The following is a 52,685-nucleotide window of genomic DNA, read 5'->3' on the forward strand; positions in this document are numbered from 1 at the left end:
GGCGGTCTCGATCAACTTGATCAGCCGGTGCAGGTAGAAATCGGACATCAGTCGTCTCCTTGGGGGATGGTATGAGGGAAAGGGGTCGGGAGCTGCGGCCGGCGGCCGTCAGATCCGCAAGGTGGAACGGATCTCGTAGCGGTCGCCCCGCATGATCGAGAGGGTGAATTCGAAGGGCCCGCGCGGATCGATGGCAAGGCGCTCGACGATGAAGGCCGGGCTGCCGACGGCGATTTCCAGCAGTTCGGCATCCTCGGGCCCGACAGAGCCGACGCGATAGATTTCCGTCGCCTCGGACGGCTTGATGCCGTAGCGGCGTTCGATCTGGCCATAGAGCGAACCGTCCGAAAGGTCCTCGTCGAGCAGGCCCGGCACGCGGTCGAGCCTAAGATGCGCGGTCTGCACGCCGATCGGCGAGCCGTTGCCGAGGCGCAGGCGGCGGACGAGCGCGACCGGCTCGCCCTCCTCGATCTCGAGCGCGGCCGCGACGCGGGCACTCGCCGGCACGATCTGCTGCTCCAGCATGCGCGAGCCGACGGTGAGCCCCAGCGCCGCCATTTCGTCGGAGAAGCTGGTGAGGCCGCGCGCGCCGGCGACCACGGTGGCGCTGCGCACGAAGGTGCCGCGGCCATGCTCGCGGCGCAGCAGGCCGAGCGATTCCAGGTTGCGCAGGGCATGGCGAACCGTGATGCGGCTGACGCCGAGCAGTTCGCACAGCCGGTCCTCGGCCGGGATCTGCGAGCCGGCCGGCCATTCGCCGGCCTCGATGCGGGCCCGGATGGCGCGCTCGGCCTGGTGCCAGAGCGGCTCCGGCCGGCGACGGTCAAGCGATGTCATCGCAGCTTCGGTCATCGGACCCTCCACCATTCCGGACCGAGGCCAGCGGCCACGGCGGCACCCACAAGGCCGGCTCGCGGGCCGAACTGGCCCGGCCGGATTTCGATTGACCGCAGATGCGGCGGCAGGTTGCGCGTCAGCGCGGCGCGCAGCGGCGGCCCCAGCACGTCGATCGCGTCGGAGACCCCGCCGGCGAGCAGCACCGCCTGCGGATCGAGCAGCGCGACGGCGCCGGCAAGCGTCGTTCCGAGCGCCGCGCCGACCTGATGAATGGCGAGGCTCGCCACCGGGTCGCCCGTCCGCGCCGCCGAGATCAGCGCCGCGCCATCGGCAAGGCCGGCGTCGCGGCCGAGCCTGTCGAGCGCCCGGCCCGCCGCCTGCCGCTCGAGCCAGCCGGAACGGTCCTCGCCGGGATCGGCGACGTCGGCCGAGGCCCAGCCGAACGAACAGGCGGCGCCGCGGCCGCCGCGCACGATGCGGCCGCCGGCGAGCACGGAGGACCCGATGCCGGTGCCGATCGCGAGCAGGATGGCGTCGTCGAGGCCGCTGGCGGCACCGAGCCGCGCCTCGGCCAAAAGCGCCATCTGCGCGTCATTGCCGGCGGCGACGGGCACACCCGCCTCACCGAACAGTTCGGCGAGATCAACGCCGTCGAGGAACGGCAGGTTGGGCACCCAGCGCGACACCGTGCCTTCGACGAGGCCGGGAATGGTGATGCCGATGCCGGCGAGGGGCGCGGAACCGGCGCGCGCGGCGACGAGGGCAAGGATCCTGTCGCGCAAGGCGCAGGCGCTTTCCGGCGCCGGCCAGCGCTCGACGGCGGCGAGCTCGGCCGGCGCGTCGACGATGGCGAAGCCGGCGCGCAGGCTGGTGCCGCCGAGATCGAGCGCGAGGACCTGCGGGGTCTCGGTCATTCGTGCCCTCCGCAGCCGCAGCCGGAAAGGCGGGCCCTGCTGGAGGAAGATCTGGCGTTGAACATGCCGCCGCCGGCATTGAAGGAATGCGACGTCGTGGAGAAGGCTTGCGCGTACATGGACCCGTTCAGGCAGCCGCGCATCCGGTAGAGCGCGGAATAGTAATCGACATAGGGAAACGAGGAGAGGCCGCGGGCCAGCTCGTATTCGGTGATCGCCTCGCGCCAGACCTCGAAGCCTTCGCTGACATCGACCAGTTCAGTCGGCGCGAAGCCCTCGTCGTCCTCCCAGTTCTCGCCGAACAGCAGCAGGCTGGGGCTGAAGGCGGGGTAGGCGCGCTCCAGCGTTGGCAGCGCGGCGTAGAGAACGGCGGTCTTCGTCGCATTGGCGGCGGCGCGGTGATCCTTGTGCCAGCTGCCGTGCCAGTGGGTGACAAGGGTGTCCGGCTTCAGCTCGCGGATGACGTCGGCGATCTTCAGCGCCACCTCGTCGGTGTCGGGCAGGAAGGCGTCGGGATAGCCGAGCTCGCGCCATTGGATGCCGAGCTTCGCGCAGAAACGGTCCGCCTCGGCGCGCTTCTGGCTGGCATAGGCCGCCGGCGACAGCGAGGTGTGGCCCTGCTCGCCCATGGTCAGGTGCAGGAAGGTGACGTCGAGGCCGCACTTGGCCGCCGTCGCCGCCAGCGGCCCGGCGATCACCTCGGCGTCGAAGGCGTGCGCCCCGACGACGAGCAGGCTCTTTCCGCCATAGATGCGTTCGTCGATCATTTCAGTCCTCCGGTGGCGCCGACGCCTTCGCGAATCTGGCGCGCCAGCAGGAGATACATGACAAGCACCGGCATCATCGAGATGGCCAGCGCCGCGAACACCATGCCCCAGTCGGTGCGAAACTGGCCGATGAACGTGGTGATGGCGAGCGGCACGGTCTTGTAGGCGTCGTCGAAGATGAAGATCAGCGGGAAGAAGAAGTCGTTCCAGACGGCGATGGCCGTGAAGATGGCGACGATCGCCACCGCCGGCTTGATCGTCGGCAGGATGATGCGGAACAGGATGCGCCACTCCTTGGCGCCGTCGAGGCGGGCCGCCTCCTCCAGCTCGCGCGGCAGCACGCGCATGAAATTCGCCAGGATGAAGACCGCGAAGGGAATGCGGATCGCCGAATAGACGAGGATCAGGCCGAGCCGGCTGTCGAGCAGGTCAAGCGTCTTCATCAGCGAGAACAATTCGACCGAGGCGAGGCGGATCGGCAGCATGACGCCGGCGAGGAAGAAGGCGAGCACCGGCGACGACCAGCCGAGCTGGTAGCGGGAGAGCGGGAACGCCGCCATCGCCGAGACGACCAGCGTCAGGATCACCGCGCCGCCGGTGACGGCGAAGGAGTTCCACATGTAGCGGGCGAACTGCGCCTGGGTCCACGCATTGGCGAAATTGTCGAGCGTCCAATTGGTCGGCAGGCCAAACTTGTCGCCATAGATCTCGGCCGTCGTCTTGAAGCAGGAGACGACGAGGATGTAGAGCGGCACGGCGACCACCAGCGCCCAGAGCGCCAGGACGATCCAGCCCGGCAATTGCCGGATACGCTGCGAGACGTCGAGATTGGTCATCAGAGCCTCACCGTCCGCCGTTCGAAGAAGCGCAGCAGCCCGATCGTCACCACGGTCAGGAGCAGGAAGAGCAGCGTGCCGAGCGCCAGCGCCAGGCCGATATCGGTGATGCCGACCGCCCCTTCCGCGCCGAAGGCGAGGCGGAAGAAGTAGGTCACCAGAGTGTCGGTGGCGAAGTTCGGGTTCCCCTGCACGCCCTGCATCACATAGACGAGGTCGAACTGGTTGAAGGTGTTGATGAAGGTCAGCGTCGTCAGCGAGGAAATGGACGGCACCAGCTGCGGCAGCGCGATCGACCACAGGATGCGGCCATTGCCGGCGCCGTCGAGCCGCGCCGCCTCGAACACTTCCGGCTGGATCTGGCGCAGGCCGGCGGTGAAGATCAGCACCGGCAGGCCCATCCAGTTCCAGGCGTCGACGGCGATCAGGATCCAGAGCGCCCAGCTGGAATCGCCGAGGATGGTGAGGCGCCCCTCGAGCAGGCCGAGATTGTGCAGCAGCGTCTCGACCGCGCCGTCCGGCGTCAGCAAGAGCCGCCAGAGCGCGCCGACGATGACGGGCGACAGCACCGCCGGGAAGAAGAACACCGATTGCAGGAAGGCGGTGCCGCGATTCCGGAGGAACAGCAGGTAGGCGAAGATCAGCCCCAGCCCGTTCTGCAGCACCATGATGCCGAAGAACCAGAACACATTGTGGGTGAAGGCGCCGGAAAGCTTGGTCCAGCTCGGCTCGACAAACAGGCGGGCGAAATTGTCCAGCCCGACGAAACCGCGCATGCGGAATCCGCGCCATTCGAACAGCGAGCCCCAGAGCGAGCTGGCCAGCGGATAAACGACGAACAGGCAGTAGATGACGAGCGCGGGCAGCACGAACAGGATCGCGGCGCGATGCTTCTGCCATTCGATGGGCGCACGCCGAAGGCGCTGTGCCGTCATTCTCGCCTCCCCCGGGCCGATGCTTGTTTCTGGCTCGCCTCTCCCTTTGCGGGAGGGCGGCAAGGAGGGGCGGCGGACGCCCCTCCCCTTGGTAATGGTGACGGCTACGACTTCGGCTTGAACCAGGTCGAAACGGCCGCATCGACGTCGGCGGCGAGCTTCTCCGGCGCGATCTTGCCTTCGATCATGTCGATGATCTCGGCCTGGATGACGGAGGAAGCCGTCGGCGTCTGCCAGCGGAAGCCGACCAGCGTCAGATACGGCGTGGCGTTGGCCTGCATTTCCAGCATCGACTTCAGCACGGGGTCGTTGGCCGTGGCGCCGGTGCGGGCCGGCGGCCAGCCGAGATTGTCGGCGAAGAGCTGGGCGAACTCGGGCGAGGCAATGAAGGCGAGGACCTTGGTCGCGTCTTCCTTGTTGCCGCTGTCGGAGACAAGGCCGTAGGAGCCGTCCGAGAAGGCGGACACCGCCGGCTGCGCCTCGGCCTTGTCGCCGGGGAACGGGAAGATCGAGAACTTCAGGTTCGGATTCTGGGCCTTGAAGCTGCCGTTCTCCCAGGCGCCGCCGAAGAACATCGCCGCCTTGCCGGAGATGAACTGCTGCGTCGCGGTGGTGTAGTCGACGCCGGCGAAGCCGTCCGAGTAATAGGGCTGCAGCGCCTTGATCTTCTCCAGCGCCTTGACGTAGCGCGGATCGGTGAACTTCGCCTTGCCGCTCATCATCTCGTCGTAGAAGCCGGCGCCGAAGACGGACGGGCCGACGACGCCGGCATTGATCTCGAGCGCCCAGCCGGAACCGTTGGCGCCGCCGGCCGCGATCGGCAGCACGCCGGCCGCCTTCAGCTTCTCGCAGGCGGCGACGAATTCGTCATAGGTCTTCGGCACGGCGATGCCGTTCTTCTCGAAGATCTCGGTGTTGTAGAAGACGCCCATCACCGGCGTCGAATAGGGCACGCCGTAGATCTTGCCGTCGGCGATGCCGACCGAGCCGCCGAGCGCCGCCGGCGTGAAGTCCTTCAGCGCCGGCACGCTCTCGTCGAGCGCGTCGAGATAGCCGCCGTCGACCAGCGGCTGCAATTCGCCATAGGCCTTGAGCTGGGCGATGTCCGGACCCTTGCCGCCGCGCAACGCCGTCGACAGCCGGTTCTGGTAGTCGGCGTCGGGCGTGAACTGCAGCTTGACGGTGATGTCAGGGTTCTTGGCGGTGAAGGCGGCGAAGATCTTCTCCATCGCCGCCTGGTCCTCGGTGCGCCAGCTCCAGAGCGTCACCTCGCCGGCCGAGGCCGAGAGCGCGGTGGCGGCCAGGGCGAGCACCCCGATGGTGGCGGATTTCAGATGTCTGCGAACGTTCAACATAACCGGTCTTCCCCTCTGCGACAGTGCTTATGTCGTTATAACGTCGTAATCACTTTATCTCGGGATTGGATGGAGGCAAGAGGGATTTTCGAGGCGGGACAGGAATCGGTTGCCCGCGCTGCGCCTTCGGGAAACCTGGACAAGAAAGGCCCTCACCCCAGCCCTCTCCCGCCTTGCGGGCGAGGGAGCTTGGCCGGTGGTGCCGGTGAGGCAGCGCCTTGCCATGAAGGACATCCTGTTCGGGTGCTGGATCGAAGCGGGCAGGATCGGCCCCTTTTCCGCGAGGCGGGAGAGGGTCGGGGTGAGGGTCTTCCTTCGATTCCTCATTGTCCGGTCATCCCCGAGGCGGTGATGGTGCGGACGAAGAAGCGCTGCAGGAACACGAACAGGACCAGCGGCGGCAGCACGGCGAGCGTCGCGCCGGCCATCACCAGACCGGTATTGACGGCCGAGCGGTTGTAGGAGAGCAGCCGCGAGAGGCTGATCACGATCGGATACTGGCTGGAATTGCCCTGCAGCACGGTGAGCGGCCAGAGATAGCTGTTCCAGTGATAGACGAAGGCGAACAGCGCCAGCGCGGCCAGCGCCGGGGCGACGGCCGGCGCCACGATGGTGAAGACAATGCGGAATTCCGACGCGCCGTCGAGCCGCGCCGCTTCGACCAGCTCGTCCGGCACGCCGGCGATGAACTGGCGCATCAGGAAGATGCCGAAGGCGTTGGCGAGGTTCGGCACGATGACGCCGGCGAGGCTGGCATTGAGGCCGATCGAACCGACCAGCCGGTAGAGCGGGATCAGCGTCACGATTGGCGGCAGAAACATCGTCGCGATGGTGATCGCGAACAGCGCCTCGCGGTAGCGGAAGCGGTATTTGGCGAAGGCGTAGCCGGCCATCAGCGAGGTGACGAGGATGCCGGCCGTGGTGATGCCGGCGATCAGCGCCGAGTTGGCGAAGGAGCGGCCGACGCTGATCAGTTCCGACACCTTGGCATAGGCATCGAGCGACGGCGTCGCCGGGATCCAGACCGGCGGCGTCTGCATCGCCTCGGCCGGCGTCTTCAGGCTGGATAGCACCATCCAGACCAGCGGGAAGGCCGAGACGACGGCGATCGCGATCATCAGCAGATAGAGGAAGCCCCGCCAGGCGGGCGATGCGGCGCCGGGCGCCGGCGTGGTAGCGGGAACGCTCATCGCCGATCCTCCCTGCGGGCAAAGGCAAAGACGGCGGTCACCGTGACGACCAGCGCCAGCAGCAGCGTCACCGACATGGCCGAGCCGAGGCCGCCCTGGGCCCGCTCAATGCCGACGCGGCGGATGTGATAGGTCATGACGTTGGTGGAGCCGACCGGGCCGCCCTGCGTCACCAGCGCCACCGGCTCGAACACCTGCACGGCATTGATCAGCGCGATGACGGCGGAGAACAGCAGCGTCCGCTTCAAGAGCGGCAGCGTGATGAAGCCGAACAGCGCCGGGCCGCGCGCGCCGTCCATCTTTGCCGCCTCGTAGATCGACTGCGGGATCTGGGTCAGGCCGGCGATGATCAGGATGGTGAAATAGCCGACCTGCTGCCAGACGTTCAGCAGCACGACGGAGACCAGCGCCGTATCGGGCGAGGAAAGCCAGGGCAACGGGCCGATGCCGACCCAGCCGAGGATCTGGTTGATCGGCCCTTCCGACGGTGAATAGAGCTTCGAGAACACCAGCGCCACGGCGATCATCGGCACCATGTAGGTGGCGAACAGGATCGTGCGCAGCACGTTGGCGCCCTTGAGCTCGGCCTGGTGGATCAGCATGCCGAACAGCACGGAAAGCGGCAGGATCAGCGCGATCGACATCCCCGAATAGAGCGCCGTGTTGACGAGCGCGCCCTTGAAGTCGCGGCCGACGGAACCTGCGCCGAATATTTCGCGAAAGTTGTCGAGGCCGATGAAGGTCGCAGTCGAGAACGGCGTCTGCGACGACCATTTGGTGAAGGCGAGCCAGACGGTCAGCGCGATCGGCACCAGGATGAAGACCGCGATCAGCCCGAGGCTCGGCGCGAGCATCGCCACGATCGATTTTCGGAAGCCGCTCATCGGTATGCGTGTTCTCTGTTCATGGCAGTTCGGGATCGGCGGGGCGTGACTCGACCGGCTCCCTCTCCCGGTCACGGAAGAGGGTTGCGGTGAGGGTCTTCGGAACGCTTGGAGGCGCTAGATTCGAGGGCCGAAAACAAGGCCCTCACCCCAGCCCTCTCCCGTTTGCGCGGGCGAGGGGGTCGGGACGGAGGCTCCCCTCGACCGTCATCCCCGCAAAGGCGGGGATGACGGAAGAGGATGATCGCGACCTTACTGCGACGCCTTATCGAGGATGGCGACGGCGTCGGCCTGGGCGGCGGCAGCCGCTTCGGCGGCCGTCTCCTTGCCGAACTGCACCGCCTCGATGTGGCCCTGCAGCGATTCCGTGAATTCCTGGCCGCCAAGCACGGTCGGGAACGGCCGGGCTTCCGAGAGAACGTCGACATAGCCGGCAAGGAACGGCGTCTTCAGGCGCTCGGCGAAGGCCGCGACGTCGGAGGTGCGCGACGGCAGGATGCCCATGGACTGCAGCAGGTCGCCCATGGCGGAGGCGCCGTTCTCGCCCGAGGTCGGGCCGTTGAACCAGGCGAGGAAGTCCCATGCCGCCTTCTTCTCGGCGTCCGAGGCGCCGTCGGAGACGACGGTCATCCAGGAGTAGGAGATCGAGTGCGGTCCGTCGCCCTTCGGGCCGACCGGGATCGGCGCGGTGGCGATGTCGGCGAACCGGTCGCCCATGCCGGCCTTGAGCGCGGATTCCCACCAGTTCGCCATGATGATCATGCCGGTCTTGCCGGACACGAAATTGTCGAGGAACGGGCCGGTGGTGTTGGCGTCGGCGGTGCCCATGGTGGCGACCGAGGCGCCCGACTTGATCAGCTTCTCATAGAGATCGAAGGTCGCCTTGGCGTTGTCGCTGTCGAGCTGCGGCTTGCCGTCGACCACCAGCGCGCCGCCATTCGAGGCGAGCAGCGAGGCGAAGGGATGGACGACGCCGGCCGCCCACGAATTGATCATGCCGAAGCCCTGCTGGCCCTTGTCCTTGTTGGTGAGCTTCTCGGCCGCGGCGTAGAACTCGTCCCAGGTCTTCGGCGCCTCCTTGATGCCGGCTTCCTCGAACAGCTTCTTGTTGTAGTTGAGCGCGTAGACGTCGATCTCGTTGGGATAGCCGTAGACCGTGCCGCCGACGCTGGCGGCGGTGGCGACGCCCTTCGGCCAGTTGGTGGTGACGTCGGTGCTGTTCGCTTCCGGCGCGGCGTTGACGAGCTTGTCGCGCGCCAGTTCCGGCAGCCAGAGGTCGTAGATGCCGGTGATCGTCGGGCCGCCGGCCTGGCCGGCCTGCGAGCGCAGCGTCGTCAGCAGGTCGCCGAACGGCACGGCGCGAACCTCGACCTTCACGCCCGGATGATCCTTGGCATAGGTCGCGGCGGCCGCCTCCAGCTTGGCGACCGTCTCCGGCGGCCAGTGCGTCAGGAACGACACGGTCACGTCTTCTGCCCAGGCAACGCTGGAGAAAGCCGCCATGGCGGTACCCAGGAACAAGCCCATCAATGGTCTGATCGTCACGGAACCCCTCCGTTTCAGTGCCGACGGTCCGACGGTGTCTCGGCCGCCTCTTCATTATGACGTAAGGACGTTATAATGACTTTGGCCAATCGGCAAGACGCCTTTTCGGCTTCGCCGCCTCGCCGGCCGATTCGTCACCGGCAATCGCGGCCGGCATCAGAATGCGCGAAGGAGATCGAATTGGCGACAATCATCGCCCGCGCGCGAAGTTGTTCGAATTTCGCCGCGCCTGGCGCCAAAATCGCCCCCGCGCCGGCGCGGCCATTTCCGTTATAGCGGAGGATTTTTCGAGATTTCCGCCGTCGCCGTTCGCCCGGGCGACCGCCCCTCCGTTCGCTCGGAGGAAACGTCGGCCGGCCTCCGATCGCGCATTGTCAGGCCCAGGGGCCGCGTCTAGATGCCGAGACATGGACGGCAGCGGCCGTCGAGCGACCCGGAGATGGAAAGATGAGCAGTGCCATGCAGATGATGCCGATGCCCGCCATGATGCCGATGCCGATGCAGAACATGATGCCCGGCATGGGCATGATGAACGGCATGATGCCCATGATGGGCAATATGATGCCGATGGGCGGCATGATGCCCATGCCGATGATGATGGCGAAGATGACCTGCACCATGACCGACAAGGGCATGACCTGCGAGATGATGCCGATGGAAGGCATGTCCAAGGACATGTTCATGGATTGCTGCAATCGCATGATGAGCATGATGGGCATGGGCATGCCCATGATGATGAGCATGGCCGGCATGCCGATGATGATGTGCATGATGGAGATGAAGGCCTGAGGCCTGCTTCCGTCGCACGCCGTCTCAGGGTCGCCCGCCGGGCGGCCCTTTTTTTTTCGTCACGGGATGCGTCGAGAAAGCCTGTCTCAGCCCGAGATCGTCTCGACATAGGTCATGACGAGATAGATCACCGCCTCGGAAGCGCGGAGGTTGCGGTAGCTGTGCGGCACGTCGGCCTCGAAGGCGATGGCGTCGCCCTCGCCCAGAACCTGCGGCGCGTCGCGGCCGGCGATGATCTCGATCGTGCCCTGGGCGACGACCAGGTTTTCCAGCGTCCCCGGCGCGTGCGGGTCGGCGTCCTCGCGATGGTTGGGGCCGAGCCGCAGCTCGTAGAACTCGACCTTGCGCTCGCCGCTGAACGGAAACAGCGCCCGCGACGAGAAGCGACCGTCGCTCGAGGTGAGGATCTTGGCCTTGTCGCGCAGCATCACCGTCGTGCCGCGCGCCTCCTGTCCGTTCATCAGCGTCGCGAACGGCACGCCGAGCGCGGTCGCCACCTTCCAGAGCAGGTTGATGGTCGGGGCGCTCTTGCCGGTCTCGATCTGCGAGAGCATGGCGCGGCTGACGCCGGAAAGCTTGGCGAGCCGCTCCAGCGAATGGCCGCGCCGGGTGCGCAGGCGGCGCAGGTTGCGGCCGACCAGGGCCGCGAGCTCGCCGGATGTGTCGGCGGCGACCTCGTCCGGCGCGTCTTCGATCAGGGCTGGCGTCGCATGCACCATGGCCGCGCCCCGGTTCAGCCGATCGCGACCGGCTGGGCTACAGGCACCGGAACCATGACCCAGACCGGCATCCAGGCGACCGGCATCGACACCATCGGCATCGCCATCTGCGGTGCCGCCGGCTGCGGGCTGCGCGCCTTGCGATACGATGCGAGGTCGATGATCTGGGCCGTCTGCTGCTGCACGTCCATGGCCTCCAATGCCGGCTGAATGCGTCCGTTATATCAGAAGTCCGGCCGCTATTTCGACGCAAGCGACCGTGATCTCGCGCAAAAAAGTCATGATTTCCGCCATTCCGCGCTCGGGCGAGGCGCGAATTCGGACCTCGCGGAAGAAGGCAAAATCCTTTTCCACGTTTCGGCGACAGCAAGGGCGATGGCGCGGCGACGCCCGGCCGGCTGGCATTTCGCTATGCTTGCCGCCACCTACATAGGGTGGCAGAGCGAGAAACCCGCCTGGAGCTTCGACATGAGCAAGCAACCGCCCGCAACGTCGCAAATCCCGGGAAACGGAGCGCCCCTGCCCCGCCCGGTCCGCTCCAGCCTCGAGCTGATCGGCCGCACGCCGGTCGTCGAGCTGACGACCTTCGACACCGGCCCGTGCCGGCTGTTCGTCAAGCTGGAGAGCCAGAATCCCGGCGGCTCGATCAAGGACCGCATCGCCCTGTCGATGATCGCCGCCGCCGAGGCGGACGGCCGGCTGAAGCCGGGCGGCACCATCGTCGAGGCGACCGCCGGCAATACCGGCCTCGGCCTCGCCCAGGTGGCGCTGCCGAAGGGCTATCACCTGATCCTCGTCGTGCCCGACAAGATGTCGCGCGAGAAGGTGCAGCATCTGCGCGCCATCGGCGCCGACGTGCGCACCACGCGCTCCGACGTCGGCAAGGGCCATCCCGAGTACTATCAGGACATGGGCGCCCGCATCGCCGAGGAGACCGGCGGCTTCTTCGTCAACCAGTTCGCCAACCCGGCCAATCCGCGCGCGCATGAGACGACGACGGGACCGGAGATCTTCGAGCAGTTGGACGGCGACATCGACGCCATCGTCGTCGGCGTCGGCTCCGGCGGCACGCTTTCCGGCATCGGCCGCTATTTCCGGCGCGTCTCGCCAAAGACGAAGATGGTGCTGGCCGATCCGAAGGGCTCGATCCTGGCGCCGCTGGTCAATACCGGCGAGACGATCGAGCCCGGAAGCTGGGCCGTCGAGGGTATCGGCGAGGACTTCGTGCCGCCCAACGCCGACCTGTCGCTGGTGTCGCGCGCCTACACCATCACCGACCGCGAGAGCATCGCGGCGGCGCGCGCCCTGCTGGCGCAGGAGGGCATCCTGGCCGGCTCCTCCTCGGGCACGCTGCTGGCGGCGGCGCTGCGCTATTGCCGCGAGCAGACGGAGCCGCAGCGCGTCGTCACCCTCGTCTGCGACAGCGGCAACAAATACCTGTCCAAGGTGTTCAACGACGTCTGGGTCGCCGAGCAGGGCCTGATCGAGAAGATCCGCCACGGAAACTTACGCGATCTCGTCGCCCGCAGCTTCGCCGAAGGCGGCACGGTGACGGTGGCGCCAGACGACACGCTCTCCACCGCCTACGCCCGGATGCGCTCGGCCGATGTCTCGCAATTGCCGGTGATCGAACATGGCGCGCTGATCGGCCTCATCGACGAAAGCGACGTGCTGGGCGGCCTGCGGCCGCAGGCGCGCGCCGGCCGCAGCGCTTTCGGCGCCTCGGTGCGCGACGCCATGGTGACGGAGCTCAACACGCTGCAGGCGGACGAGCCGGTCGAGGCGCTGCTGCCGGTGTTCGAGCGCAACGAGGTCGCCATCGTCATGGATGGCGACGAGTTCGTCGGGCTCATCACCCGGATCGATCTGATCAATCACGAAAGGTTGGCATTTTGAACAAGCCCCTGAAGCCGAACCGCCTTGCCTTCGAGACCCGCGCCATCCATGGCGGCCAGAGCCACGATCCGCTGACGGGCGCGGTCATGGTGCCGATCTACGCCACTTCGACCTTCGCGCAGGAAAGCCCGGGCGTGCACAAGGGCTTCGAATATGGCCGCTCGCAAAACCCGACCCGCTTCGCCTTCGAGCGCGCCGTCGCTGACCTGGAGAGCGGCACGGCCGGCTTCGCCTTCGCCTCCGGCCTCGCGGCGATCTCGACGACGCTGGAGCTCCTCTCCGTTGGCGACCACATCGTCGCGACCGACGATCTTTATGGCGGCACCTTCCGGCTGCTCGACAAGGTGCGCAAGCGCAGCGCCGGGCTCGACGTCTCCTTCGCCGACTTCACCGATCTTGATGCCGTCGAGGCGGCGATCCGGCCGGAGACGAAGCTGCTCTGGATCGAGACGCCGACCAATCCGCTGCTGCGCATCGTCGACCTCGAGGCGATCGCCGCGCTGGCGAAGCGGCGCGGCCTGATCACGGTTGCCGACAACACCTTTGCCAGCCCCTACATCCAGCGTCCGCTCGAATTCGGCATCGACGTCGTCGTGCATTCGACGACCAAATATCTGAACGGCCATTCCGACATGATCGGCGGCACGGTCGTCGTCGGCCCGAACGAGGAAATCGTCAATCAGGTGCGCTTCCTGCAGAACGCCGTCGGCGCCATCTCCGGTCCGTTCGACAGCTTCCTGGCGCTGCGCGGGCTGAAGACGCTGGCGCTTCGGATGCAGCGGCATTCGGAGAACGGCCTCGCCATCGCCCGCTGGCTGGAGGCACGCCCCGACGTGAAACGGGTCATCTATCCGGGCCTCGAGAGCCATCCGCAGCACGCGATCGCCAGGCGGCAGATGCATGCCTTCGGCGGCATGATCAGCGTCGAGTTCGACCGCGACCTCGCCGGCACCCGGCGCTTCCTGGAACGGGTGCGCCTGTTCACCCTCGCCGAGAGCCTCGGCGGCGTCGAGAGCCTGATCGAACACCCCGCCACCATGACCCATGCCTCGATCCCGCTGGCGCAGCGCGAGGCGATCGGCATCTCGGACGGGCTGGTGCGCCTCTCGGCCGGCATCGAGGCAGCCGACGACCTGATCGCCGACATCGCGCAGGCGCTGCTCTAGGTGGAGGCGCGAACACTGCGCCACGGGCTGGTTCCGACCGGCCTGTGACGCCGATCACTGCGGGGATCATGACGCTACGGTAAGCTTGGTGTAGAAGATAAACCTTCGGCATCAGGATGATCATGTCCAGCTCGACGAAATCCTCGGACTTCGAGCCCCTTTCGGTCTCTGACGGCGCCGCGACGGAGCTTTTCGCTTCCTCGACCGCCGAGTCCGTTCCAGCCCGGCGCCGCAAGGCGGCAGCCGAGGCCGAGGCAGTCACCGTCGTGACCTTGGCGCTGAGCAACCGCGTCCTCGAATACTTCCAGGGCGAAGGCGACGACTGGCAGGCCCGCGTCAACGAGGCCCTCAACCTCATCGTCAACCGCCATGTCGCCCGCGAGGCGAAGAAGCGCGCCCGCCTGCGCGCCCGCACCTCGGCCCGCCGCCGCCCGGCCGCGGCGGGCTGATCGGTTCACGTGAAACAATGACGGCAAAGAAGCGGCCGCATCGCTTTGACCGACGCCAGCCGGGCGCGGGCGGCTAGTTGCCGCCGCCGTAATAGAGCAGCCGCGTCAGAAGCGTGTAGTTCGCCTCCGACGCCATGATGGCGACGAAGACCAGAACCAGCAGCGGCGGCAGCAGGATGGCGTAGATCAGCGTCAGCCGCTCCCAGGCCATGTGCATGAAGATGGCGACGATCAGCCCTGCCTTCAGCAGCATGAACAGCACGATCAGCGTCCAGCGCAGCCAGCCATGCAGGCCGACATAATCGACCAGGTAGGAACAGGCGCTGAGCACGAACAGCCAGGCCCAGACGGCGAGATAGAGCTTGACCGGATGGTGCTGCACGTCGGCGGGCGGCGGCTCCCCGGCGGGCTTGCCGGCATCGGCATGAACGATCGCTTCGACCATGCGAACCTCCTACCAGAGGTAAAAGAAGGCGAAGATGAAGACCCAGACGAGATCGACGAAGTGCCAGTACAGGCCCATGATCTCGATCGTCTCGTAGCGGCCCTTGCGGCTGGTGAAGAAGCCGCGCCGGCCGGTGTCGAAATCGCCGCGCAGCACCTTGCGCGCCAGGATGATCAGGAAGATCACGCCGACAGTGACATGGGTGCCGTGGAAGCCGGTGATCATGAAGAAGGTCGAGCCGAACTGCGGCGCGCCCCAAGGATTGCTCCAGGGCCGGACGCCCTCGCGGATCAGCTTGGTCCACTCGAATGCCTGCATGCCGACGAAGCAGGCGCCGAACAGCGCCGTCACCAGCATCAGTGTCCCGGCCTTTCGCCGCTCGCGCAGATAGCCATAATGCACCGCCAGCGCCATGGTGCCCGAGCTGGAAATCAGCACGAAGGTCATGATCGCGATCAGGATCAGCGGCACCTCGGTGCCGCTGATCTGAAGCGCGAACACTTCGCTGGGGTTCGGCCATGGCACGGTCGTCGACATCCGCACCGTCATGTAGGCGACGAGGAAGCAGCCGAAGACGAAGGTGTCGGAGAGCAGGAACACCCACATCATCGCCTTGCCCCACGACACGCCCTTGAAGGCGTTGCGGTCCGAGGCCCAGTCAGCGAGGAAGCTCGGCCAGCCGGAAGCGGCGCGACGGCCGCCGGCGGCAGTTGAAGGTGCGAGATCGGCGGGATGATCGGTCATGTGCGCCTCCTCACGTCAGGAGCTGGCGGCAGATGGCGACGAAGTCGCCGAGCCAGTTCGCCAGCAGTCCGAGCAGCACCAGCCAGATCAGCAGCAGCGCGTGCCAGTAGGTGGCGCAGAGCTCGACGCCGAGCCGCAGTTGCGCGACGCCGGCGCCGCGCTGCATGCGCCAGGTGACGCGGCCGAGCGCCGCCAGCCCGCCGAGGACATGCAGCCCGTGCAGGGCGGTGATCAGGTAAAAGAAGGCATTCGCCGGATTGGTCGCGAGATAGTAGCCCTCGATCTCGAGCTGCCGCCAGGCGATCAACTGGCCGATGACGAAAAGCGCCGCGGTGGCGCCTGCCGCCAGCACGCCGGCCCGCACCCCGTCCGCATCGTCGCGCCCGGCGGCGAGCCGCGCCGTTTCAAGAGAGAGGCTGCTCAGCGCCAGCACCCCGGTATTGATCCAGAGGATGCCGGGCATCCGCACCGCTTCCCAGTCGCCGAGGCTGGCTCGCATCAGATAGGCGCTGATGGTGAGCGCGAAGAGCGAGCCGATCACGGCGAGGAAGACGGCAAGGCCGACCTTGGCCACGCGAGCGCCCGACGGATCGGCGGCGGGAAAGCGGCCGACGACGCCGGTCTCCAGCCAGGGCTTCGCAAGGATGCCCTGACGCCAGAGCCAGGCGAAGGCGATCAGGATGATGACGGCGAGAAAGGCAAGGATCAGGCTCATCGCGCGCCCTCCGCGACGGCATGGCCCGGCATGTCCGGATCCAGTCCCGGCTGGTTCTGCGGCACGAAATCCTCCGCCGCCCCCGGCACGGAATAGTCGTAGGCCCAGCGATAGACGACCGGCAGCTCGGCGCCCCAGTTGCCATGTGCCGGCGGCGTCTCCGGGGTCTGCCATTCGAGCGTGGTCGCCCGCCACGGATTGCCGCCGGCCTCGCGGCCGTGCCTGACGCTCCAGGCGAGATTGAACAGGAACAGCACCTGCGTCGCACCGACGATGAGGGCCGCGACCGTGATCCAGACGTTCAGCACCGCCGCCGAATGGGGCACGAAAGCGGTGTCGCCCATCTCGTAATAGCGCCGGGGCACGCCAAGCAGGCCGAGATAGTGCATCGGGAAGAAGATGGCGTAGGCGCCGAGGAAGGTGATCCAGAAATGGATCTTGCCGAGCGTCGGGTTCAGCATCCGCCCGGTGATCTTCGGATACCAGTGATAGAGGGCGCCGAAGATCACGAGAATCGGCGCGACCCCCATCACCATGTGGAAATGCGCCACCACGAACATCGTATCGGAGAGCGGCACGTCGACGACGACATTACCGAGGAACAGCCCGGTCAGCCCGCCATTGACGAAGGTGACGATGAAGCCGAGCGCGAACAGCATCGGCACGGTGAAATGGATGTCGCCGCGCCAGAGCGTCAGCACCCAGTTGTAGACCTTGAGCGCGGTCGGCACCGCGATGATCAGCGTCGTCGTGGCGAAGAAGAAGCCGAAGCCCGGATTCATGCCGCTGACATACATGTGGTGCGCCCACACCACGAAGGAGAGCGCGCCGATGATGACGATCGCCCAGACCATCATCCGGTAGCCGAAGATGTTCTTGCGGGCGTGCGTGCTGATGAGGTCGGAGACGATGCCGAAGGCCGGCAGCGCGACGATATAGACCTCGGGATGGCCGAAGAACCAGAACAGGTGCTGGAACAGGATCGGGCTGCCGCCGGCATAAGGCGCCTGCTCGCCGGTTACGACGATCGCCGGCATGAAGAAGCTGGTGCCGAACAGCCGGTCGAACAGCATCATCACCGCGCCGACGAAAAGCGCGGGGAAGGCGAGCAGCGCCATCACCGTGGCGGTGAAGATGCCCCAGATCGTCAGCGGCATCCGCATCAGCGTCATGCCGCGCGTGCGCCCCTGCAGCACGGTGACGACATAGTTGAGCCCGCCCATGGTGAAGCCGATGATGAACAGCATCAGCGAGGCCAGCATCACGATGATGCCCCATTGCTGGCCGGGCGTGTTGGCGAGGATCGCCTGCGGCGGATAGAGCGTCCAGCCGGCGCCGGTCGGGCCGCCCGGCACGAAGAAGCCGGCGGCGAGCAGCAGCACCGCGACCAGGTAAATCCAGTAGGAAAGCATGTTGAGATAGGGGAACATCATGTCCCGCGCCCCGAGCATCAGCGGGATCAGGTAGTTGCCGAAGCCGCCGAGGAAGAGCGCGGTCAGCAGGTACACCACCATGATCATGCCGTGCATGGTGATGAACTGGTAATAGTGGTCGGCATCGAGGAAGGGCAGCAGGCCGGGAAAGGCGAGTTGCAGCCGCATCAGCCAGGACAGCACCAGCGCCACCAGCCCGATCGCCATTGCCGTCAGTCCATATTGAACCGCGATGACCTTGGCGTCCTGCGAGAAGACGTATTTCGTCACCCAGCTCTTCGGGTGGTAGAGATCGAGTTCGCCGCCTTCATGCGGCGCCTCGGCGTCGTGCCCGCCCGCTACCGGTTCGCCATACGTGACATCGACCATGAGCCGTCACCCCGCTGCGTTGCGGGGGCGTGGCGTCGAGCCCTCCCCCGTCCCTCTCCTGCCGTCGCCGTCGCAACGATCGATCGTCATCGCAGCGCTCCCGTCTGGAGCGCGCTCGTCTTGGCGGGTTGCATCTGCTCGAAGGTCTGCTGCTGGGCGAGCCAGGCCTGGTAGTCGGCCTCGGGCTCGACCACGACGAGCCCGCGCATATAGGGATGGCCGACGCCACAGAGCTCGGCGCACAGCACCTCGAAGCTGCCGGTGCGCGTCGGCGTCAGCCAGTAATAGGTGACCGAGCCGGGGATCATGTCCATCTTGGCGCGGAACTCCGGCACGAAGAAATCATGCACCACGTCGAGCGAACGCAGCAGCAACGCCACCGGCTTGCCGACCGGCAGATGCAGTTCGCCACCCTGCACGATGACGTCGTCGCGGCCGCGCGGATCGTCGGGATCGATGCCGAGCGGGTTGGTATCGCTGACGTCGCGCGTGTCGGCGGCGCCGAGCTTGCCGTCCTTGCCGGGCAGCCGATACGCCCATTGCCATTGCTGGCCGACCACCTCGACCGCGCTGGCGTCGGCCGGAACGCGGATGAAGCGCGCCCAGACGACCAGCCCGGGCGCCAGCATGGCGGCGACGCCGATGGCCGTGCCGATCGCGAGCCAGCTCTCCAGCCGCTTGTTCTCCGGCTCATAGGCGGCGCGCCGGCCGGGGCGGTGGCGGAAGCGCAGCACACAATAGGCCAGGAAGAGGACGACGGCGGCGAAGACGGCGCCCGTGATCCAGAAGGTGATGTTGACGGTATCGTCGATATAGCCCCAGTTCGAGGCGATCGGCGTGAACCACCACGGGCTCAGGAAATGGAAGAGCACCGAGCCGACGACCACCAGAGCCAGCACTATCGCGATCAGCATCCTCTTGCTCCCTGCCGGACGGCGTCGGAACAGAATGCGTGCACGAACCCGAAGACGCGGCCGGCGTCTCCCGGTCATTCCTTGCGGCGACGAACGCTTCACGCCCGCCGCCTCTCTCCGATCCGGACCGTCCGCTGCAGCGACCCTGCGGCCGGCTACTGCTTCTTGCCGTCGGGCCCGAACTGCTTCAGGTAGGCGATGACGTTGTCAATGTCCGTCTGATCCTTGAGCCCCGGGAAGCTCATCTTGGTGCCGGGGATCTTGGCCTTCGGATTCTGGATGTATTCGCGGAAGATGGCCTCGTCCCAGACGATGCCGGAGTTCTTGTTGGCGGCCGAATAGCTGTATCCGGGCACCGAGCCGGTCTTGCGGCCGAACAGGCCGTTCAGCTCCGGCCCGACGGCGTTCTTGGCCGTCTCGCCGATCTGGTGACAGGCGCGGCACTTCAGGAACACCTTTTCGCCCTGTGCCGGATCGCCGGCGGCGCGCGCAACCGTCGGCAAGACGGCGAACATGAGCAAAGGAATCAGCAGCGTTGCGTAGCCCCGCTGAATCATCGAAGCCTCCCGACAACCGGACATCGCAGCCAAATCGGCTCGTTCTGCGCCGATTCCGCGACGAAACCGTCGCGGACGGCACGTATCGCGCGCAATCTAGCACATTTCCGAAAGGGAATGTCAGTTTAGAATGAATATGATCAAGGAATATAGGTAACGCGACGCGGCCGAACGGCCCTTGCCTCCGCCGGCCGAACAGGCTTGTCTTCCCGGCGACCGTTTCCGTCCAACAACACAACGCCAACGCGATAAACGCGGCGCCATGCCGGAGAAGCGAATGATCTACGAACTGCGCGTCTATTCCTGCCTGCCCGGTCGCATGCCGGCGCTGCAGAAACGCTTCCGCGAGCACACGCTCCGCCTGTGGGACCGACACGGCATCCGGCAGGCCGGCTTCTGGACGACGCTGATCGGCCCGGCCAACAACGACCTCACCTATCTGATCGCGTGGGAGAGCCTGGCCGACCGCGAGAGCCGCTGGAACGCCTTCATGGCCGACCCGGAATGGCAGGCAGCCCGCGCCGACAGCGAGAAGGACGGCCTGATCGTCGCCAATGTCGCGAGCTCGTTCCTGCAGCCGACCGATTTTTCCTCGGTCCGCTAGGCCAACGAAGCGACGCGACAGGGCTTCCGGACCGGCTGACCGGCCCGGAGGCCGCTAGGCGCTCAGATGCTCGACCAAAATCATGACGCCGAGTCCGATCAGGGCGATGCCGCCGGCGATTTCCGCATAACGGCCGAAGCGCTGGCCGACGAACCGGCCGGCGAGGATGCCGCCCGTCGACATGACGGTGGTGGCGAGACCGATCGCGATGGCGATGACGACGATGTTCACGTCGAGGAAGGCGAGCGAGACGCCGACGGCCATCGCGTCGAGGCTGGTGCCGATCGCGGTCGCGAGCAGCGTGCCGAAGCCGCCATGGCGCGCCGCGGCGACGGCGTCATCCGGTCGCCGGATGGCATGCAGCGCCATGCGGCCGCCGACGGCGGCGAGCAGGCCGAAGGCGATCCAGTGATCGACCGCCTGAACGAACTGGCTGGCGGCGATGCCGAGCAGCCAGCCGACCAGCGGCGTGATCGCCTCGACCACGCCGAAGACAATGCCGGTACGAAGCGCGGTGCCGAGATTCGGACGCGCGATGGCGGCGCCGCGGCCGACCGAGGCGATCAGCGCGTCGACGGACATGCCGACGGCCAGGATGAGAATGGCGAAGGGGGACACGATATCTCTCGGGGACGGGCCGGTCGCGTCCGATTCCCCGCCCTGTGAGGAACCTGCGACACGGTCTCGCCGAGACGCTTCTGCGTCCGGACGCGCCACGCGCGACTGCGCGAGTATGTTGACGCGACCCCGTCCAGGACGGTGGCTACTCCCCGATGGCCCGCCACTTAAGGGGTCGGCCCGCGAGTGTCAACCTTCGACTAAACGCTTGAATTGCTTCTGATAATCGCTCGCAACAGCAGGCTCACGGCAGCAGCAGGTTGACCCGCATGGTGAAGTCCATCGCCTCCATGGCGAGCAGCGCCGAGGCGGCGGCCCAGATCTTTCCGGGCAGACCCTTCAGCGTCGAAAGCCGCGACGGCGCCGGCTCGCCCTCGGCCCGGCAGGCTTCGAAATCGACCAGGAAGCGCAGCTTCGATCCACTCGCCGCCGCGTCGTCGCGCATGACGGAATAGCGGCCGCCCGGCTCGATCGCCATGACGGTCCCGACATTGTCCTGGCCCTCGACCCTGGGCCAGGCGACGCGGTCGCCAACGCGAAAACGCGGGCTGATGCCGTTTTCGGCCGCCCATCGTGCCTGCACCGCCTCGAGTTGCTCGTTCAGCAGCCGGCTGTAATCGTCAAGCGCGGCATAGACGGCCTCGTCGCAGCGCCAGGCCTCGTAGCGGGCGAGGTCGCGGCCGAGCTCGCGGCCATCCTTGGTGAAATCGCCATAGGTGGCGATGTCATGCGGCGCGTCCTTCAGCCGGTCGGCCCGGATCAGGCCCGCCTCATAAAGGCTCACGGCGAGATCGGTTGCGATCGCGAGCCGATCCTCGGCCGACAGGGTCGTCGGCCGCGCTGGTCCAGTCCGTGTGCCGCGCATCGGTCAGCGTTCCTCTCCCAGGCTTGCGGCAGAACGAGGCCGCGTCGAAGACTGTTCCTCATATGGACGGGCGCCCGCCCGTTTGAAACCCCTCGGCACGGATCCGTTCCCGCGCCATCGCCCTGTCGAAGCGAGCCGGGGAAATCGGCTTTTTGATTCAAGGTGTTGCCCACGGGTCATCGACGGACGAAAGCGGCGGATGGCACAAGCCGCGCCGTCAACAATGCCAAGGGGGCACGAGATGAAGAAGACCTACGAAAAGCCGAGCTTCGACAAGGGCGCTCTGCTGCAGCGCGTCGCCGCGACCATGCCGACCAGCGGCCAGCCCGACTAAGCGACATCCGGCCTGCCGGCGGATGGCCTGCCGGCGGGCCAACCTGAGGCGCCTCTGGCATGGCGCGCCACCGTTGAAGGCCCTAGCCTAGGGATCCGCCCCGGCCCGGTCCGACGGATTCGTCCGGCAGGAAGCGACCACGGGACCACCCTGCGCAACACAGCCAGAGAGACGAAGATGAGCACCCCCGACGACCTGCCGGCACCGATTCCGGCTCCCCTGCTCGTCTCGACCGACTGGCTGAAGCGGCATCTCGGCTCACCCGATCTTCGCATCCTCGATTCGACTACCCGTCTCGTCGCCGACGAACGGCCGAAGGGCGATCTGGAAGGCTTCGAGGCCGGCCATGTTCCGGGCGCGCAGTTCCTCGACCTGCAGCGCGACCTTTCCGACATCGATTCCGCGCTGCTGTTCATGGCTCCGAGCGAAGCCGAATTCGCGGCGGCGATCACCCGACTCGGCATCGGCGGCTCTTCCCACGTCGTCGTCTACAGCCGGGGCAATCCCTGGTGGGCGACGCGGGTCTGGTGGGTGTTCCGCCTCTTCGGCCTCGACAACGTCTCGGTCCTCGACGGCGGCTGGAAGGGTTGGATCGAGGCGCGGGGTCCGGTGGAGACCGGCCCGGCGCGGCCGGTGGCGGCCGTTCCGGCGCCGCCTCTGGCACGACGCCCGCTTGTGGCGACACGCGAAGCCGTCCTCGCCGCGATCGGCGATCCGCAACAGAGCATTGTCAACGCGCTGCCGCGCTCGAGCTTCTCCGGCGCGTCGGCGCCCTCGAAGGGGCGCGCCGGACGGATCGCCGGCAGCGTCAACCTCCCGGCCGGCGAACTGGTCGACGCGGAATCTGGCTGCTTCCTGCCTGTCGCTGCCCTGGCCGAGCGGCTGAAATCGGTCGGTCTCGACGAAGGCCGGGCCGGCATCGCCTATTGCGGCGGCGGCATCGCGGGGTCGGCCATCGCCTTCGCCGCCGCGCTCGCCGACAAGCCGGAACCGCGCCTCTATGACGCCTCGCTGCAGGAATGGGCGACGGACGATTCGCTGCCGATGGAGGCCGGCTAGGCGCGGCGTCGTCTCGAAATGATATTCCGCCCTTCTTGGCAAGGGCAGAATAGGATATACCTTTCGCCTGACATTTCAGAGCGTTACGGCGTTACCGCCGCCCGCCGAACTCCCTAAGCTGATCTCGATTTCCTCCGAGGGGCCTGCGCCGAGGCGCGGTTCCCGACGATTCCACGCGCCAGCCGAGACCGTTCGGCGGCCTGCTCGAGATCCAGAACCATGACTTCCCAGATCTGGCCCGCCCCCGCCATCACGTCGAACCTCGCCGCCGTGCGCGCGACGTCGCCGCTGGTCTTCGGCCTCACCAACTATATCGCCGCCCCCCTGAGCGCGAACGTGCTGCTCGCCGTCGGCGCCTCGCCGGCCATCGGCGGCATCCCCTCGGCGGCCGAGCACTTTGCCGGCATCGCGCAAGGCGTCTGGATCAACCTGGCCTCGCTGGTCGCCGACGATCCCGGCATCCTGATCGGCGTGGCAAAGGCAGCCTCGGCCCGACAGACGCCCTGGGTGCTCGACCCGGTGACGGTCGGCGCCGGCGCGACGGCGAACGACCGCCTCGCGGCCGAGCTGGTGGAGCTTCGCCCCGGCGTCGTGCGAGGCAATGCCAGCGAGGTGATCGCGCTTGCCGGCGGCACGGGCGGCACCAAGGGCGTTGATTCGACCGCCAGCGCAGAAGAAGCCATCCCCTTCGCGCAAAGTCTCGCCCGCAAGACGGGCGGCGTGGTCGCCGTCAGTGGCCCGACCGACTACATCACCGATGGCGAGGCCGTCGTCGCGGTGCCGGGCGGGCATGTCAACCTGACCCGCGTCACCGGCACCGGCTGCAGCCTCGGCGCGCTGGTGGCGGCGTTTGCCGGAGTCGTGCCGGACCGGCTGCAGGCGGCGGTTTCCGCCCATGCGGTTCTGGCCGTGGCGGCCGAACGGGCCGCCGCGATCGCGCCGGGGACCGGCTCCTTCTCGGTCGCCCTGCTCGACCAGCTGTCGCTGCTCGACGCTGCGGCCTGAGGCAATTCCGATCTGATGAGCGCCGAGACCGAGACATTGCCGCAGACCCGGATTACCGCGACACCGCCGGGACCGGGCGCGCAATCCACCGCACGCGGAGTGCTGCTGCCCTGGCTCAGCCCGGTCGCGATACTTTTGCTCTGGTGGGGTGTCTCGGCGACGGGTCTTGTCGGGCCGAAGGCGCTGCCCTCTCCGGTCGAGGTCGTGGCGGCCGGCTGGGAGCTGACGCTGAACGGCCGGCTGCCGCAGGCGCTGGTCGCCAGCCTCGCCCGCGTGCTGGCCGGCACCATCCTCGGCGTTGCCCTCGGCCTCGCGGCCGGCTTGTTGGCGGGCTATTACCGGGCCGGACAGATCGTCGTCGACAAGCCGCTGCAGATGCTGCGCGCCGTGCCGTTCAACGCGCTGGTGCCGCTCTTCATCGTCGCCTTCGGCATCGGCGAATGGATGAAGGTGTCGCTGATCGCCGTCGGCGTGCTGGTGCCGATCTATCTGAACACCTTCGCCGGCGTCCGCAATGTCGACAGCAAGCTGGTCGAGGTGGGGCTGGTCTACCGGGTGCCGCGCCGGCTGATCGCCTACAGGATCCTCTTCCTCGGCGCGCTGCCTTCGATCCTGACCGGCCTGCGCTTTTCGCTCGCCATCGCCTGGATCGCGCTCGTCACCAGCGAGACGGTCAATGCCAATGCCGGCATCGGCTACATCCTGGCGCAGGCGCAGCGCTTCGTGCGCACCGACCAGGTCTTCCTCTGCATTGTCATCTACGCGCTGCTCGGCATCCTCACCGACTATCTCGTGCGCCTTCTCGAAGCCCGGCTGCTCGCCTGGCGCAAGACCTATGACGGACGCTGACCGCGAGCCGTCGACAGCCCATTCCTCACCTGAATTTTCAAGGACGACATGATGTCTGCAATGCACTCCAGCCTCCGCCGGACGGCCGTGGCGGCCTCGCTCGGCTTCCTCATTTCCAGCGGCGCGGCGCTCGCCGAGGACGCGGTGACCTTCCGCGCGGCCTATCTGCCGACAGCGAATTACCTGACCACCGTCCGCACCACCGGCATCCTGGAAAAGGAGCTCGCCAAGGTCGGCGCCAAGGTCGAGTTCATCGGCCCGCTCGATCCGTTCTCGGCCTACAACACCGTGACCTCCGGCAGCGCCGACGCCTCGTCGACGGGCACCGGCTATTTCGTCAACCTCTCGGCCCAGAAGAGCGACTGGGTCGCCTTCGCGCTTGAGAAGTATTCCGGCAATAGCCAGGGCATCGTCGCGGCGCCCGGCTCGGGCGTGACTGCGCTCAAGGACCTCTACGGCAAGAAGGTCGGCATCGACGGCGAGGGCGCGACGGGCGACTACATCCTCAACCTCGCCTTCAAGGAAGCCGGCCTCGACGTCTCGAAGGTCGAGAAGGTGACGCTGGACACATCGAGCTTCGCCTCCGCCTTCGCCAGCGGCCAGGTGGCGGCAATCGCGAGCTATGACCAGAACCTCGCCAACGCCATCGCCACGGAAGGCGCCAAGGTGCTGGTGACGGCCGACCAGTTGCCGACCGCCAACTGGTCGATCCATATCGTCAGCCGGGAATTCGCCGAGAAGCACCGTGAGGCGCTGAAGGCAGTCTATGACGGCCTTGTCGAGGAAGCGGCCCGCGCCCAGGCCAACCCGGCCCTGATCCCCGACGCCTATCGCGAATTCGGGGCCTCGGAAGGCCTCGCCAAGGTGGTCGCCGGCTTCGACACGCCGAAGATCCTGCCGCTCGACGTCACCGCCGTCGCTGACCTGAACCGCCTCGGCGCGCAATATGTCGAGTTCGGCTTCATCGAAAAGGCGCCCGATATCGCCGACTACGTCGTCGACCTGTCGAAGTAGTCGGTTTGTCGAAAGCCCCTGCCGTGCCCGACATCAGGCTTGAGCGCATCTCCAAGCGCTTCGACGATGCACCCGTTCTCGATCGCATCGACCTCGTCATCCCGGCGGGCGAGTTCATCGCCATCGTCGGCCGCTCCGGCTCGGGCAAATCGACCCTGCTGCGCATCATCGCCGGACTGGAGCAGGCCACTTCCGGCCGGCTCCAGTCGACCGACCGGCTCGCCGTCGCCTTCCAGGAGGCGCGGCTGATGCCTTGGCTGAAGGTATCGGAAAATGTCGGCTTCGGACTGCCGGCGAAGGACCAGGCGCGCATCGTCACCGACGCGCTCGTCGAGGTCGGCCTCGCCGGCAAGGCCAATGCCTGGCCGCTGACGCTTTCCGGCGGCCAGGCCCAGCGCGTCTCGCTGGCGCGCGCGCTCGTCCGCCAGCCCGAGGTGCTGCTGCTCGACGAGCCTTTCGGCGCGCTCGACGCGCTGACGAAGCTCGAAATGCAGAACCTGGTCGGCACGCTGTGGCGGACGCATGGCTGGACCGTCGTCATGGTCACGCATGACGTCGCCGAAGCGGTGCGGCTCGCCGACCGCGTCATCGTGCTCGACGGCGGCCGGATCTCCGAGACCGTCGCCATCCCGGGCCGCGGGCCGCGCAGCCCCGAGGACGGCCATCTCGCCCCGCTCGAAGCCCGGTTGCTGCGCCATCTCGGCGTACCGCTGCCGGCCGGCGATGCCGCACCGCAGCCGGCGCATCCCTAACGGCCTCGGCCACCACCATCGGAACCATCATGCCCCGCACCCGCCCCGGACAGATCCATCTCGCCGCCTTCATGAACGCCGGCCCAGGCGGCGTCGGCTCGTGGCGCCATCCGGACGCGGAATCCGGCTGGTTCTCGCCGGCCTTCTACCAGAAGGTCGGCCGCATCCTCGAAGCGGCGCGGTTCGACTTCGTCTTCTTCGCCGACAGCCTCGGCATCCCGAGAAGCTTCGGCAACAGCATCGAGAACCACGTGCATTACGGCGTCGGCACGCCGAGGCTGGACCCGATCCCGGTCATCGCGCAGATCGCCGCGGTCACAAAGCACCTCGGCGTCGGCGCGACGCTCTCGACCGGCTATCAGCAGCCCTTCAACGCGGCGCGCACCTTCTCCTCGCTCGACCACCTGACCGACGGCCGCGCCGGCTGGAATGTCGTCACCTCGTTCCAGGACGCGGAAGCGCTCAATTTCGGCAACGAGAAGCTGCCCGGCCGAACCGAGCGCTACCAGCGCGCCGACGAGTTCCTCGAGGTCACGGCCAGGCTCTGGGATAGCTGGCAGGATGGCGCGCTCAAGCTCGACAAGGCGAGCGGCGACTTCGCCGATCCGGCCAAGGTCGCCTCGATCGACCACCAGGGTCGGCATTTCCAGGTCCAGGGCCCGCTCAGCCTGCCGCGCGCGCCGCAGGGGTACCCGGTCATCATCCAGGCCGGTTCGTCGCCGGACGGCCGCGACTTCGCGGCGCGCTGGGCCGACGTGATCTTCTGCAGCCATGCCTCGATCGATTCCGCCATCGCCTTCTATGCCGACGTGAAGTCGCTGGCGGCGAAACATGGCCGCGATCCCGATCACGTCAAGATCCTGCCGGCGGTGACGCCCATCGTCGGCGCCAGCGAGGAAGAGGCCGAGGCGCGGAAGCGGGAATTCGAGGAACTGGTGCCGGCGGAAGCCGGCCTCGCCCGCCTGTCCTATCACATCGACGTCGACCTCTCGCAGTTCGACCTCGACGAGCCGCTGCCGCCGCTCGACGTCAAGGGCGTCTATGGCCACTACCGCGAGGTGCTGGAGGTCGCGGCGCGCGAGAACCTCACCGTCCGGCAACTCGGGAAATGGTATGGCGCACGCACCGAGGGCGATCTCGTCGGCACGCCGGCACTGATCGCCGACCGGATGGAGGAATGGTTCGACCGCCACGCGGCGGACGGTTTCATGGTCGTGCCCACGCATGTGCCGACGGCCTTCGAACAATTCGCCGAGCATGTCGTGCCGGAACTGCAGCGGCGCGGCCTGTTCCGCGAGCACTACGAGGGCGCGACGCTGCGCGAAAACCTCGGCGTGCCGCGGCCCGCGGCCGGCGAATGGAAATCCCGCCTGCGCTAGGCCGGCGAGGAGCGGCGCGCGCGAGCGAAATCCGGCCAAGTTCGACACCGCCAGAAAGCAGGACACGCTCCTCTGGGAGCACCCAGAACAATCTAGCCGAGACGGAACCAAACAGCGCTCGGGCCGTTTATCCCGCATCCATTCAACAAGGAGGATGTCATGGGACGCGGTATCTTGCTCTGGCTGCTCGGTGTTCCTATTCCGATTATCATCCTTCTCGCCATCTTCTTCCGATAGGAGGATGAAATGGCACTTGTCGAAGTAGAAGCGGCGACTTCAACAGCCGAATCGCCCCGCTCGGCGGTTTCGTGGAGCGCGATCTTCGCCGGCGCGGCTGCCGCGGTCGCGGTCACCATCATCCTGACGCTACTCGGCTCCGGCCTCGGGCTCGCCGCCGTCTCCCCCTGGTCCGGGCATGGCGCGTCGATCGCCACGGTGGCGATCTCGGCGATCATCTGGCTTGTGGTAACGCAATGGGTCGCCTCTGGCGTCGCCGGCTATCTCGCGGGGCGGCTGCGCACCAGATGGGTCGGTGTCCATACCGACGAGGTCTTCTTCCGCGATACCGCCCATGGCTTCATCGTCTGGTGCATCGCGACCGTCTTCGTCGTCGCCCTGCTGACCTCGGCGATCGGCGCCGCGATCTCGCACGGCGTGCAGTCGACGACGGCGCTGGTTTCCGGCGCGGCCCAGGGAGCGGCGCAGGGCGCGACGGCCTCCGCCGACGGCGCCGGCGATCCGAGCGGCTACTTCATCGACCTGATGTTCCGCCCGGCAGCCCAGGCGGGCTCGGCGCCTTCCGCGCAGGGCGACAATGGCGCGATGCGCGCAGAGGTGACGCGAATCCTGCTGCAGGATGCGGCGAGCGGCGAATTCCCGGCCGGCGACAAGGCCTATCTGGCCCAACTGGTCGCGAGCCGCACCGGCCTGACGCAGGCCGACGCCGAAAAGCGCGTCACCGACGTGCTGGCCCAGATCCAGGCGGCGAAGGACAAGGCCAAGGAGGCCGCCGACGCGGCGCGCAAGGCCGGCCTGACCACCACGCTCCTGACCGTCGTCGCCATGCTCGTGGGCGCCTTCATCGCCTCGGTCGCCGCCGCCTACGCCGGCAGCCGCCGCGACGACGATGCGGCAGTCCTCCACCGCTGACCGACGCATCCCGAAGCTCCATCGAAACTCAGGCCGCCCGGCTTCCGGGCGGCCTGAGTTTTTCCATGTCTGCCCTCGACACCACAGAACCGAAACGATTCGGCATTGACAGCGTTTTCCCACGCCGATACGTTTTCGGCCTGAAGCGCTTCATCGTGGGGAGGACGATGTGGCGACGAGCATGAGCGACGCCGGCCGCTGTAGATCGCGCCCTCGGGTGGTCCGCAAGATGGCGTTGACTGGCCTATAAATCAGCCATTTTTGCCTTTTCTCCGCGCGATCCGGGTCGGCTCCACGACGGCCGACGACGCGCGCGGCACGCCTCAGGCAAGACGAACCGAAGCCGGTAAAGTCGCGAGGCTCAATCGCCCGGTTCTTACCATACCGTTTCGGTAACGCCCACCCAGACACGCCTCCCGACGGACCGTCCGCAGATCGTCGCCGACAACCGGCGACACCGCATATCTCGCATCGCCGGCTGTTACGGACAGGCCGGCCCCTCTCGACCCGGAGACCGCAAGTGGAAATCGCATACCAGCTGTACACCTCCCGGAAAGCCCTCCCGCTGACGGGCCAGCTCCCGTTCCTGAAGCGTGTCGGCTACGACCATATCGAGCTGTGGCCCGGCGCCTATCAGGACGCCCCCAGGGGCTTCCGTCGCGCCCTCGACGACGCCGGCCTCGACGCACCGAGCGTCTTCATCGCCGACCCCACCGAGGCAGACGACCTGCCGGCATGGATCGAGGCGGCACAGGTCCTGGGCGGCAGGACCATCGTCCGGCCCGGACTCATGCCGGAGCGCCGCCCCACCGGAGTGGATGGATGGAAGCGGCTCGCCGAACGACTCTCGAAGGAGGCCGAGATCGCCTGGTCCGCAGGCCTGAACTTCGCCTGGCACAACCATGACTTCGAGTTCCAGCCGCTTGCCGACGGAGCGCGGCCGATCGACATTCTCGTCGAGCATTCCGACCCGCTTGTACGCCTCGAACTTGATTGCGGCTGGGTGTTCCAGGCCGGCAGCGACATCGAGACCGAGTTGAGGCGCTTCGCCGACCGCATCATCGCCATCCACGCCAAGGACGCGGCGCCGCTCGGCACGGTCGAAGAAGACGGCTGGCTGGCGCATGGCGACGGCGTCATCGACTGGCTAGCGCTGCTGCCCGCGATCAGGGCGACCAACGCCACGCTTGTCGTGGTCGAACATGACGAGCCGGCCGACTGGGAATATGTCGCCAGGCGGTCCTACGAAAGCCTCGCGCAACTCTTCGACGGCAAGGACGACCGCTGACGCTGTATATCGGGCCGATATCGGCCCGAGACCTTTACCCCCTCGGGGGAGCGCAACTGCGTCCGGCGATGAACTTCGGTACGAAGATCTTTTCGCGCGGCTTGATCGGCTCGCTGCCACGATGATGGATACGGTCGAGCAGGAACATCGTCGCCGCCTGCGCGATTTCCGCGATCGGCTGCACCACGACGGTGAGCTGCGGACAGATGACGCTGGCCCAGGGCACACTGTCGATCGTCGCGAGCGAAATGTCGTCGGGACAATTGAAGCGAAGATCGTTGATCGCCTGAAGCGCACCGAGCGCCATCAGGCTGTTCGCCGCCACGATCGCGGTCGGGCGGTCCGGGCGGGTCAGTAGCCGCATCGTCTGGTCATAGGCGACGTCGCCGCTGTACTGACCGTCGACGATCAAGGCGTCATCGGGCTCGATCCCGCTGGCGAGGAGAGTTGCGCGGAATCCCTTCTCCCGCTGTCCGGACGTCCACAACCCGGCGGTTCCGGCGATGTGAGCGATCCGGCGATGGCCGAGGCGCAGTAGATGCTGGGTCAGCATCGCGGTCGCGAGCTCGTTGTCGATGCCGACGAAATCGGTATTGAGCGCCTCGATCTTGTGATCGATGGCGACCAGCGGCGTCTTCAGCGTTGCCAGGAACTGCAGGTGGTCGCCGGCCGGCAGATGGGGCGAGATGATGATGCCACCGACACGCTGGCCGGTGAGGGCATCGATGATCGCCCGCTCACGCAGAGGATCCGTCTTCGTCTCCGACAGGGTGACGAGATGATGATGCTCGAGCGCCGTCTCCTCGATGGCCGCCATCAGGTCGCCGAACCACGGATTCTGCATCGAGCCGATGACGACGCCGATCAGCCGGGAACGCCCGGCCTTGAGGCTCTGCGCGACCGGATTGGGCGAATAGCCCACTGCCTCGGCCGCCTCGGTGATCCGTCGCAAAGTCTCCGGCGTGACCTGCGAGCCGTCGCGAAGGGCGACCGAGACCGTCGAAATGGAAACTTTGGCCATCTTGGCCACGTCTCGAATGGTCGCCATCTACCGAACCGTTTCTTCAGAATTCATTCCCATGAGGATAACCACCGCGATCGGCCACTGCAACCCGGACCGAGCGACTGAATGCAAGCCGAATGCCCCCAGTCGATCCTGCGTCCGGCGCTCGATCGGCCCTTGACTCGATCGAGCGGAGCATGGAATACCGAAACGGTTCGGTGATTTGGGAGAAGGACCGCCGGGCATCTGCAAACACGCCGACCAGCGGTTCACGACGACATCAATCCACATCTTCGCGCCCGTCACCATGGCGGGGGCAGGACTTTGACCGAAGCCCCATTGAAGGGGACGAATTCTGCCGCGCTCAAAAGGAGGAATTGAGCATGAACGAAGCGTCGATACCCCCGCGTTCCATCAACCGGAGAACCTTTCTCGGCGGCACGATGGCAGCGGCCACGGCCCTGAGCCTTGGCGTAGGGAAGTCCTGGGCCCAGTCCGGCGAGAAGATCAAGTTCTGGGACATGGTCTGGGGCACCGGCCAGACCTACACCGACGCCGCCAAGGGCATCGCCAACGCCTACAAGCCGGCCGAAGGCCTGTTGGGCGTCGAGTACCAGTCGATCCCATGGGCGAACTGGTACCAGACCTTCACCGCCGCCGGGGCCGCCAACACGACCCCCGCCGTCAGCTCCGGCGCGGCCTACCTGCCCTTCTACTTCATGGAGCAGGGCAAGATGGCGCCGGCCGACGACCTGCTGGCGCAGCTGAAGAAGGACGGCAAGGACGACTTCCTGCCCGGCCTCATCGATGCGCTGCAGACCAAGAACGGATTGGCCGCCATGCCGTGGTCGATCGACCTGCGCGTGCTCTGGTTCCGCAAGTCGATCCTGGAAAAGGCCGGCGCCGAGGTTCCGACCGACTGGCAGAGCTACATCAAGGCCGGCGAGGCGCTGCAGAAGGCCGGCTATGTCGGCTTCGCGACCTCCGGCTACGGCTTCCACAACGTCGCGTCGGTCCTGCTCAACAACGCCGGCGGCCTGTTCAACGAGGACGGCGATCCGGACTGCGTCACCGATCGCAACATCGAGGCGATCGACTTCCTGCACGAGCTCGTCGCCAAGGAGATCATCGATCCCTATGCGATCGGCTACGACTACGCCGCCAACGTCATGCCGGACTGGACGAGCGGCCACATCGCCATGGGCTTCGAGCAGGTCGGCCTGCCCGCCAAGATGCCGGCCGAGGTGGCGGCGGACCTGGTCGTTGCCTCGCCGCTCGCCAGCGTCAGCGGCAACAAGGGCGCGGCCTACTGGGTCAACCCGCTGATGATGTTCAAGACCACGCCGTCGCAGCCATCGTCGGAAGCTTTCCTGGCTCACTATCTCGACAATCTGCACCTGTTCTGGGAGCAGGGCGTGTGCTCCGACCTGCCGACGAAGAAGAGCATCACCGACCTGCCGATCTTCCAGAACGACCCGAACATGGCGCGGTCGATCAATGAATGGCAGCCGATCGGCAAGACCATCGCGGCCCGCTCCAAATATCCCTTCGGCGCGCTGAACGCCGTCGATGGCGGCTCCGCCATGATCAACATGCTGCAACGGATCCTGCAGGGCGAAAAGAACTCCAAGGCCCTGCTTGAGGAGCTGCAGGCAGGCCTGGTCAAGGTCATGAAGGCGTAGCGAAGATCCGGCCGGAGACCGAGGCATGACTGCCGCGACACGTAGACAGATCCCGCAATTCGGCCACCGGCTGACCCTGACAGGGCTGGCGCTTCCGGCGCTGATCCTGATGGTCGCGGTGAACGCGTACCCGCTGTTCTTCGCGATCATCCAATCGGTGCATGGCGGCAGCCTCATCGCTCCAGGCCCCTTCGTGGGCCTGGAGAACTTCGCCGAGGTGCTGACCGGCCAGAGCTTCTGGCGGGCGACCTGGTTCACGCTGGTCTTCACCGCCTGCGGCGTCTTCGGCAGCTGGGCGCTCGGGTTCGCGCTGGCGCTGCAGCTGAAGCCGAATTTTCCCGGCCGGGACGCCTTCAAGGTGCTGCTGCTGCTGCCGTGGATCGTGCCGATCGTCGTCACCGCCATGAGCTGGAACTGGCTGCTGGCGGCGCGTGACAGCGTGCTCCCCAACATCGCCCGCGCCCTCGGCATGGGCAATGTCATGTTCCTCGGCAACCCGACCCTCGCCATGGTCACGGTCTGCGTGTTCAAGGTCTGGATCAGCTACCCGTTCATGATGATGATGTGCGCGGCGGCGCTGGAAAGCGTCGAGAGCAATCTCTACGAAGCCTCCGCCATCGACGGGGCCGGCAAGTGGCAGCAGTTCCGCCACATCATCCTGCCGGTGACGGCGCGTTCCACCTACATCAGCTGGATCCTGATGGCGGTGTTCTGCGTCAACGACTTCCCGACCATCTATCTTCTGACGCGAGGCGGTCCGCTCGAGGCAACGACGTCCCTGATCGTCCTCGCCTACCGGACGACCTTCCTCGACTTCCTGCCGGGCATCGGCCTGGCAATCGCCTTCCTCATGACCGCGGTGATGATCACGCTCTCGGTCGTCCTGCTGCGCCAGATCCAGAAGTCGAGCCTGCAATGAGCGCGAAATCCTCCGTCCGCCCCGTCGGCGCGAGCCCCCGCCCCTGGCTGCGGTCGCTCGTCACGCTGGCGATCACCCTGGTGCTGCTGTCGCCGATCCTGGTCGTCTTCTGGCTGGCGCTTCGCCCGCCCATGGCCTGGCAGCAGACCGGACCGACGCTCGGCACCTTCTTGTACGTGCTGACGCAGACCGAAGTGCTGCGCTGGCTGACGAACAGCTTCCTCGTCAGCGCGATCTCGACGGTCGCCGCCGTCGCGGTGGCGGCGCCGGCCGGCTATGTGCTCTCGCGCGGCAAGGGCCGGGCCACCTCCGCCTTCTCGCTGTTCATCTTCGTGCTGCAGAGCCTGCCGGCGGTCGCCTTCATCATCCCGCTCTTCATCATGTTCGCCAAGATCGGCCTCGCGGACACGCTCTCCGGCGTGTCGATCGTCTATGTCGCCTCGTCGATCGCGGTCGGCTGCTGGATGATGACGGCCTATTTCGACTCCCTGCCGATCACGCTCGAGGAAGCCGCCTGGATCGACGGCGCCTCCGTGTTCGGCGGCTTCGTCCGCATCATCCTGCCCAACTCGCTGCCGGGCATCCTGTCGACGGCGCTGTTCACCTTCCTGAGTTCCTGGAACGACTACATCGTCGCCTCGGTGTTCCTGCGGTCGGAGCGCGCCTTCACGATGCCGATCGGCCTGCAGACCTTCTTCCAGCAGAACCTCGCGGACTGGGGACCGGTGATGGCCTGCGCCGTCATCATGCTCGCCCCGCCCGTGATCCTGTTCGCCGTTCTCAACCGCTATTTCAGCATCGGCGGCATCGGCGGCTCTCTCGCCGGCCGGTAATCACTGTCGGAGTCGACTGCCATGAACAACGCGCTGCTGCTGGCCGCCGTGGCCCTCATCATGCCTATAGACCAAGATGGCGGAGCCCTCGAATTCGGCGCGCCCGCCTATCTCGACCGGCATTTTCGCCAGAACCCGGACCAGGCGGCCATCGTCGCCTCCGGCCTCGACACCCTGCCGGCCGATTTCGTCGAACGCGCCGCCGAGGCGCAGGAGGCAATCCTGCGTGCGCGCGAGACGGAGGCCTGGTTCCAGCTTCTGGCCGAACTCGTCGCCGAGGGCGTCTACGCCGATCCCGACAATGGCGGCAATCCGGGCGCCGCGTCCTGGCGCATGGTCGGCTATCAGCACCGATTGCCGGAAGGCCCGAACGGCCCCGCCGCGACCAGAGGGCAGCCGCCCTCCCCGGTGCCCGACGACCTCGATTTCGACGTGGTGATCGTCGGAGCGGGCGCCGGCGGCGGCGTTGCCGCCGGCGTGCTCGCGGATAGCGGCAAGCGGGTGCTGCTGCTCGAACGCGGCCTCCGCCGCGACTATGCCGACAGCGGCCACCGCGACCATCTGCGCAATCACCGACTGTCCTTCTACGGCCACAACACCGGACCGGATCTCGACGGCAATCCGCGCGTGGTCATCGACGTCGACGGCATCGAGAAGATCGTTCGGCCGCACGAGACGCTCTATCACAACCTGGCCGCGGCCGTGGGCGCAGGAACGCTGGTCTATGGCGCCCAGGCCTGGCGCTACCATCGCGACGATTTTCGCATGGCGAGCCTCTATGGCGTGCCGGAAGGATCGTCGCTGGTCGACTGGCCGCTCTCCTTCGACGATCTCGAGCCCTATTACGAGCGGGCCGAATGGGAGATCGGCGTGTCCGGCTCCGGCAGCACCAATTTTCACGAGGGAGCCCGGGCGCGCGACTATCCGATGCCGCCGCTGCCCGAGAGCCCGTCGACCGAGGCGCTGCGGCGCGGCGCCGAAAAACTCGGCATCGGCGTCACGCGGGTACCCGTCGCCATCAACAGCGTGCCGCGCGACGGCAGGGCCGCCTGCATGGGCTGCGGCACCTGCGTCGGCTTCCCCTGCCCGAGCGACGGCAAGAACGGCACCCAGAACACGACGATCAAGCGCGCCATCGCGACCGGCCGCTGCACGCTGCTGACCGGCGCCATGGCGATCAGGATCGAGACCGACCAGCGCGGCCGGGCGACGGGCGTCGCCTTCGCGGACACTGACGGCCAGCAACACGTCGCCAGGGGCCAGACAATCGTGCTGGCGGCCGGCGCGATCGAGACGCCGCGCCTGATGCTGAACTCGGCCACCGCGCAGGAACCGAACGGCCTCGGCAACAGCCACGATCTGGTCGGGCGCAACCTGCAGGGCCACTATTATCCCGGCGCCTACGGCCTGTTCGACCAGCCGATGCACGATTCACAGGGTCCGGGCGTCACCATCGCCACGACGAGCTTCAGCCACGGCAATCCGGGCCTGATCTCGGGCGGCATGCTGGCGGATGATTTCGTGCGGCCGCCGATCCAGTTCTTCAAGCAGTTCCTGCCGCCGGACCTGCCGCGCTGGGGCCAGGCCGCCAAGGACTTCATGCGCGACAACTACAACCGCACCATCCGCATCATCGGACCGGTGCACGAGATCCCGACGGCGGATGCGCGCGTCCGCGTCGCGCCGCATGTGCGCGACCGCTGGGGCATGCCGGTGGCGATGCTGTCGGGCGGCGTGCATCCCGAGACGATGAGGACGGCGACCTACATGCACCACCGGGCCGCCGACTGGCTGAAGGCGGCCGGCGCCGTCCGGACCTGGGGCAAGGCGCCGACGGTCAGCCTGTCGGGCGGTCACCACCAGGCCGGCACCTGCCGGATGGGCACGGATCCGGCCCGCTCGGTGACGGACATCGATGGCCGGGTCTGGGGCCACGACAATCTCTTCGTCTGCGACGGCTCCCTGCATCCGACGAATGGCGGCTTCAACCCGGTGCTGACCATCCTCGCGCTCGCCTTCCGCACGGCCGAGCACATCGCGTCGACGCGCTGAGGCGCGGGCCGGATCGCTTCACACCGTCCGGCTGCGGGTCAGCAGCCAGAGGAGATAGGCGCCGCCGAGCAGGCCGGTGGTGGAGCCGATCGGCAGGCTGAGATTGAGCGGAAAGCGCTGGCTGATGAGATCAGCCATCATCAGCAGCACCATACCCATCAGGGCGGCGGAGACGACCGGGACTTCCGGCGACCGCGTCAGCCGCCGCGCGAGTTACGGTCCCGCAAGGGCGACGAAGGCGATCGGGCCGGCCGCCGCGGTCGCGATCGCGGTCAGGGCCACCGCCGAAAGAACTGGCCGCCGATCAGCGTGGCGACGATGCCGGCGGCGACTTCGTCCGGCATGGCGACCACCCGGCCCAGGATATCGGCGCAGAGCAGCAGGATCGTCAAGAACATCTTCGACGAGCGCTCGCCGACCTACATGCAGCAGAACCGCGGCATCGGCGGCATCGAGGCGAGCATGACCGAACCGCGCATGTACGGTCTCGGCATCAAGGGAACGTTCTGATCCCCGTCAGGCCGGCCCGATACGGGGCCGGCCATCCTGCTTCGGGGCCGACGCTACTCGGGATAGATTTCGGCGCCGTCGGCCGATCCCCGGTGGAAGAGGATGAAGGCCAGCGGATTGCCCGGCTCGGCCATCGCGTCGCTGCGCTGGCCCGTCACTTCGCCGGCCACGCCGCTGGCATATTCGGCGACCACCTCCCCGAAGCCGTTGCGCTGCACGGCGATCTTCTGACCGGCTTCGACCTTGTCGTTGAGCTTGACCAGATGCTCGACGAGCCCGCCCTCCGTCGCCAGGATCGGGAACGCGCTGTTGCCGACGAAGACATGCACGTCCTTGCCGGTCCGCCCCATCGTCCCCGGCAGGATCCCATGGAGCTTGAGGACGTTCAGCGTGCCCTCCACGAACAGCGGGATCATATCGAGGTCCAGGACGCGCGCGGCGCCGATTTCGGCGCAGAAGGACGGGATGCCCACGTCGACGAACGCATTGTGCAGGACGCCGGGATAGACGTGGTTGTCGAAGACCTGGCCGACCGGGAAAAGGTCCACCATGGCCTTGATCTCGGGAACGTCCATGCCGGCGATATTGAAGGCGGAGACCTCGAATCCGGTCGTGCCTGTGTGGAAGTCGATCGCCGCGTCGGCGTTCGGGCGAAGCAGCCGGTTGAACAGGAGACCCGCATGGCGGCTCGGAGCCGTGATGCCGTTCTCGTTCCCGGGCCATTCCCGGTTCAGATCGATCAGGTCGCTGCCCCGGCCATAGTTGGGCCAGCGGCGCTGCATGCTTTCGATGGCGGGGCTGGCCACGTCGGTCACCGCCATGACGGTGCCCGACATCTGCGCCGGGTCGAGAGCGTTCATCACGGTCTGGACCGTGTGGATCGAGCTCATCTCGTCGCCGTGCACGCCGCTCACCAGCACGACGCGCCTGCCGGGCTTGGCGCCGCGGACGACCGTCACCGATACATGCCAGCGCTGTCCGGATGGCATCTCGACGCCCTGGAAATACAGGAAGTGCTTCTGGCCGGGCGCCAGATCGTTCACGTCGAGCGCGCTGACGACCTTCTTCCCCTGGATGACATCGCCGGTATAGACCGTGCCCGACCCAGGATTGGCGGCGGCGGCCGCTTCTTCCGCCCCGGCCGCGCCGGTGGAAACGGCAAGGGCCGCCGTCGCCCCGGCCGTCGCCATGGTCGTGATCAGGAAGTCGCGGCGATTGGGGTGCACTTCGGGTCCGTTTGACATGGGGCAGGTCCTTCCATTGCCGATCTGAAGAGCTTGCGACGCGGCCGCGCGCTTCGACAAGGCCGAAACGGACCAGCCCCGGCCGGAAAGACGGCGGCCGCACCGGAACAGTCGAACTCAGCCAGCGTGGCGGCTCGACAGCCAGAACGCCGGTAACTCACTGATTCATTAGGATATTGGCGTCCCGGAAGGGGCTAGGGCAAGCGAGCAGGATCAAGCACTTAGGCCAAAGGTGCGGGGGATTTGCCCACTTTGATTTCATTGCGTAAATTTATACGCTCCCCGCACCTTTCGAAGCCCTCCGCACCATGCCCTACCGCCGCCTCCGCATCCCGATTGCCGCGTGCATCTTCATAGCCGGGCTATGGGCTATGCTGCTCTGGGTGATAGCCGGGAACGTGCTGGCGCTCGTCAGGCGAGTGGTGGGGTGGTGAGCCATCAGTCGCACCGAAACTCTCGCACCTGTCGAGATGCGGCATCCTTTCGACGGCGGTCCGAAAATCGGTCGCGCTCGTGAAGGCAACTGCCCTGACGCTTATGAGGCTTGCAGAGAAGGCATCCGGCCCGAGACGATTTCGGACGCTTGCGCTTGAAGTTCATGGTGGCTCCTGATCTCAGCCAGCGCGCCCTCTCGGCGCCCGGCTAGGATCGTCAGCCCACCCCATCCTTCAGTCATGACAGTCTCCATGAAGATAGCCCGGCCCCGTCCGAAGGCAGAGCAGGGCTGATGATGGCCTGAGGGCCGACTACCTTTTAGCCAAGTATCTCCGATGACTTCAAGGCGGTATGCTCAATCATCGGAGGTAACGCTGCGATGACCGAAACAGCCTCGGAAATTATCCTTCGTCCTTACCAGATCGCTTTTCCTGACTTCCCGGTAGAAGATTGCCCAGACATTCCAGAGGGATGGATCGACGTCTCCGACGAGTCCTGGATGTGCCCGTCGTGGAGAGTTGGCCGAATGACCATCTGCGTCGACTTCGCTGATCCTGAACGCAGGGAAATTCCTGAGGGCGCGCGCTTCTTCGTCATCGAAGAGGGCCCCAACGAAGTTGTCGAACTGTTCGCGTCCGACAACTGGCGAGAGGTCCGCAGCTTCGTGGCATGCAGACTGTGATCGCACCTCAGTAGCGAAAGTGAGGGCGCGAACGCAGGTGGTCGATTCAGCTACCCACTTTGGAGGATACGGCTACCGTCAATGGCCTACGAATTACATCACGAAAAGTTTATTTCAAAATTCGAACTGATGTGAGACCTAATAGATACAACCTTACGTAGGGTAAGGGACGCACAGAGCGGGGAAAGGAATGACCAACAACGCTGATTACATCCATGAACTGGCTCACGAACTTAGTGTCATCGCGCTAAAGGAAGGCCACCTTGATTTATCCGTACTCCTCCAAATTGCCGCCGAGCGAGCAGAAGCAGCAGCTAATACCAGACGAGGTATTGGAAGTTCAGCAGATTGCAGTCAGGATCGACGACCTGATTCAGCTCTGTAATACGCCTGAACTCCGAGCCACGTATGAAACGCTTGTTATTGCTCGGCAAGCAGCCGAAAGACTGCTCAAGATAAAGATGGCGAACTGATAGAGCGGATGGGGAAGGATGAGACGATCCAGTCGTCGCCCTCATCATGGGAAGCAGCATCCGCTCCCTTCGCCCGAAGAGGGCAACCAGGCACTAGACCCGCTTGAGACCTAAGCGACGCATTGGTCATCCTCGCGATCATCGAGAACGCCGGCAGACCATCGCAACTGCGAGACCTCTCTACCAACTCCCCAGCCCCATAGGTATGGGGGCAGTTCGGGCGAACCAAGCGCAGGCTCAAAGTCACTGTCGCCGTCGCAGCGATCCAGCAAGTCAATCAACAAATCAATGACGCTTTGAGTGATTTGAAGCTGAACAATTTGGCGCTCGATTTCCTGTTCGATGAGGCGTCGCATGCTGGCTCTCCACAACCAAACATGCAAGATACTAAACCATAACGTGTATATGGCTGCAAGTGCTGCAGCACGGCTACAACTTCAGCGCGTCGGCGGCCTGGCATAGCTCCCAATGCGCTCCCCGGAGCCAGAGGCCTGCTGGGTTCTGCGATGGGATGACATTCAGCGTCGCGCGCGGCAAGGCCTTGAGTATCTCCTTTTCGAGCTTCTCTGGGTCTCGGCCCGTAAGGAAGACGCAATAGGCCGACCACCCGCGAACGTCCGGCGGAAGACCACGAGCCTTCCAATCCTGCTCCTCTGCGACGACATCCTTCCCCTCGAGAAACATGCGGCGGACGATTTCGGGCATTCCAGTCTCCTTGTCGAAGACAGGTGCCTATCCGATTCCCTCGGTGTGAGCTTGGGTCAGAACAGCGCGGCGGGCGCGGGAAGCGGGCCGAGGGCAATCATCAACCGTGCGATCGCCCACCACAGAAGGATGCTCGCAGCGATCAGCCCGGCAAAAACGCAAGTGCGCAGAATGACTCTACGCCAGGCGACGCTATCCATCCTGTTTCGTCCCGCGTGTAAGATCGGCGGTGCGAGTTAGACCGACAAGGTTTTCACCTTTCGGCACAGCCTTCTAAAATCCTCACGCCGGATAACACTGTCGATCTGGCTTGGCTCATGGCGCCATAGGGGCCGATCCCTTCTTGCGCCGCTTCTTGTCAGATTCAGGCAAGGGCAGCGTCGCGGCTTTCGACTTTCGCGAGGCTGCGCCATCCAACTCCGCCGTATCGCTATTGTCGTCGTCATCGTCCCCAGACTGGCCGCTGGGGACGCCGTCCAGCCGGTGCTTCAATGCGAGAGCATAGATGACGTCGAGGATATTCCGATCCTTGAGGGTAGGCTCGCTCAGCGCATGAAACGCAGCACGAACAATCTTGCTCGTCTTCACCTTCGGATACCGTTCCCGCACCCGCTCGAAGAGCTGCTTGTTATTGAGCCCCTCTGTCGCGCCATCGACCAGGGCTTCTTCCAGATCTCGCTTCGAAACCGACATTTCAGTCTCCATGGTAGACATCCGCGCCGCAATCGTACTCGGAGAGTACAACGGCAGATATGCCCTTACGTCAACCACATGTTGGATGGGGGATCAGACAGCTCGGCGCGCGGCCCCATGCGGGGAGCGGACGGTCCGCTAATGCCCCGAGCCCGCAACGCGCCCGGTTGGGGATTTTGTACCGCTCAACCGGAGGCAGATTGACTCTGATACAGGCGAGAACAAAATAGGAACATATACCCAGAGGAGACCGTCATGGGGCCAGCCGCAGAGATCGTGGATGCCGAGCAGCATGCGCTCGACGAGCGGGTCGACCGCCTGCTCGCCGCTCACAATGGCGACGCCCGCGCTGTGATCGAGACGCTGTTGCTGACAGCGGATAGCCGAGCGACGCGGATCTCCTTCGGCTATGTCCGCCGCCGCCTGACGACGGCATGGAGGGATCCCGATGGGGCGATATAAGGGCCAGCGAACGGCTGCCGTGATCGACCGCGACTACCCGCACCAGGTCTGCCTGGACGTGCCGCGCATCGGCTTCGGCGCCCGCATGAACGAAATCACCGACTTCTGTCGCGAGCGCGACTATGCGCACCGACCAGGCGATGACCGCTTTGTGCATCAGGCAATCTGGTGCTTCCGCTCGACCGGCGAGGCCGACGAATTCCATGCTCGATTCTCGCCGATCTGGACCTGCCTGCGGATCGACCGATGAGCATCGAAACCCTGGGCGAGGCTTGGCTGGCAGGCTGGCGCGTCAAGGCCCGCTGCCTCGGCCGGGACGCCAGCACCAAGAAGGGCACCCGCCCTTGCTTGAAGAACATCGATCTCGACATGGAAACGCTGCTCTGGACCCGCGGCCGGGACTTCCCGATTTCCCTGCTGCCGCAGCGGCTGAAATGCCCCGCCTGTGGCTGCCGCCATATCAGCGTGATGTTCGATGTTCCGACAGGTCGGAAGCGGGCGTGACAGCCACCAAAATACTTGGCCGACGTCGAGCGGGAAATGCTAGGCAGAGATGGGGAAGATTCTTCTTGCCCGGAACCAGGGCGAGACAAATGGAAGACTGTTCCCCGACTCTTCGTGAGGCGCTGGAGGCGCTGGCAGAACAGTCCCTCAGCGAGGAGGCGCGCGAGGCACTGCAGAAGGCAGCCCGCGTCGTCAAACAGGTGGATGAGAGCAGAGGCAAGGCCCTCGACGAAGACCGCCTGAACGGCGGATTGATCGATCCGCCTAAGGAGTAGTAGCGAGAGCAGCGCTCCTCGAAGTGCCCTCCGGGTCAGCAACACGGTCGCAACGAACGGCCGGAATGTCTCGCTCACTTCGAGCGCAAGAAGCCCGACGCCTCGCCAGCACTGGAGGGACCCGATGAGGGCCGGATGACCCCATCGTTCCGGGCTCGTTCGAGAGGGCTGAGCCGAAACGATGCTCCGCCCAATCAGTCGGGCACGAAACGCAGTTTCAGACCGGTACAATTCTGGGAGGGAAAGCGGCTGGTGGCGAGAGCTTTCCTGCGAGCCGCAGCAGCATCGAGCGGCACATCGACGCCATGGAAATCTGCCTCATGGAACTCGATTGCAACGCGACGAGTGGCGAGGTGCGTGTTCTGTTCGTCGAGGCCGCGCGAGTGGCTGACATACTCGCAATGGATCTTGGAGCTTGAGGCGCGACGGGGTTTAGATTGTTCGTCGAGAGGCCACGAGGAACTTGCCGTAGTCGGTGGCGGTCCAACGCGGACCATTCGAAGCCGCCAATCCCAACTCCTTCAGTCGAGCCAGTGCCGCGGCGGCCTCTTCCAGATCAAGGTTACCCAATTCAAGGGTCCTCAGGAGAAGCCATTCAGTCCTGGTAAGCTGGAACGGTGTCGCGGGCATAGGGGTGCTCATTCCTGGATTCATTTTTTCCCCAACAACGCCTCCGACCCGAGCCGGTTCATGTCGCTCCGAGCCATTTTCCCGCGCGTGGCTGGTAGCGGGCAATCTCACCCGCGACCTGTCGAAAAATCCTGCAACACGGCCCAAACGCGAACGGCCACTCCGAACGCAAGCACCTTGAGCTGGATCTCATTGTGCCGGGCCGGTTCGACCGGGATGAGATGCGCTGTAGTCATACCGGAAACGTGTGCGCAGATGCGCTGGGTGCGGAAGTCCACCATCAAGACGAACTGAATGGCCCGATTGGCGAGCGCGTTCCTATGCCGCCCACTGCCAGCCGACTAGGCTTCCCCTTCCGGCTCCAAGTCGTCGAGTACGAGCTTCGTGACCGCCATCGAGGCTCGGACCCGGAGCAGTTCGATCTCAACAATGGCTTCGCGCAAGAGCGCCTCCATCTCCTTTGGCTCAACCGACTGCGGATCAAGTGCAGCGATGGCTAGGCGAATAGTGATGTCTTCGCGCATGGTTCGCACCCAAATCCCGAGACCATTTTGACAAAGGTGCGCCCGTTTGCATGCTGGAACATTGCGAACGGGCACACCAGAGCGCAAGCGTGTCACGAACGCAGCGCTCATGCGATCCAACGTCAGAGCATACTCGCCGTTGCAGAGGATATCATGGCTACCCCTACCGCGGCGGCAGACGTGGTCGGCTAAGTAGATTCGCGCTCAAGAGACCGCTTCAAGGCGTCATAGTGAGCGCCTAAGATTTCGAGAACTTCGCTCAATCCTCGGCGATTGCTGACCGCTCCAGAATACACCCTCGCGATTCGTGCGTTCACGCTTCCGAGCGGCGCAACATCGGTTGCGATGCGCTTGGCGACAGGAGCGCAATGTTGTGACAGCATAATAGCCCAACTGGAGGCGCTACTGGTTTTCGTGCAGAACGCTGACAGGAGGCTACCGAACTCACGAAGGTCCTGGCTATCAAGCTCAACAAGGCAAGATCCGGGCACGAACTGCCGCTCGAGTAGATCCCCCTCTTGACGCTCCAGAAGACGAGATGCCCTGTCAGCTGATTGGATAAGGTCCGCCGTGGCGTCAAAAAGAGGGCGGAGAATTGTGCCGCCGTTTCCAAATCTCGTTTCATGTTCTCTCGAACCGTGGCCGAGTTGTGAAACGGCAAGGGCCCCCTGAAGAGCTTGAGACACCAAAGGCCAAGCATCGACTACGGCCCCCAAGCGCCTGCTCGCCAGGAAATGGGACGATGCGGTCTGGACGTTCATAATGGCTCCGATTGGTAGAATTAGCCTTTCTGCCCGGTGGACGGCCGGGCGAGATCAGAGTTGGGAAGCCATGCCAAATTCGTCAAGCGATCGACCGACTGGACCGGTTCGACAGATCCCTCAGAACTTATGAAAAATGAATGCGGCGCCGCCGGCGATCATCGCGAAGCCGACGAGATGGTTCCAGCCAAGCGGCTCCTTCAGATAGAGCCACGAGAACAGGGCGAAGACGACGAGGGTGATCACTTCCTGCATCGTCTTCAGCTGCGCCGCCGAATAGACGCCATGGCCGATGCGGTTGGCCGGAACGGCGAGGCAATATTCGAACAGCGCGATGAACCAGCTGATCAGGATCACCTTGACCAGCAGCGTGTTCGGATATTTCAGGTGCCAGTACCAGGCCGACGTCATGAACACGTTCGAAAGGACGAGGAGAACGATCGGCGCTATGGCAGGCGAAAGAAAGCTGGGCAATGCGGTGGCTCGGCTGCTGGTGGTGACTGAGGCGCGTTCACTATCCCCTAGCGTCACCAATCACCAGATGCTGGCGCCGTGGCTAAGCGCCCCGCGTTGACGCCACGGCCGCGCCGCAATCCTCTGCTCTATTGGAACTCGAAACGGTGCGGCGCTGCATATCCCCTTGCGTCATCTATCACCGCTGTGGCTGAGAGCCCTATCTCGGACGCCCCTTCAGCGTCTCGATCGTCGCGGTTAACATCGCAATCTGGCCGGCCTGGTTGTCGACCTTGTCGGTGAGCTTGATCAACTGCGCCAGCACCTGATCCTGATAGCGGATCCGGTCCTCCCGCCCGGTGGCTTCGTTCCCCTCCAACACGGTGACGCGGGTCTCCAACTTGGTCGCGGTTCCAACGGCGGCGCTGGCATCGGCAGCAATCCCGTTAAGGTAGAGCCAGAACAGAAAGCTGATGGCAGCGAGAAGCCCCGGCGTTGCGACCATGGAAAGCCGCGACAGGATTAGTATCGTCGTGTTCGCGGCAATCTTGTCTGCAGCAGTCATCGTGCCTTCCACCCGCATGCCTGTTCGCCATAGCTGTCGTGCTTCAGGATCTGGCGCTGGGTTTCTCCGCTGAGGCGATCCTCAACGGACGGCCGGATCGGCGCCGCGACGTCGCAGAAGTCACCGGCTGTCACGCATCCAGCGAGACATGCGTTGATCAACATCAGCGGCCCCAAGCTGGTCCACCTCGGCATCGCTCGTCCTCCTCTTCGAAATGGCCTTGAGTTTGCCGGCCGCCTGCCTCGCCTGTTCCTGCGCCCGCCCCATGGCGATCAGCTTCAGCGCGAGGCCGGCCAGGATCAGCAGCAGGGCGCCGATGGCCGCCACATAGCGGCCGACGCGCGTCGTGAAGAACCAGGCGATCATCGCGACGCCTGCAGGGTCCGGCGGATGAAGTAGAAGGCGGCCACGGCGGCGCCGATGACGATCACCGCGCCGATGGCGTAGGCGATCGGCCCGGGCCCGTTGGCCGCGGCGATCACCGTGCCGGCGGCGGTGGCGGCGGGCATCAGCACTTCCGGCTTGGTCAGGATGTTCACCTTCGGCGGCGCGGCCGGCACCGATGCGCTGGAAACGAACGAGCCCTTCACCCAGAGCCCGCCCTCGGCATTGCGGCGGTTCACCAGGCCGGTGATGCGCTTGCCGTTGTCGTTGACCCACTTCGCCATCTCGGCCGGGACCGAGGCGTAGTCGCCCTTGTTCAGCTTCTTCAGCAGGGTCGAGCCGCGGAACTGCGTCTCGCCGATGTTGAAGACGAAGGAGACCAGGGCAGCGAACTGGTTGTCGTTGAGCGACACCTTGACCAGCCGATTGATGATCTCCTCCGCCTCGTGGAGATCCAGCCGGAGCAGCTCCTCCGCCCTGGCTTCCGTGATGACCGCGCCGGCCTTCACGACATAGTTGCTGTCCGACGTGTGGCCGTAGCCGATGGTCAGGACGTTGCCGGTGTCGAGGTAGGCCCTCGCCTTGAAGCCCTCGAACTGTTTGATCATAGCGATGCCTTCCGCCGAGATTTCGCGGGTCATGTCGTCTCTCCGAATTGATGGATTGTTGAACCCGCGCAATCGCAGGTTGGGCGTATTCTTCTGTACGGCGGGCGTGCCATCCGGCAGGTCGACGCAAAGCCCTGCGAACCGACCGTTCGTCGGCGCTACGCGAGCCACGAGACGCCCGCCACTCTGTTGGCCGGATCAGAGCAGGTGTGGAGAGGAGCCTACCCATATCCGACTGGGGTAGGTTGCGCCGGAGTAGGCCCCGGCGCGCTGCCTGCAGGGGAACAGCGAGGAAATGCCGGAGATCGCTCCCCCTTGGACCCGTCGGGCTGACGCAGCGCCGACGGGTCCATCTGATAGATCATTGCGGAGGATTTGGATCCGGACCGTCCACCTTTTTTTTCCGGAACCCCTTACACCTTCGCCAGTTGTGCTACGCGGGCGCGCTGTCGGGCGTGCCGGTTGTCTCACACCGATCGGCAGTTGCGTGGGTAGCAGGCTCAGCGCACCGCCCGCACCTGAACCCGTCGGCTGCCGCAGCGGCCGGCGGGTTCGCCCTCAAAGAGTGGGCTATCTGGACGGGCGTGCCCGCGCCTGCCACAATCTATAGTGTTGAGAACCACACGGGGACGACATGAAGAAAAACTACCAGAAGCCTACGCTTGAAAAGAGCGCGCTGATCCAGCAGATCGCCGCGGCACCGTACATCAGCGGCCAGCCGCCGACCTAGGACGCCCGAGCCCCGTCGGCTGTTTCGCATCCGGCCGACAGGGTCGCTTTTCGACTATCGCCAATAGGCTGCCGCCATGCGCGGACGGTTCGGCGTGGCACAGTCCGCCGTGATCGTGATCGACGTGTCGAGGTCGTTGCCCATTGCAGCCGTGGCGACATGCGCAGCGAAGACATTCATGGCCTGCGTCGCCTGCACATCGAGCTCAATCCAGGTGATGGCGCCCGTTCCGATGTTGAGGGCCACGGCGATGGCGACGTTACCGGTGTCGGTCGGGCTGAAGGAGGTCGTCGGGTCCGAGTTGGCCGGCGTCGTTCCGCTCGTGACGAAGGTGCCGATCGGGGTGGTGCTCTGCAGGTTCTCGATCATGAACATGTCGAGGGTGCAGCCGCCGGCGGTGCCGTTGGACGAGACGACGATGGTCGCCGACGACATGTCGCTTGGCGCGACATACTGGTAGATGCCGACCATCGTCAGTCCGTTCGGACTCACCGCATTGGGCGAGGCCGCATTCCCGTTGACCGTGCAGCCATTGTAGTTGCGGTTCGCGCCGGAGGCGTCCGAGGTCAGGCACATGACCAGAACAGCGCCGGCCGGAACCGTCTGGCCGAACGACTGCGATGAGAATGTGAACGACGTCGCGCCCGAAGTCTTCGGTGTCGCCGAGCCGAGAAACGTTACCTTGGCGCCGGACTCCAGAAGGGTGCCGAAGCCCTCGAGGTGATTGACCGCATACATCAGTCGTCGCCCGGCGCCAGGATCTCGTCAGGGTCGAGGTCAACCGCATCGAGCACGGCAATGGTGTCGGGATCGTCGAAATTGACGAAGGGATAGTCACGCGAGATCCAGCGGACGAACTTCGAACCATCCTGCATCAGGATCGCCATGATCTCGGTCAGCTTGCCCGGATACCGATCGACGCGCGCCTCCACCAAGGTCTTCGCCACCTGGCGCTTCGGCTGCGGAATGGCCGCAGGATCCTGCACCAGGCGCAGCACACGATCGGCCTCGACGGTGTCACCGAAGGGCTCGCCGTATTCCTCGACGATCGGCAGCCAGCGCCAGCCGGGCTTGGTGCCGGCATCCGGGTCGATGAGACGCGCCGGCGAGATCCGGGCGATGACGCCCTGCGGCGAGACGAGCGCGATCAGACTGGTTTCGGTCATGCGTCATTGCCTGTGTTGAAGCTGATCATCAGCTTGATGCCGATCAGGATCGCGTCGCCGGCCATGTTGTCCGAGGCAACCACGCGCGAGACCTCGAACACGACAAGGTCGCTCTCGGCCGGAGTGTTGCCGATTTCGATGGGCGCGCTCTCCGGGCCGATGTAGAGCCAGTTCTGGCCGTTCCACGCGTCGTCTGACACCTGCGCGGTCCCGAAGGCGCCGTTGATGCCGTCTGCATTGCCAAGAGCGCGGCCGGCCAGCGACCAGACGACATTCTGGCCCGTCGCGCCGCCGGTATTGGTCCAGTAGGGAATGAAGGTGACCGTACCTACGTCCCAGCCCTTCGGCATGGCAACGGCGAAATGCGCGTATTCCTGCGTCGTCGTGTCGAAGTCCATCGTCGACAGGCTGATGTCGTTCGAACCGGAATCGTACTTGCCCCGACCGGCCGGGCTGGTCGCGCGTGGCATCATCGCGCCGGCGGGGATCCAGACCGTTTGCGGACCGACAGGGAAGTGCCGCGCAAGCGGCGTCACGAACATCTGCGCGGCTGTCGTGACATTGAGCAGCGAGCCGGTCGTCGACTTGATCAGGCTGCGCGAGAAGCTCGTCGTACCGGCAATATAGGTGCCGATGCCCCACTCGAAGGCCGAGCCCTCTTCGAGAACGTAGGCGAACTGGTCGCCATTGACCGCTCCGGCAGCAGCGAGGGTTTGATAGTAGCCCGTCGCGGCATTGCCCACGGCAGATCCGAGCGTGAGATTGCCCGCTCCGCCGGCCGCGACGGTCATCCGCACCCGGTCGAACAGTTTGACAGCCATCTTGTTCCTTACTGGTAGTTGGTGCGCCAGGAGCCGCCACGGCCCATCCAGCCGTGCGTTACGGGCTTCCATGCGCCGCCCTTGCGGACGAAGAGCTTCGCCGGCACCGCGATGCCGCCGCGCTTGACGAAGAACAGGCTGCCGCCGATCAGGGCATCGTCCAGGACGGGAACACCGGCATCCAGCGACACCGCCGTCAGAACGTGTCGCTGGCCGATCGAAGGTGAACCCAGCACCGGCGCAGCCGTGATCTCGCTGGTGGCGATCAGGGCATGGACCTGGCCGAGCGCTGGCGACGCCATCGTCGGCGCGCCGGCGGCGATGCCATTGGCGGCCAGCGGAACCAGCACGGCCGCGGCAGGATTGCCGAGGCTGGGCGAGCCGGCATCGACGCCGACAGCGGAAAGGACATGTCGCTGCGCCATCGCCGGCGGCGTCAGCGCCGGCGGACCGGCATCGAGCGCCACTGCGGTCAGGGCATGCGTCTGAGCGACCGTCGGCGCGCCAAGGACTGGCGAGCCAGCCGACAGCGCGTCCGCGAGGAGGGCCACCCCAGCGACAGCCAGCGGTGGGGTCCCCAAGGTCGGAGCGCCCGCATCGAGGCCCGCCGCCGCGAGGCTGTGCTTCTGACCAAGGCCCGGCGTGGCAAGCGTTGCCACCCCGGCGGAAAGACTATCGGCGGCCAGAGCGTGACGTTGACCGAGCGCCGGCGCCGGCAGGACGGCCGCAGACGTCACCAGCTCCGAGGCCGTCAGGCCATGGCGCTGGCCAATGGCTGGCGTCCCGAGGCTCGGAGCGCTCGCGGCGACGCCCGCGGCAGCCAGCTCGACCAGATTGGAGCGGGCCTGCTGGCCGAGGGCGACCGACCCGAGAGGAGCGGATCCGAGCATTTATTCCGCCTGTCAGGCCGGACCGGGAATGCCGATATCGAAGGCGCCGAGCGTGAACACGTTGCCGGATGTCACCGCCTGGGACGAGGCAAGCGACGATGCGGCGAGCAGGCGGCTGTTGACGGAATCGACCACAGCCCAGTGCGAGGCCGTGCCGGACCCTGTCACGGTTCCGTCGCTGATCGCCACCGATGTCACCTTGCGGCCGGACGGCGAGCGAACCGCCGGTGAGCCGAACGCGGCGCCGGCGGAGAACGTCTTGTTGCCGAGGGCATTGGTCGCGTTCGCGGCCGTGAAGGTCGCCGGCTCGGCGCTGCAGATCAGGATCTTGTCGGCTTCGGTATCGAGCACCTGCAGGCCATTATCGAGAACGCGGTCGTTGAGGTAGGGCATAGTCTATAACCTCGCGATGGTTGAGATCAGTCCTGGGGGAGGCCCTTGCGGCGCTCGCGCCACGCCTCGCCGGCGACATCGTCGGGTTCCACTGGCCAGATCGGCGCTGCAGCCAGGGCCTTCGCCTGCTCCAAAGCTGCTTCCTGATCAGCGGCAAACGCATATTCGAGCCAATGCCGACGGCGGATGAGCACGTAGAGGTACCAGCCCCTCTCGCCCTGCCAGTCGAGATAAGTCATGGTTTTGCCAAGCTCGATCACCTTGCCCGCCGCGTCGGCCATGCCGACCTGGTAATGGGCAGCGGTGCACTCGTCCGAAAGCAGTTCTGCGGTGGCCTTGGCCTGATGTCGGGCGGGCCCGCGTTCGATGCGGACGAGCCCACCGATCTCGAAGAGGTCTTCATTGATTTGACGAATATCCATGTCCGTCCTTCCTAGGCTGGGACCTTGAGCCAGAGCGCGTTTTCAGGCGCGCTGCCGGTCGGGTCCGAGGCGCTGATGGTGATCAAGGGAATGCCGAGTGCCGCCAGAACGTCCGCTGTGCTGGCGCCGGGGGCGCCGGGCGTGCCGGCGGGCCCCTGCAGGCTGGTCGGCCCCGCCCAGTCCCCGGAGGTGGCGCTAGCCTTGATGTAGATCTGGAACGGCACGACGTCGGTTCGAACGAAGATGAAGCCCTTCGCCGCGGCGTTGTTCGCCGCGCGGTCGGCAAGCGTCCCGGTGGCATCCGGCTTGAAGCCGATGCCCGCCTCGAGCGCCGCGACGATCGACGTCAGGCGGGCGTTGATCTCGACGGCGGAGTGCCAGCCGACGCCGGTGCGCAGGATCCGATAGTCCTGCTCGTCGGTGAGCATGGTGCCGTTCCACGGCGTCGCCAGTGTCAGGCCGGTGTTGCTCGGAACCGCCTCGATCACCGCAAAGCCGTTGCCCTTGAGCAGCGTGTCTCCCGGCTTCACCTGGCTCAGGAACGCCGTCAGCGTGCCGAGCACGGCGAGACCGCCGGCGGCGACCGAGATGGAGCCGGCGTGATAGGTGCTGTCAGCCATTCTGAAACTCCTCGAGCGCGGCTTCGATGGCGGCCGGATGCGGCGCGGCACGGATGGCGGCCTGCGTCGCCTGTCGGCGAGCCTCGATCGCCGCCAGCGTTTCCGCCTCGGCCGCGGCCTTAGTGATGACGGTGGCCGCCAGATCCAGTATGGCGACGCCTTTCGCTGCGGCCTCGGCCGTCAGCATCGGCGCGCCGCCCTCGCCTGCCAGTACGCGCTTCGCCTCGGCCAGCTTCCGCGCGCGCAGCATGGCGATCGGCGACGCAGTCATGGTGTAGAGCTGCTGCCCGACTGCTTCGTTGAGATGAGCAAGGGCACCGAATTGAAATAGTTCTAAGTTCTTGGAAAGCTTGAACTTCATCTGATAGCATCCAGATCTCGCAAGGGGAGGCCGCGATGGAGGAAGAGTTGCTTGCCGTGCAGCGCCAAGGTTCCTTGGCCCATGCGTCCGGACGGTCGGTTCTGGACAATCCGTTTTTCCGGTTTCAGGCGCTGCCAACGCAGACAGGGGAGCTCGTCCTCGCCTGGGAAGCCAAGTGCGATGCCTGGGAACTGGGTTGGCGCCTGAGTGACATCAAGGGCAGAGAGAAGCGGTGAGCTATGTGACCGTGATCTCGGCCGACCAGGGCATGAACGGGAACTGGTCGAAGACAATCGAATAGGTCGCCGGCATGTCGGCCGTCAGCTCCAGCAGCCCGCCCTCGACCGTGACGGGCTCGCCGTCGACGAGCACGACGCAGGGATCCGGCAGGCCGGCGACCTTGACCTTGCTGCGCTTGTCGGCCGGGATCTCGGTGCGGTTGATCGTGATCGGCGCCACCGGCCGGGCGGCAAGCTCGCCGTCGAGCACATAGCTCTGGGCGAAGGCCGC

65 protein-coding genes, 1 pseudogene and 1 riboswitch (1 of these 67 only partly in view) are annotated in these 52,685 nt (G+C 65.8%); of the genes and pseudogenes, 24 read left to right on the forward strand and 42 right to left on the reverse strand.

What is annotated here, in order from left to right; genetic code table 11:
* The 13 genes from WFK98_RS25920 to WFK98_RS25980 form a co-directional block, all read right to left on the reverse strand.
* Positions 1-48, reverse strand: the 5' end (the start) of a protein-coding gene (locus WFK98_RS25920) for an SIS domain-containing protein (protein WP_336802325.1). The gene continues 738 nt to the left of window position 1, outside the view; 48 of the gene's 786 nt are visible here — the first part of the coding sequence; its start codon is at positions 46-48; the stop codon falls past the left edge of the window.
* A gap of 60 nt (positions 49-108) precedes the next feature.
* Positions 109-852: a GntR family transcriptional regulator gene (locus tag WFK98_RS25925; protein WP_266340501.1), complete on the reverse strand. Its 744-nt coding sequence runs from the start codon at positions 850-852 to the stop codon at positions 109-111.
* A complete protein-coding gene (locus WFK98_RS25930; RefSeq protein ID WP_336802326.1) occupies positions 849-1,751 on the reverse strand; it encodes an ROK family protein in 903 nt (300 codons plus the stop codon). Before WFK98_RS25930 ends, WFK98_RS25925 begins: the two co-directional genes overlap by 4 nt.
* A complete protein-coding gene (locus tag WFK98_RS25935; RefSeq protein ID WP_336802327.1) occupies positions 1,748-2,518 on the reverse strand; it encodes a PIG-L deacetylase family protein in 771 nt (256 codons plus the stop codon). The genes WFK98_RS25930 and WFK98_RS25935 overlap by 4 nt, the downstream gene beginning before the upstream one ends.
* Positions 2,515-3,354 carry a carbohydrate ABC transporter permease gene (locus WFK98_RS25940; protein ID WP_336802328.1) on the reverse strand — a complete coding sequence of 280 codons (840 nt, stop codon included), beginning with the start codon at positions 3,352-3,354 and terminating at the stop codon, positions 2,515-2,517. Before WFK98_RS25940 ends, WFK98_RS25935 begins: the two co-directional genes overlap by 4 nt.
* Positions 3,354-4,289, reverse strand: coding sequence for a carbohydrate ABC transporter permease (locus WFK98_RS25945; RefSeq protein WP_266340497.1), 936 nt, complete (start codon positions 4,287-4,289; stop codon positions 3,354-3,356). Before WFK98_RS25945 ends, WFK98_RS25940 begins: the two co-directional genes overlap by 1 nt.
* Before the next feature lie 104 nt (positions 4,290-4,393).
* Positions 4,394-5,644, reverse strand: coding sequence for an extracellular solute-binding protein (locus WFK98_RS25950; protein WP_266340496.1), 1,251 nt, complete (start codon positions 5,642-5,644; stop codon positions 4,394-4,396).
* Positions 5,645-5,967: 323 nt separating this feature from the next.
* Positions 5,968-6,834 (reverse strand): carbohydrate ABC transporter permease, encoded by an 867-nt coding sequence (locus WFK98_RS25955; RefSeq protein WP_420909659.1) that lies wholly within the window; start codon positions 6,832-6,834, stop codon positions 5,968-5,970.
* Positions 6,831-7,718 (reverse strand): carbohydrate ABC transporter permease, encoded by an 888-nt coding sequence (locus tag WFK98_RS25960; protein WP_336802329.1) that lies wholly within the window; start codon positions 7,716-7,718, stop codon positions 6,831-6,833. Before WFK98_RS25960 ends, WFK98_RS25955 begins: the two co-directional genes overlap by 4 nt.
* Positions 7,719-7,970: 252 nt before the next feature.
* On the reverse strand, positions 7,971-9,263 hold the full coding sequence (locus tag WFK98_RS25965) for an ABC transporter substrate-binding protein (protein ID WP_336802330.1): 1,293 nt from the start codon (positions 9,261-9,263) through the stop codon (positions 7,971-7,973).
* A 374-nt stretch (positions 9,264-9,637) separates the two neighbouring features.
* Entirely contained in the window at positions 9,638-10,033 is a 396-nt protein-coding gene (locus WFK98_RS25970; protein ID WP_266340494.1) for a hypothetical protein, read from the reverse strand.
* Between the two features lie 105 nt (positions 10,034-10,138).
* The gene (locus WFK98_RS25975) at positions 10,139-10,771 is read right to left on the reverse strand and encodes a helix-turn-helix domain-containing protein (protein WP_442907481.1); all 633 of its coding nucleotides are present in this window, start codon (positions 10,769-10,771) and stop codon (positions 10,139-10,141) included.
* Between the two features lie 14 nt (positions 10,772-10,785).
* On the reverse strand, positions 10,786-10,956 hold the full coding sequence (locus WFK98_RS25980) for a hypothetical protein (RefSeq protein WP_336802331.1): 171 nt from the start codon (positions 10,954-10,956) through the stop codon (positions 10,786-10,788).
* Positions 10,957-11,239: 283 nt separating this feature from the next.
* On the opposite strand from WFK98_RS25980, the gene WFK98_RS25985 reads away from it, so the two are divergent.
* The 3 genes from WFK98_RS25985 (at position 11,240) to WFK98_RS25995 (ending at position 14,282) form a co-directional block, all read left to right on the forward strand.
* Positions 11,240-12,667: a cystathionine beta-synthase gene (locus WFK98_RS25985; protein WP_336802332.1), complete on the forward strand. Its 1,428-nt coding sequence runs from the start codon at positions 11,240-11,242 to the stop codon at positions 12,665-12,667.
* Entirely contained in the window at positions 12,664-13,833 is a 1,170-nt protein-coding gene (locus WFK98_RS25990) for a cystathionine gamma-synthase (protein WP_336802333.1), read from the forward strand. Before WFK98_RS25985 ends, WFK98_RS25990 begins: the two co-directional genes overlap by 4 nt.
* 122 nt (positions 13,834-13,955) lie before the next feature.
* A complete protein-coding gene (locus tag WFK98_RS25995; RefSeq protein ID WP_336802334.1) occupies positions 13,956-14,282 on the forward strand; it encodes a BrnA antitoxin family protein in 327 nt (108 codons plus the stop codon).
* 73 nt (positions 14,283-14,355) lie between these two features.
* Here the strand turns inward: WFK98_RS25995 and WFK98_RS26000 are convergent, their stop codons facing one another.
* From WFK98_RS26000 to WFK98_RS26025, 6 genes are all read right to left on the reverse strand, one after another.
* Entirely contained in the window at positions 14,356-14,727 is a 372-nt protein-coding gene (locus WFK98_RS26000) for a cytochrome C oxidase subunit IV family protein (RefSeq protein WP_336802335.1), read from the reverse strand.
* A gap of 9 nt (positions 14,728-14,736) precedes the next feature.
* A complete protein-coding gene (locus tag WFK98_RS26005; RefSeq protein ID WP_336802336.1) occupies positions 14,737-15,471 on the reverse strand; it encodes a heme-copper oxidase subunit III family protein in 735 nt (244 codons plus the stop codon).
* Positions 15,472-15,481: 10 nt separating this feature from the next.
* Entirely contained in the window at positions 15,482-16,186 is a 705-nt protein-coding gene (locus WFK98_RS26010; protein ID WP_336802337.1) for a cytochrome c oxidase subunit 3, read from the reverse strand.
* The gene (locus tag WFK98_RS26015; RefSeq protein WP_336802338.1) at positions 16,183-17,988 is read right to left on the reverse strand and encodes a cytochrome c oxidase subunit I; all 1,806 of its coding nucleotides are present in this window, start codon (positions 17,986-17,988) and stop codon (positions 16,183-16,185) included. The genes WFK98_RS26010 and WFK98_RS26015 overlap by 4 nt, the downstream gene beginning before the upstream one ends.
* An 86-nt stretch (positions 17,989-18,074) precedes the next feature.
* Positions 18,075-18,902, reverse strand: a complete 828-nt coding sequence (locus tag WFK98_RS26020; RefSeq protein ID WP_266340485.1) for a cytochrome c oxidase subunit II — start codon at positions 18,900-18,902, stop codon at positions 18,075-18,077.
* A 155-nt stretch (positions 18,903-19,057) separates the two neighbouring features.
* The gene (locus WFK98_RS26025) at positions 19,058-19,417 is read right to left on the reverse strand and encodes a c-type cytochrome (protein ID WP_266340558.1); all 360 of its coding nucleotides are present in this window, start codon (positions 19,415-19,417) and stop codon (positions 19,058-19,060) included.
* Between the two features lie 319 nt (positions 19,418-19,736).
* Here WFK98_RS26025 and WFK98_RS26030 point away from each other — a divergent pair, with 319 nt between their 5' ends.
* Positions 19,737-20,063, forward strand: coding sequence for an NIPSNAP family protein (locus tag WFK98_RS26030; RefSeq protein ID WP_266340484.1), 327 nt, complete (start codon positions 19,737-19,739; stop codon positions 20,061-20,063).
* Positions 20,064-20,117: 54 nt separating this feature from the next.
* On the opposite strand, the gene WFK98_RS26035 is transcribed toward WFK98_RS26030, so the two are convergent.
* Both WFK98_RS26035 and WFK98_RS26040 read right to left on the reverse strand, forming a co-directional pair.
* Positions 20,118-20,681, reverse strand: coding sequence for a manganese efflux pump MntP family protein (locus tag WFK98_RS26035; RefSeq protein ID WP_266340483.1), 564 nt, complete (start codon positions 20,679-20,681; stop codon positions 20,118-20,120).
* Positions 20,682-20,752: 71 nt separating this feature from the next.
* A riboswitch (yybP-ykoY riboswitch) is annotated at positions 20,753-20,856 on the reverse strand.
* A gap of 69 nt (positions 20,857-20,925) precedes the next feature.
* The gene (locus WFK98_RS26040) at positions 20,926-21,546 is read right to left on the reverse strand and encodes a hypothetical protein (protein ID WP_336802339.1); all 621 of its coding nucleotides are present in this window, start codon (positions 21,544-21,546) and stop codon (positions 20,926-20,928) included.
* Positions 21,547-22,057: 511 nt separating this feature from the next.
* Between WFK98_RS26040 and WFK98_RS26045 the strand changes: the two genes are divergently transcribed.
* The 8 genes from WFK98_RS26045 (at position 22,058) to WFK98_RS26080 (ending at position 30,375) form a co-directional block, all read left to right on the forward strand.
* On the forward strand, positions 22,058-22,939 hold the full coding sequence (locus WFK98_RS26045) for a sulfurtransferase (RefSeq protein WP_336802340.1): 882 nt from the start codon (positions 22,058-22,060) through the stop codon (positions 22,937-22,939).
* Between the two features lie 219 nt (positions 22,940-23,158).
* Complete coding sequence (gene thiM, locus WFK98_RS26050) at positions 23,159-23,944, forward strand: hydroxyethylthiazole kinase (protein WP_336802341.1); 786 nt, start codon at positions 23,159-23,161, stop codon at positions 23,942-23,944.
* A gap of 15 nt (positions 23,945-23,959) precedes the next feature.
* Positions 23,960-24,793, forward strand: a complete 834-nt coding sequence (locus tag WFK98_RS26055; RefSeq protein WP_336802342.1) for an ABC transporter permease — start codon at positions 23,960-23,962, stop codon at positions 24,791-24,793.
* Positions 24,794-24,853: 60 nt separating this feature from the next.
* A complete protein-coding gene (locus WFK98_RS26060) occupies positions 24,854-25,807 on the forward strand; it encodes an ABC transporter substrate-binding protein (RefSeq protein ID WP_336802343.1) in 954 nt (317 codons plus the stop codon).
* 23 nt (positions 25,808-25,830) lie between these two features.
* The gene (locus WFK98_RS26065; RefSeq protein ID WP_336802344.1) at positions 25,831-26,559 is read left to right on the forward strand and encodes an ABC transporter ATP-binding protein; all 729 of its coding nucleotides are present in this window, start codon (positions 25,831-25,833) and stop codon (positions 26,557-26,559) included.
* Between the two features lie 29 nt (positions 26,560-26,588).
* Positions 26,589-27,938 (forward strand): LLM class flavin-dependent oxidoreductase, encoded by a 1,350-nt coding sequence (locus WFK98_RS26070; protein ID WP_336802345.1) that lies wholly within the window; start codon positions 26,589-26,591, stop codon positions 27,936-27,938.
* A 246-nt stretch (positions 27,939-28,184) separates the two neighbouring features.
* Positions 28,185-29,087: a hypothetical protein gene (locus WFK98_RS26075; protein WP_336802346.1), complete on the forward strand. Its 903-nt coding sequence runs from the start codon at positions 28,185-28,187 to the stop codon at positions 29,085-29,087.
* 520 nt (positions 29,088-29,607) lie between these two features.
* The gene (locus WFK98_RS26080) at positions 29,608-30,375 is read left to right on the forward strand and encodes a sugar phosphate isomerase/epimerase family protein (protein ID WP_336802347.1); all 768 of its coding nucleotides are present in this window, start codon (positions 29,608-29,610) and stop codon (positions 30,373-30,375) included.
* Between the two features lie 34 nt (positions 30,376-30,409).
* Here WFK98_RS26080 and WFK98_RS26085 read toward each other — a convergent pair whose 3' ends face one another.
* Positions 30,410-31,423 carry a LacI family DNA-binding transcriptional regulator gene (locus WFK98_RS26085; protein WP_266340473.1) on the reverse strand — a complete coding sequence of 338 codons (1,014 nt, stop codon included), beginning with the start codon at positions 31,421-31,423 and terminating at the stop codon, positions 30,410-30,412.
* A gap of 398 nt (positions 31,424-31,821) precedes the next feature.
* On the opposite strand from WFK98_RS26085, the gene WFK98_RS26090 reads away from it, so the two are divergent.
* From WFK98_RS26090 to WFK98_RS26105, 4 genes are read left to right on the forward strand one after another with little or no spacing between them, the layout of a single operon-like run.
* Entirely contained in the window at positions 31,822-33,060 is a 1,239-nt protein-coding gene (locus WFK98_RS26090) for an ABC transporter substrate-binding protein (RefSeq protein ID WP_336802348.1), read from the forward strand.
* Positions 33,061-33,085: 25 nt separating this feature from the next.
* Complete coding sequence (locus tag WFK98_RS26095) at positions 33,086-33,979, forward strand: carbohydrate ABC transporter permease (protein ID WP_266340471.1); 894 nt, start codon at positions 33,086-33,088, stop codon at positions 33,977-33,979.
* Positions 33,976-34,812 (forward strand): carbohydrate ABC transporter permease, encoded by an 837-nt coding sequence (locus WFK98_RS26100; RefSeq protein WP_336802349.1) that lies wholly within the window; start codon positions 33,976-33,978, stop codon positions 34,810-34,812. Before WFK98_RS26095 ends, WFK98_RS26100 begins: the two co-directional genes overlap by 4 nt.
* A gap of 21 nt (positions 34,813-34,833) precedes the next feature.
* Positions 34,834-36,864, forward strand: a complete 2,031-nt coding sequence (locus WFK98_RS26105; protein ID WP_336802350.1) for a GMC family oxidoreductase — start codon at positions 34,834-34,836, stop codon at positions 36,862-36,864.
* Positions 36,865-36,882: 18 nt separating this feature from the next.
* Here the strand turns inward: WFK98_RS26105 and WFK98_RS26110 are convergent, their stop codons facing one another.
* Positions 36,883-37,065: an iron chelate uptake ABC transporter family permease subunit gene (locus WFK98_RS26110; protein WP_336802368.1), complete on the reverse strand. Its 183-nt coding sequence runs from the start codon at positions 37,063-37,065 to the stop codon at positions 36,883-36,885.
* A 108-nt stretch (positions 37,066-37,173) separates the two neighbouring features.
* Here WFK98_RS26110 and WFK98_RS26115 point away from each other — a divergent pair, with 108 nt between their 5' ends.
* On the forward strand, positions 37,174-37,374 hold the full coding sequence (locus tag WFK98_RS26115; protein ID WP_266340563.1) for a hypothetical protein: 201 nt from the start codon (positions 37,174-37,176) through the stop codon (positions 37,372-37,374).
* Between the two features lie 53 nt (positions 37,375-37,427).
* Here WFK98_RS26115 and WFK98_RS26120 read toward each other — a convergent pair whose 3' ends face one another.
* Entirely contained in the window at positions 37,428-38,618 is a 1,191-nt protein-coding gene (locus WFK98_RS26120; RefSeq protein WP_336802351.1) for a M14 family metallopeptidase, read from the reverse strand.
* 814 nt (positions 38,619-39,432) lie between these two features.
* On the opposite strand from WFK98_RS26120, the gene WFK98_RS26125 reads away from it, so the two are divergent.
* Entirely contained in the window at positions 39,433-39,735 is a 303-nt protein-coding gene (locus WFK98_RS26125; protein ID WP_336802352.1) for a hypothetical protein, read from the forward strand.
* A gap of 263 nt (positions 39,736-39,998) precedes the next feature.
* A complete protein-coding gene (locus WFK98_RS26130) occupies positions 39,999-40,208 on the forward strand; it encodes a hypothetical protein (RefSeq protein ID WP_266338534.1) in 210 nt (69 codons plus the stop codon).
* A gap of 110 nt (positions 40,209-40,318) precedes the next feature.
* On the opposite strand, the gene WFK98_RS26135 is transcribed toward WFK98_RS26130, so the two are convergent.
* From WFK98_RS26135 to WFK98_RS26150, 4 genes and pseudogenes are all read right to left on the reverse strand, one after another.
* A complete protein-coding gene (locus WFK98_RS26135; RefSeq protein ID WP_266338535.1) occupies positions 40,319-40,564 on the reverse strand; it encodes a hypothetical protein in 246 nt (81 codons plus the stop codon).
* A 73-nt stretch (positions 40,565-40,637) separates the two neighbouring features.
* Complete coding sequence (locus WFK98_RS26140; protein WP_266338536.1) at positions 40,638-40,913, reverse strand: hypothetical protein; 276 nt, start codon at positions 40,911-40,913, stop codon at positions 40,638-40,640.
* A 56-nt stretch (positions 40,914-40,969) separates the two neighbouring features.
* Positions 40,970-41,113: a hypothetical protein gene (locus tag WFK98_RS26145; protein ID WP_266338537.1), complete on the reverse strand. Its 144-nt coding sequence runs from the start codon at positions 41,111-41,113 to the stop codon at positions 40,970-40,972.
* Positions 41,114-41,333: 220 nt separating this feature from the next.
* Positions 41,334-41,606 (reverse strand): annotated as a pseudogene (locus WFK98_RS26150) (hypothetical protein); the annotation flags it as partial.
* Positions 41,607-41,861: 255 nt separating this feature from the next.
* On the opposite strand from WFK98_RS26150, the gene WFK98_RS26155 reads away from it, so the two are divergent.
* The 4 genes from WFK98_RS26155 to WFK98_RS26170 all read left to right on the forward strand — a co-directional run bounded on the left by WFK98_RS26155 (position 41,862) and on the right by WFK98_RS26170 (position 42,847).
* Positions 41,862-42,068: a hypothetical protein gene (locus WFK98_RS26155; RefSeq protein ID WP_266338539.1), complete on the forward strand. Its 207-nt coding sequence runs from the start codon at positions 41,862-41,864 to the stop codon at positions 42,066-42,068.
* A gap of 19 nt (positions 42,069-42,087) precedes the next feature.
* Positions 42,088-42,318: a hypothetical protein gene (locus WFK98_RS26160; protein ID WP_266338540.1), complete on the forward strand. Its 231-nt coding sequence runs from the start codon at positions 42,088-42,090 to the stop codon at positions 42,316-42,318.
* Entirely contained in the window at positions 42,315-42,572 is a 258-nt protein-coding gene (locus tag WFK98_RS26165) for a hypothetical protein (RefSeq protein ID WP_266338541.1), read from the forward strand. Before WFK98_RS26160 ends, WFK98_RS26165 begins: the two co-directional genes overlap by 4 nt.
* An 89-nt stretch (positions 42,573-42,661) precedes the next feature.
* Positions 42,662-42,847 (forward strand): hypothetical protein, encoded by a 186-nt coding sequence (locus WFK98_RS26170; protein ID WP_266338542.1) that lies wholly within the window; start codon positions 42,662-42,664, stop codon positions 42,845-42,847.
* A gap of 971 nt (positions 42,848-43,818) precedes the next feature.
* Here WFK98_RS26170 and WFK98_RS26175 read toward each other — a convergent pair.
* The 13 genes from WFK98_RS26175 to WFK98_RS26235 all read right to left on the reverse strand — a co-directional run bounded on the left by WFK98_RS26175 (position 43,819) and on the right by WFK98_RS26235 (position 52,175).
* A complete protein-coding gene (locus WFK98_RS26175) occupies positions 43,819-44,001 on the reverse strand; it encodes a hypothetical protein (protein ID WP_266338543.1) in 183 nt (60 codons plus the stop codon).
* Between the two features lie 881 nt (positions 44,002-44,882).
* Entirely contained in the window at positions 44,883-45,236 is a 354-nt protein-coding gene (locus tag WFK98_RS26180; protein ID WP_266338544.1) for a DMT family protein, read from the reverse strand.
* 199 nt (positions 45,237-45,435) lie between these two features.
* A complete protein-coding gene (locus WFK98_RS26185) occupies positions 45,436-45,798 on the reverse strand; it encodes a hypothetical protein (RefSeq protein ID WP_336802353.1) in 363 nt (120 codons plus the stop codon).
* A gap of 102 nt (positions 45,799-45,900) precedes the next feature.
* Positions 45,901-46,146, reverse strand: coding sequence for a hypothetical protein (locus tag WFK98_RS26190; protein ID WP_336802354.1), 246 nt, complete (start codon positions 46,144-46,146; stop codon positions 45,901-45,903).
* Positions 46,143-46,805: a lysozyme gene (locus tag WFK98_RS26195; protein WP_336802355.1), complete on the reverse strand. Its 663-nt coding sequence runs from the start codon at positions 46,803-46,805 to the stop codon at positions 46,143-46,145. The genes WFK98_RS26190 and WFK98_RS26195 overlap by 4 nt, the downstream gene beginning before the upstream one ends.
* 751 nt (positions 46,806-47,556) lie before the next feature.
* Complete coding sequence (locus WFK98_RS26200) at positions 47,557-48,240, reverse strand: hypothetical protein (protein ID WP_336802356.1); 684 nt, start codon at positions 48,238-48,240, stop codon at positions 47,557-47,559.
* A complete protein-coding gene (locus WFK98_RS26205; protein WP_336802357.1) occupies positions 48,240-48,668 on the reverse strand; it encodes a hypothetical protein in 429 nt (142 codons plus the stop codon). Before WFK98_RS26205 ends, WFK98_RS26200 begins: the two co-directional genes overlap by 1 nt.
* Positions 48,665-49,489, reverse strand: coding sequence for a hypothetical protein (locus WFK98_RS26210; RefSeq protein ID WP_336802358.1), 825 nt, complete (start codon positions 49,487-49,489; stop codon positions 48,665-48,667). The genes WFK98_RS26205 and WFK98_RS26210 overlap by 4 nt, the downstream gene beginning before the upstream one ends.
* Before the next feature lie 8 nt (positions 49,490-49,497).
* Positions 49,498-50,379 carry a hypothetical protein gene (locus WFK98_RS26215; protein ID WP_336802359.1) on the reverse strand — a complete coding sequence of 294 codons (882 nt, stop codon included), beginning with the start codon at positions 50,377-50,379 and terminating at the stop codon, positions 49,498-49,500.
* Between the two features lie 12 nt (positions 50,380-50,391).
* Positions 50,392-50,772, reverse strand: coding sequence for a hypothetical protein (locus WFK98_RS26220; protein ID WP_336802360.1), 381 nt, complete (start codon positions 50,770-50,772; stop codon positions 50,392-50,394).
* Positions 50,773-50,798: 26 nt separating this feature from the next.
* Complete coding sequence (locus WFK98_RS26225; protein ID WP_336802361.1) at positions 50,799-51,194, reverse strand: hypothetical protein; 396 nt, start codon at positions 51,192-51,194, stop codon at positions 50,799-50,801.
* Between the two features lie 11 nt (positions 51,195-51,205).
* Positions 51,206-51,814: a hypothetical protein gene (locus tag WFK98_RS26230; RefSeq protein ID WP_336802362.1), complete on the reverse strand. Its 609-nt coding sequence runs from the start codon at positions 51,812-51,814 to the stop codon at positions 51,206-51,208.
* Positions 51,807-52,175 (reverse strand): hypothetical protein, encoded by a 369-nt coding sequence (locus tag WFK98_RS26235; protein ID WP_336802363.1) that lies wholly within the window; start codon positions 52,173-52,175, stop codon positions 51,807-51,809. Before WFK98_RS26235 ends, WFK98_RS26230 begins: the two co-directional genes overlap by 8 nt.
* Before the next feature lie 35 nt (positions 52,176-52,210).
* Here WFK98_RS26235 and WFK98_RS26240 point away from each other — a divergent pair, with 35 nt between their 5' ends.
* A complete protein-coding gene (locus tag WFK98_RS26240) occupies positions 52,211-52,411 on the forward strand; it encodes a CrpP-related protein (protein WP_336802364.1) in 201 nt (66 codons plus the stop codon).
* A 1-nt stretch (position 52,412) separates the two neighbouring features.
* Here WFK98_RS26240 and WFK98_RS26245 read toward each other — a convergent pair.
* Positions 52,413-52,685: hypothetical protein (locus tag WFK98_RS26245; protein ID WP_336802365.1), on the reverse strand; the 273-nt coding region annotated here is incomplete at its 5' end.

The sequence above is a fragment of the Kaistia sp. MMO-174 genome, assembly GCF_037147815.1.
Taxonomy (GTDB): Bacteria; Pseudomonadota; Alphaproteobacteria; order Rhizobiales; family Kaistiaceae; genus Kaistia; species Kaistia nematophila.

What these genes read in the sequence shown, in the direction of transcription:
- WFK98_RS26015 (WP_336802338.1), bottom strand. Translation starts at nt 17,988, where the DNA reads ATGGTCGATGTCACGTATGGCGAACCGGTAGCGGGCGGGCACGACGCC.
- WFK98_RS25925 (WP_266340501.1), bottom strand. Translation starts at nt 852, where the DNA reads ATGACCGAAGCTGCGATGACATCGCTTGACCGTCGCCGGCCGGAGCCG.
- WFK98_RS26020 (WP_266340485.1), bottom strand. Translation starts at nt 18,902, where the DNA reads ATGCTGATCGCGATAGTGCTGGCTCTGGTGGTCGTCGGCTCGGTGCTC.
- WFK98_RS26140 (WP_266338536.1), bottom strand. Translation starts at nt 40,913, where the DNA reads ATGCCCGAAATCGTCCGCCGCATGTTTCTCGAGGGGAAGGATGTCGTC.
- WFK98_RS25985 (WP_336802332.1), top strand. Translation starts at nt 11,240, where the DNA reads ATGAGCAAGCAACCGCCCGCAACGTCGCAAATCCCGGGAAACGGAGCG.
- WFK98_RS26025 (WP_266340558.1), bottom strand. Translation starts at nt 19,417, where the DNA reads ATGTTCGCCGTCTTGCCGACGGTTGCGCGCGCCGCCGGCGATCCGGCA.
- WFK98_RS26045 (WP_336802340.1), top strand. Translation starts at nt 22,058, where the DNA reads ATGAGCACCCCCGACGACCTGCCGGCACCGATTCCGGCTCCCCTGCTC.
- WFK98_RS26235 (WP_336802363.1), bottom strand. Translation starts at nt 52,175, where the DNA reads ATGAAGTTCAAGCTTTCCAAGAACTTAGAACTATTTCAATTCGGTGCC.
- WFK98_RS25930 (WP_336802326.1), bottom strand. Translation starts at nt 1,751, where the DNA reads ATGACCGAGACCCCGCAGGTCCTCGCGCTCGATCTCGGCGGCACCAGC.
- WFK98_RS26170 (WP_266338542.1), top strand. Translation starts at nt 42,662, where the DNA reads ATGGAAGACTGTTCCCCGACTCTTCGTGAGGCGCTGGAGGCGCTGGCA.
- WFK98_RS26125 (WP_336802352.1), top strand. Translation starts at nt 39,433, where the DNA reads ATGACCGAAACAGCCTCGGAAATTATCCTTCGTCCTTACCAGATCGCT.
- WFK98_RS25945 (WP_266340497.1), bottom strand. Translation starts at nt 4,289, where the DNA reads ATGACGGCACAGCGCCTTCGGCGTGCGCCCATCGAATGGCAGAAGCAT.
- WFK98_RS25960 (WP_336802329.1), bottom strand. Translation starts at nt 7,718, where the DNA reads ATGAGCGGCTTCCGAAAATCGATCGTGGCGATGCTCGCGCCGAGCCTC.
- WFK98_RS25975 (WP_442907481.1), bottom strand. Translation starts at nt 10,771, where the DNA reads ATGGTGCATGCGACGCCAGCCCTGATCGAAGACGCGCCGGACGAGGTC.
- WFK98_RS26060 (WP_336802343.1), top strand. Translation starts at nt 24,854, where the DNA reads ATGCACTCCAGCCTCCGCCGGACGGCCGTGGCGGCCTCGCTCGGCTTC.
- WFK98_RS26095 (WP_266340471.1), top strand. Translation starts at nt 33,086, where the DNA reads ATGACTGCCGCGACACGTAGACAGATCCCGCAATTCGGCCACCGGCTG.
- WFK98_RS26090 (WP_336802348.1), top strand. Translation starts at nt 31,822, where the DNA reads ATGGCAGCGGCCACGGCCCTGAGCCTTGGCGTAGGGAAGTCCTGGGCC.
- WFK98_RS26055 (WP_336802342.1), top strand. Translation starts at nt 23,960, where the DNA reads ATGAGCGCCGAGACCGAGACATTGCCGCAGACCCGGATTACCGCGACA.
- WFK98_RS26070 (WP_336802345.1), top strand. Translation starts at nt 26,589, where the DNA reads ATGCCCCGCACCCGCCCCGGACAGATCCATCTCGCCGCCTTCATGAAC.
- WFK98_RS25940 (WP_336802328.1), bottom strand. Translation starts at nt 3,354, where the DNA reads ATGACCAATCTCGACGTCTCGCAGCGTATCCGGCAATTGCCGGGCTGG.
- WFK98_RS26085 (WP_266340473.1), bottom strand. Translation starts at nt 31,423, where the DNA reads ATGGCGACCATTCGAGACGTGGCCAAGATGGCCAAAGTTTCCATTTCG.
- WFK98_RS26000 (WP_336802335.1), bottom strand. Translation starts at nt 14,727, where the DNA reads ATGGTCGAAGCGATCGTTCATGCCGATGCCGGCAAGCCCGCCGGGGAG.
- WFK98_RS26185 (WP_336802353.1), bottom strand. Translation starts at nt 45,798, where the DNA reads ATGCGGGTGGAAGGCACGATGACTGCTGCAGACAAGATTGCCGCGAAC.
- WFK98_RS25935 (WP_336802327.1), bottom strand. Translation starts at nt 2,518, where the DNA reads ATGATCGACGAACGCATCTATGGCGGAAAGAGCCTGCTCGTCGTCGGG.
- WFK98_RS26005 (WP_336802336.1), bottom strand. Translation starts at nt 15,471, where the DNA reads ATGACCGATCATCCCGCCGATCTCGCACCTTCAACTGCCGCCGGCGGC.
- WFK98_RS25995 (WP_336802334.1), top strand. Translation starts at nt 13,956, where the DNA reads ATGTCCAGCTCGACGAAATCCTCGGACTTCGAGCCCCTTTCGGTCTCT.
- WFK98_RS26135 (WP_266338535.1), bottom strand. Translation starts at nt 40,564, where the DNA reads ATGCGACGCCTCATCGAACAGGAAATCGAGCGCCAAATTGTTCAGCTT.
- WFK98_RS26210 (WP_336802358.1), bottom strand. Translation starts at nt 49,489, where the DNA reads ATGGCTGTCAAACTGTTCGACCGGGTGCGGATGACCGTCGCGGCCGGC.
- WFK98_RS26030 (WP_266340484.1), top strand. Translation starts at nt 19,737, where the DNA reads ATGATCTACGAACTGCGCGTCTATTCCTGCCTGCCCGGTCGCATGCCG.
- WFK98_RS26200 (WP_336802356.1), bottom strand. Translation starts at nt 48,240, where the DNA reads ATGTATGCGGTCAATCACCTCGAGGGCTTCGGCACCCTTCTGGAGTCC.
- WFK98_RS26120 (WP_336802351.1), bottom strand. Translation starts at nt 38,618, where the DNA reads ATGTCAAACGGACCCGAAGTGCACCCCAATCGCCGCGACTTCCTGATC.
- WFK98_RS26165 (WP_266338541.1), top strand. Translation starts at nt 42,315, where the DNA reads ATGAGCATCGAAACCCTGGGCGAGGCTTGGCTGGCAGGCTGGCGCGTC.
- WFK98_RS26205 (WP_336802357.1), bottom strand. Translation starts at nt 48,668, where the DNA reads ATGACCGAAACCAGTCTGATCGCGCTCGTCTCGCCGCAGGGCGTCATC.
- WFK98_RS26240 (WP_336802364.1), top strand. Translation starts at nt 52,211, where the DNA reads ATGGAGGAAGAGTTGCTTGCCGTGCAGCGCCAAGGTTCCTTGGCCCAT.
- WFK98_RS26215 (WP_336802359.1), bottom strand. Translation starts at nt 50,379, where the DNA reads ATGCTCGGATCCGCTCCTCTCGGGTCGGTCGCCCTCGGCCAGCAGGCC.
- WFK98_RS26225 (WP_336802361.1), bottom strand. Translation starts at nt 51,194, where the DNA reads ATGGATATTCGTCAAATCAATGAAGACCTCTTCGAGATCGGTGGGCTC.
- WFK98_RS26175 (WP_266338543.1), bottom strand. Translation starts at nt 44,001, where the DNA reads ATGCGCGAAGACATCACTATTCGCCTAGCCATCGCTGCACTTGATCCG.
- WFK98_RS26075 (WP_336802346.1), top strand. Translation starts at nt 28,185, where the DNA reads ATGGCACTTGTCGAAGTAGAAGCGGCGACTTCAACAGCCGAATCGCCC.
- WFK98_RS26010 (WP_336802337.1), bottom strand. Translation starts at nt 16,186, where the DNA reads ATGAGCCTGATCCTTGCCTTTCTCGCCGTCATCATCCTGATCGCCTTC.
- WFK98_RS26190 (WP_336802354.1), bottom strand. Translation starts at nt 46,146, where the DNA reads ATGATCGCCTGGTTCTTCACGACGCGCGTCGGCCGCTATGTGGCGGCC.
- WFK98_RS25955 (WP_420909659.1), bottom strand. Translation starts at nt 6,834, where the DNA reads ATGAGCGTTCCCGCTACCACGCCGGCGCCCGGCGCCGCATCGCCCGCC.
- thiM (WP_336802341.1), top strand. Translation starts at nt 23,159, where the DNA reads ATGACTTCCCAGATCTGGCCCGCCCCCGCCATCACGTCGAACCTCGCC.
- WFK98_RS25970 (WP_266340494.1), bottom strand. Translation starts at nt 10,033, where the DNA reads ATGCACATCATCATCGGCATGCCGGCCATGCTCATCATCATGGGCATG.
- WFK98_RS26105 (WP_336802350.1), top strand. Translation starts at nt 34,834, where the DNA reads ATGAACAACGCGCTGCTGCTGGCCGCCGTGGCCCTCATCATGCCTATA.
- WFK98_RS26195 (WP_336802355.1), bottom strand. Translation starts at nt 46,805, where the DNA reads ATGACCCGCGAAATCTCGGCGGAAGGCATCGCTATGATCAAACAGTTC.
- WFK98_RS25950 (WP_266340496.1), bottom strand. Translation starts at nt 5,644, where the DNA reads ATGTTGAACGTTCGCAGACATCTGAAATCCGCCACCATCGGGGTGCTC.
- WFK98_RS26145 (WP_266338537.1), bottom strand. Translation starts at nt 41,113, where the DNA reads ATGGATAGCGTCGCCTGGCGTAGAGTCATTCTGCGCACTTGCGTTTTT.
- WFK98_RS26040 (WP_336802339.1), bottom strand. Translation starts at nt 21,546, where the DNA reads ATGCGCGGCACACGGACTGGACCAGCGCGGCCGACGACCCTGTCGGCC.
- WFK98_RS26100 (WP_336802349.1), top strand. Translation starts at nt 33,976, where the DNA reads ATGAGCGCGAAATCCTCCGTCCGCCCCGTCGGCGCGAGCCCCCGCCCC.
- WFK98_RS26230 (WP_336802362.1), bottom strand. Translation starts at nt 51,814, where the DNA reads ATGGCTGACAGCACCTATCACGCCGGCTCCATCTCGGTCGCCGCCGGC.
- WFK98_RS26220 (WP_336802360.1), bottom strand. Translation starts at nt 50,772, where the DNA reads ATGCCCTACCTCAACGACCGCGTTCTCGATAATGGCCTGCAGGTGCTC.
- WFK98_RS26155 (WP_266338539.1), top strand. Translation starts at nt 41,862, where the DNA reads ATGGGGCCAGCCGCAGAGATCGTGGATGCCGAGCAGCATGCGCTCGAC.